The sequence below is a fragment of the Nesterenkonia ebinurensis genome (assembly GCF_008711175.1).
Taxonomy (GTDB): domain Bacteria; phylum Actinomycetota; class Actinomycetes; order Actinomycetales; family Micrococcaceae; genus Nesterenkonia; species Nesterenkonia ebinurensis.
This window is the reverse complement of record NZ_VWNF01000021.1, coordinates 287,792-345,462: the sequence shown is the minus strand read 5'-3', so window position 1 is coordinate 345,462 and position 57,671 is coordinate 287,792. Positions and strand designations below refer to the sequence as shown.

Annotated in this window: 50 protein-coding genes (1 of these 50 cut by a window edge); 37 read left to right on the top strand and 13 right to left on the bottom strand. The window is 62.6% G+C overall.

Features of this window, described 5'->3' with window-relative positions; genetic code table 11:
• Positions 1-102: 102 nt before the first annotated feature.
• From F0311_RS09145 to F0311_RS09125, 5 genes are all read left to right on the top strand, one after another.
• Positions 103-987 carry a LysR family transcriptional regulator gene (locus F0311_RS09145; RefSeq protein WP_150461613.1) on the top strand — a complete coding sequence of 295 codons (885 nt, stop codon included), beginning with the start codon at positions 103-105 and terminating at the stop codon, positions 985-987.
• 118 nt (positions 988-1,105) lie between these two features.
• Positions 1,106-2,032 (top strand): 5-dehydro-4-deoxyglucarate dehydratase, encoded by a 927-nt coding sequence (kdgD, locus tag F0311_RS09140; protein ID WP_150461612.1) that lies wholly within the window; start codon positions 1,106-1,108, stop codon positions 2,030-2,032.
• A gap of 35 nt (positions 2,033-2,067) precedes the next feature.
• A complete protein-coding gene (locus tag F0311_RS09135) occupies positions 2,068-3,681 on the top strand; it encodes an aldehyde dehydrogenase (NADP(+)) (protein WP_150461611.1) in 1,614 nt (537 codons plus the stop codon).
• Positions 3,681-5,009, top strand: coding sequence for an enolase C-terminal domain-like protein (locus F0311_RS09130; protein ID WP_150461610.1), 1,329 nt, complete (start codon positions 3,681-3,683; stop codon positions 5,007-5,009). Before F0311_RS09135 ends, F0311_RS09130 begins: the two co-directional genes overlap by 1 nt.
• A gap of 86 nt (positions 5,010-5,095) precedes the next feature.
• Positions 5,096-6,043 carry an AEC family transporter gene (locus F0311_RS09125; protein WP_150461609.1) on the top strand — a complete coding sequence of 316 codons (948 nt, stop codon included), beginning with the start codon at positions 5,096-5,098 and terminating at the stop codon, positions 6,041-6,043.
• 25 nt (positions 6,044-6,068) lie between these two features.
• On the opposite strand, the gene F0311_RS09120 is transcribed toward F0311_RS09125, so the two are convergent.
• A complete protein-coding gene (locus tag F0311_RS09120) occupies positions 6,069-7,025 on the bottom strand; it encodes a C-terminal binding protein (protein WP_150461608.1) in 957 nt (318 codons plus the stop codon).
• Between the two features lie 153 nt (positions 7,026-7,178).
• On the bottom strand, positions 7,179-8,246 hold the full coding sequence (locus F0311_RS09115) for a M24 family metallopeptidase (RefSeq protein ID WP_223881230.1): 1,068 nt from the start codon (positions 8,244-8,246) through the stop codon (positions 7,179-7,181).
• A 154-nt stretch (positions 8,247-8,400) separates the two neighbouring features.
• Between F0311_RS09115 and F0311_RS09110 the strand changes: the two genes are divergently transcribed.
• From F0311_RS09110 to F0311_RS09080, 7 genes are all read left to right on the top strand, one after another.
• Positions 8,401-9,330 (top strand): NAD-dependent epimerase/dehydratase family protein, encoded by a 930-nt coding sequence (locus tag F0311_RS09110; RefSeq protein WP_150461607.1) that lies wholly within the window; start codon positions 8,401-8,403, stop codon positions 9,328-9,330.
• Positions 9,327-10,250 (top strand): 5-dehydro-4-deoxyglucarate dehydratase, encoded by a 924-nt coding sequence (locus tag F0311_RS09105; protein WP_150461606.1) that lies wholly within the window; start codon positions 9,327-9,329, stop codon positions 10,248-10,250. The genes F0311_RS09110 and F0311_RS09105 overlap by 4 nt, the downstream gene beginning before the upstream one ends.
• Positions 10,247-11,329: a mandelate racemase/muconate lactonizing enzyme family protein gene (locus tag F0311_RS09100; protein ID WP_150461605.1), complete on the top strand. Its 1,083-nt coding sequence runs from the start codon at positions 10,247-10,249 to the stop codon at positions 11,327-11,329. Before F0311_RS09105 ends, F0311_RS09100 begins: the two co-directional genes overlap by 4 nt.
• 63 nt (positions 11,330-11,392) lie before the next feature.
• Positions 11,393-12,391, top strand: coding sequence for a LacI family DNA-binding transcriptional regulator (locus F0311_RS09095; protein ID WP_150461604.1), 999 nt, complete (start codon positions 11,393-11,395; stop codon positions 12,389-12,391).
• 175 nt (positions 12,392-12,566) lie between these two features.
• Positions 12,567-13,883: an ABC transporter substrate-binding protein gene (locus F0311_RS09090; protein WP_150461603.1), complete on the top strand. Its 1,317-nt coding sequence runs from the start codon at positions 12,567-12,569 to the stop codon at positions 13,881-13,883.
• Between the two features lie 60 nt (positions 13,884-13,943).
• Entirely contained in the window at positions 13,944-15,632 is a 1,689-nt protein-coding gene (locus F0311_RS09085) for an MGH1-like glycoside hydrolase domain-containing protein (protein WP_150461602.1), read from the top strand.
• A 15-nt stretch (positions 15,633-15,647) separates the two neighbouring features.
• Entirely contained in the window at positions 15,648-16,559 is a 912-nt protein-coding gene (locus F0311_RS09080) for a glycoside hydrolase family 43 protein (RefSeq protein WP_191089842.1), read from the top strand.
• On the opposite strand, the gene F0311_RS19040 is transcribed toward F0311_RS09080, so the two are convergent.
• Positions 16,532-17,599, bottom strand: coding sequence for an MFS transporter (locus F0311_RS19040; protein WP_191089841.1), 1,068 nt, complete (start codon positions 17,597-17,599; stop codon positions 16,532-16,534). The genes F0311_RS09080 and F0311_RS19040 overlap by 28 nt on opposite strands.
• Before the next feature lie 356 nt (positions 17,600-17,955).
• On the opposite strand from F0311_RS19040, the gene F0311_RS09065 reads away from it, so the two are divergent.
• The 5 genes from F0311_RS09065 to F0311_RS09045 all read left to right on the top strand — a co-directional run bounded on the left by F0311_RS09065 (position 17,956) and on the right by F0311_RS09045 (position 24,011).
• On the top strand, positions 17,956-18,906 hold the full coding sequence (locus F0311_RS09065; protein ID WP_150461600.1) for a carbohydrate ABC transporter permease: 951 nt from the start codon (positions 17,956-17,958) through the stop codon (positions 18,904-18,906).
• A complete protein-coding gene (locus F0311_RS09060) occupies positions 18,896-19,831 on the top strand; it encodes a carbohydrate ABC transporter permease (RefSeq protein WP_150461599.1) in 936 nt (311 codons plus the stop codon). Before F0311_RS09065 ends, F0311_RS09060 begins: the two co-directional genes overlap by 11 nt.
• A 55-nt stretch (positions 19,832-19,886) precedes the next feature.
• Complete coding sequence (locus F0311_RS09055; protein ID WP_150461598.1) at positions 19,887-21,251, top strand: Gfo/Idh/MocA family protein; 1,365 nt, start codon at positions 19,887-19,889, stop codon at positions 21,249-21,251.
• 24 nt (positions 21,252-21,275) lie between these two features.
• Complete coding sequence (locus tag F0311_RS09050; protein WP_150461597.1) at positions 21,276-22,568, top strand: endo-1,4-beta-xylanase; 1,293 nt, start codon at positions 21,276-21,278, stop codon at positions 22,566-22,568.
• Between the two features lie 129 nt (positions 22,569-22,697).
• Positions 22,698-24,011, top strand: coding sequence for an ABC transporter substrate-binding protein (locus tag F0311_RS09045; RefSeq protein WP_150461596.1), 1,314 nt, complete (start codon positions 22,698-22,700; stop codon positions 24,009-24,011).
• Between the two features lie 82 nt (positions 24,012-24,093).
• Here the strand turns inward: F0311_RS09045 and F0311_RS09040 are convergent, their stop codons facing one another.
• Positions 24,094-25,101 carry a LacI family DNA-binding transcriptional regulator gene (locus F0311_RS09040; protein ID WP_191089840.1) on the bottom strand — a complete coding sequence of 336 codons (1,008 nt, stop codon included), beginning with the start codon at positions 25,099-25,101 and terminating at the stop codon, positions 24,094-24,096.
• 162 nt (positions 25,102-25,263) lie between these two features.
• On the opposite strand from F0311_RS09040, the gene F0311_RS09035 reads away from it, so the two are divergent.
• The 7 genes from F0311_RS09035 (at position 25,264) to F0311_RS09005 (ending at position 32,717) form a co-directional block, all read left to right on the top strand.
• Positions 25,264-26,793 (top strand): sugar ABC transporter ATP-binding protein, encoded by a 1,530-nt coding sequence (locus tag F0311_RS09035; RefSeq protein ID WP_150461595.1) that lies wholly within the window; start codon positions 25,264-25,266, stop codon positions 26,791-26,793.
• 44 nt (positions 26,794-26,837) lie between these two features.
• Positions 26,838-27,839 (top strand): ABC transporter permease, encoded by a 1,002-nt coding sequence (locus tag F0311_RS09030; RefSeq protein WP_150461675.1) that lies wholly within the window; start codon positions 26,838-26,840, stop codon positions 27,837-27,839.
• Positions 27,836-28,915 (top strand): ABC transporter permease, encoded by a 1,080-nt coding sequence (locus F0311_RS09025; protein ID WP_150461594.1) that lies wholly within the window; start codon positions 27,836-27,838, stop codon positions 28,913-28,915. The genes F0311_RS09030 and F0311_RS09025 overlap by 4 nt, the downstream gene beginning before the upstream one ends.
• The gene (gene rhaS / locus F0311_RS09020; RefSeq protein ID WP_150461593.1) at positions 28,912-29,949 is read left to right on the top strand and encodes a rhamnose ABC transporter substrate-binding protein; all 1,038 of its coding nucleotides are present in this window, start codon (positions 28,912-28,914) and stop codon (positions 29,947-29,949) included. The genes F0311_RS09025 and rhaS overlap by 4 nt, the downstream gene beginning before the upstream one ends.
• Before the next feature lie 78 nt (positions 29,950-30,027).
• A complete protein-coding gene (locus F0311_RS09015) occupies positions 30,028-30,375 on the top strand; it encodes an L-rhamnose mutarotase (RefSeq protein WP_150461592.1) in 348 nt (115 codons plus the stop codon).
• Positions 30,376-30,384: 9 nt separating this feature from the next.
• The gene (gene rhaI / locus F0311_RS09010) at positions 30,385-31,545 is read left to right on the top strand and encodes an L-rhamnose isomerase (protein ID WP_150461591.1); all 1,161 of its coding nucleotides are present in this window, start codon (positions 30,385-30,387) and stop codon (positions 31,543-31,545) included.
• A 116-nt stretch (positions 31,546-31,661) separates the two neighbouring features.
• The gene (locus F0311_RS09005; protein ID WP_150461590.1) at positions 31,662-32,717 is read left to right on the top strand and encodes a LacI family DNA-binding transcriptional regulator; all 1,056 of its coding nucleotides are present in this window, start codon (positions 31,662-31,664) and stop codon (positions 32,715-32,717) included.
• A 71-nt stretch (positions 32,718-32,788) separates the two neighbouring features.
• On the opposite strand, the gene F0311_RS09000 is transcribed toward F0311_RS09005, so the two are convergent.
• Genes F0311_RS09000 through F0311_RS08975 form a run of 6 tightly spaced genes read right to left on the bottom strand, consistent with a single transcriptional unit; the run spans position 32,789 to position 39,602 of the window.
• A complete protein-coding gene (locus tag F0311_RS09000) occupies positions 32,789-33,760 on the bottom strand; it encodes a sugar ABC transporter substrate-binding protein (RefSeq protein WP_150461589.1) in 972 nt (323 codons plus the stop codon).
• A complete protein-coding gene (locus F0311_RS08995) occupies positions 33,757-34,803 on the bottom strand; it encodes an ABC transporter permease (protein ID WP_150461588.1) in 1,047 nt (348 codons plus the stop codon). The genes F0311_RS09000 and F0311_RS08995 overlap by 4 nt, the downstream gene beginning before the upstream one ends.
• Complete coding sequence (locus tag F0311_RS08990) at positions 34,800-35,786, bottom strand: ABC transporter permease (protein ID WP_150461587.1); 987 nt, start codon at positions 35,784-35,786, stop codon at positions 34,800-34,802. The genes F0311_RS08995 and F0311_RS08990 overlap by 4 nt, the downstream gene beginning before the upstream one ends.
• A complete protein-coding gene (locus F0311_RS08985; RefSeq protein WP_150461586.1) occupies positions 35,783-37,291 on the bottom strand; it encodes a sugar ABC transporter ATP-binding protein in 1,509 nt (502 codons plus the stop codon). The genes F0311_RS08990 and F0311_RS08985 overlap by 4 nt, the downstream gene beginning before the upstream one ends.
• Positions 37,288-38,334 carry an aldose 1-epimerase family protein gene (locus F0311_RS08980; protein WP_150461585.1) on the bottom strand — a complete coding sequence of 349 codons (1,047 nt, stop codon included), beginning with the start codon at positions 38,332-38,334 and terminating at the stop codon, positions 37,288-37,290. The genes F0311_RS08985 and F0311_RS08980 overlap by 4 nt, the downstream gene beginning before the upstream one ends.
• Entirely contained in the window at positions 38,331-39,602 is a 1,272-nt protein-coding gene (locus F0311_RS08975) for a cupin domain-containing protein (RefSeq protein WP_150461584.1), read from the bottom strand. The genes F0311_RS08980 and F0311_RS08975 overlap by 4 nt, the downstream gene beginning before the upstream one ends.
• A gap of 243 nt (positions 39,603-39,845) precedes the next feature.
• Between F0311_RS08975 and F0311_RS08970 the strand changes: the two genes are divergently transcribed.
• From F0311_RS08970 to F0311_RS08925, 10 genes are all read left to right on the top strand, one after another.
• Positions 39,846-40,607, top strand: coding sequence for a DeoR/GlpR family DNA-binding transcription regulator (locus F0311_RS08970; RefSeq protein WP_191089839.1), 762 nt, complete (start codon positions 39,846-39,848; stop codon positions 40,605-40,607).
• A gap of 128 nt (positions 40,608-40,735) precedes the next feature.
• A complete protein-coding gene (locus F0311_RS08965; protein ID WP_150461583.1) occupies positions 40,736-42,775 on the top strand; it encodes a bifunctional aldolase/short-chain dehydrogenase in 2,040 nt (679 codons plus the stop codon).
• Positions 42,775-44,214, top strand: coding sequence for a rhamnulokinase (locus tag F0311_RS08960; RefSeq protein WP_150461582.1), 1,440 nt, complete (start codon positions 42,775-42,777; stop codon positions 44,212-44,214). Before F0311_RS08965 ends, F0311_RS08960 begins: the two co-directional genes overlap by 1 nt.
• Positions 44,215-44,253: 39 nt before the next feature.
• A complete protein-coding gene (locus tag F0311_RS08955; protein ID WP_150461581.1) occupies positions 44,254-45,540 on the top strand; it encodes an alpha-hydroxy acid oxidase in 1,287 nt (428 codons plus the stop codon).
• Positions 45,541-46,425, top strand: coding sequence for an SMP-30/gluconolactonase/LRE family protein (locus F0311_RS08950; RefSeq protein WP_150461580.1), 885 nt, complete (start codon positions 45,541-45,543; stop codon positions 46,423-46,425).
• Positions 46,426-46,604: 179 nt separating this feature from the next.
• Positions 46,605-47,642: a zinc-dependent alcohol dehydrogenase gene (locus F0311_RS08945; RefSeq protein ID WP_150461579.1), complete on the top strand. Its 1,038-nt coding sequence runs from the start codon at positions 46,605-46,607 to the stop codon at positions 47,640-47,642.
• 15 nt (positions 47,643-47,657) lie between these two features.
• Complete coding sequence (rhmD, locus tag F0311_RS08940) at positions 47,658-48,830, top strand: L-rhamnonate dehydratase (protein ID WP_150461578.1); 1,173 nt, start codon at positions 47,658-47,660, stop codon at positions 48,828-48,830.
• A 42-nt stretch (positions 48,831-48,872) separates the two neighbouring features.
• Positions 48,873-49,748: a fumarylacetoacetate hydrolase family protein gene (locus F0311_RS08935; protein ID WP_150461577.1), complete on the top strand. Its 876-nt coding sequence runs from the start codon at positions 48,873-48,875 to the stop codon at positions 49,746-49,748.
• Complete coding sequence (locus F0311_RS08930; RefSeq protein WP_150461576.1) at positions 49,741-51,078, top strand: GntP family permease; 1,338 nt, start codon at positions 49,741-49,743, stop codon at positions 51,076-51,078. The genes F0311_RS08935 and F0311_RS08930 overlap by 8 nt, the downstream gene beginning before the upstream one ends.
• A 9-nt stretch (positions 51,079-51,087) precedes the next feature.
• Entirely contained in the window at positions 51,088-51,840 is a 753-nt protein-coding gene (locus tag F0311_RS08925) for an IclR family transcriptional regulator (protein ID WP_150461575.1), read from the top strand.
• Here the strand turns inward: F0311_RS08925 and F0311_RS08920 are convergent.
• The 3 genes from F0311_RS08920 to F0311_RS08910 form a co-directional block, all read right to left on the bottom strand.
• On the bottom strand, positions 51,837-52,481 hold the full coding sequence (locus F0311_RS08920) for a DUF4870 domain-containing protein (RefSeq protein ID WP_150461574.1): 645 nt from the start codon (positions 52,479-52,481) through the stop codon (positions 51,837-51,839). The genes F0311_RS08925 and F0311_RS08920 overlap by 4 nt on opposite strands.
• A gap of 63 nt (positions 52,482-52,544) precedes the next feature.
• Complete coding sequence (locus F0311_RS08915) at positions 52,545-53,516, bottom strand: electron transfer flavoprotein subunit alpha/FixB family protein (protein ID WP_150461573.1); 972 nt, start codon at positions 53,514-53,516, stop codon at positions 52,545-52,547.
• Positions 53,513-54,307 carry an electron transfer flavoprotein subunit beta/FixA family protein gene (locus F0311_RS08910; RefSeq protein WP_191089838.1) on the bottom strand — a complete coding sequence of 265 codons (795 nt, stop codon included), beginning with the start codon at positions 54,305-54,307 and terminating at the stop codon, positions 53,513-53,515. The genes F0311_RS08915 and F0311_RS08910 overlap by 4 nt, the downstream gene beginning before the upstream one ends.
• 73 nt (positions 54,308-54,380) lie before the next feature.
• On the opposite strand from F0311_RS08910, the gene F0311_RS08905 reads away from it, so the two are divergent.
• The 3 genes in view from F0311_RS08905 to F0311_RS08895 are tightly spaced (at most 37 nt apart) and all read left to right on the top strand, a layout consistent with a single transcriptional unit that may run on beyond the window.
• Entirely contained in the window at positions 54,381-55,517 is a 1,137-nt protein-coding gene (locus F0311_RS08905) for a glycerate kinase (RefSeq protein ID WP_150461572.1), read from the top strand.
• A 10-nt stretch (positions 55,518-55,527) separates the two neighbouring features.
• Complete coding sequence (locus F0311_RS08900; protein WP_150461571.1) at positions 55,528-56,529, top strand: NAD(P)-dependent alcohol dehydrogenase; 1,002 nt, start codon at positions 55,528-55,530, stop codon at positions 56,527-56,529.
• A 37-nt stretch (positions 56,530-56,566) separates the two neighbouring features.
• Positions 56,567-57,671: the 5' portion of a M20 family metallopeptidase gene (locus F0311_RS08895; protein ID WP_150461570.1), read on the top strand. Its footprint extends 50 nt past the window's final position; 1,105 of the gene's 1,155 nt are visible here — the first part of the coding sequence; it begins with the start codon at positions 56,567-56,569; its stop codon lies off the right edge, out of view.

The following is a 57,671-nucleotide window of genomic DNA, read 5'->3' as shown; positions in this document are numbered from 1 at the left end:
GCGTAAACAAAAGACTCGATACCTGTCCAAGCCATATGAAGCATGACCTGATACCCTCAATGCATCATTTTGAGAGACTTCCCTTGAATGGAGGCTGGGCTGATGTTCACCTTGACTCAGGCTCGTGCGTTCATAGCGGTAGCCGAGGAGTTGCATTTCGGGCACGCTGCTGATCGGCTCCACATGACACAGCCTCCGTTGAGCAGGCAGATCCAGAAGCTGGAGAAATCCTTGGGGCTCAAACTGTTGCTCCGTCATCCGCGTGGGGTAAGCCTGACTGCAGCCGGTGAGGCGTTTCTCCTGGAATGCCGACAGCTCGTTGCCCAGGCCGAGCAGGCTCCTCGTCGAGCTCGCCTGATCGCATCTGGACAGGTGGGCGTTGTGCGGTTGGGGTACACCGCAGCTTCGGCATACCGGGTCCTGGGCAGTCTGCTCACTCAGATCAAGGAGGCCTTTCCGGGAATCACTGTGGAGCTTCACGAAATGGTTTCTGCCCGGCAGCTCGAGTCTCTGCGCAGTGGGAGCATCGACATGGGGCTCACCCGGCCTCCGTTTCATCTCGAAGGTGTTGAATCGAACATGGTGCTCACGGAGTCGCTAATCGTGGCTGTGCCCAGCAAACATCCTTTGGCCGTGCGCGGCCAGCCTATTCCCCCCGAGGAGCTTCAGGGGGAGCAGATCCTCATGTACTCCCATGGGCAGGCTCGGTATTTCCATGACCTGGTGGTGGGGCTTATCGATGTGCGTCCTGAAAAGGTCTCACATACAGCAAGTCAGGTGCTTACTTTGGTGGCATTGTCAGCGGCGGGGCACGGCCTGTCGCTCGTTCCAGAGTCCGCTGGGCAACTGAGCATCCCGGGGGTGACCTTCCTTCCTCTGCGCAATGCGCCTAGCGACCTGGTTCAGCTGCACGCCACCTGGCTCTCGTCTTCCACCAACCCTGCCTTGCACAAGGTCGCAGGGTTACTACAGGAGATTTCTTTATGATGCACGCAAGGTATCAATCCATACAACTGTAGGCTTGGACAGGCATGACACCAGGAACGTAGCGTAAATCACAGTACTTCTCTGATCGCTACTAGTTCTCTTTCCGGAGGCCCTTTCCATGACGCAGTACACTCCTCAGGAGCTCGCCCAGATACTTCAGGAAGGACTGTTGTCCTTCCCCGTCACCCCTTTCACACAGGATCTGCAGATCGACGAGGCGAAGCTCATCAGCCACCTGGAGTGGCAGTCCAGCCATGATATTGCTGGGCTCTTCGCAGCCGGAGGCACTGGTGAGGGGTTTTCGCTCACGCTGGATGAGAGTCGCCTCGTGGTCTTCACGGCAGCAAAAACCGTCCGTGAGGGCGTCCCTATCCTGGGCTCCGCCATAGGCAATACGGCGCAGGCGGTGGAGTTCGCCCAGATGGCTGAGACTGCTGGGGCAGACGGTCTTCTTCTGCTGCCCCCGTATTTGACCGAAACCACCCAAGAAGGGTTGCGTGCACACGCGGCTGCGGTACTGGAGTCCACCAAACTCGGCGTGATCCTTTACAACCGCGCAAATGCGATCTACAACGCTGACACTGTGGTCTCATTGGCAGAGGCATATCCCCACCTGATCGGGTTTAAGGACGGGGTTGGCAACTTCGAGCAGCTGGCCCGGGTGACCACAGCTTGCGGCGACCGGCTCTTTTACTTGGGTGGGCTGCCCACAGCAGAGACCTACGCGCTCTCCCTGCTGAAGATGGGGATGAGCACCTACTCCTCGGCGATGTTCAACTTTATCCCCGAGTTCGCCCTGGAGTTCTACCGCGATGTCCGTAATGAGGACCAGGCTGCTGTGCAGAAGAAACTCAAAGACTTTGTACTGCCCTATTTGGACATCAGAGACCGGGGCAACGGATATGGCGTATCCATTATTAAGGCTGGTTTGCGGGCCGTGGGCCGCGATGCCGGTCCAGTCCGTCCGCCCCTGCGGGATCTCTCCGTGGAAGAGCAACAGATCCTCAACACACTAGTCGGGAGCCTAGCTCCGGCATCTGTCTAAACCGAAGAAACCGCCGAAAAACTCAGGGAGCCGAGATGAGCACATTGACCGAATCCGTCTACCACTCACTAGTCGCGGGAGTACCGACTGAGGGCACGGCGGGAACCACCCAAGCGACTGATCCGGCGAAAAACCAGCAGACCGGGCCAAAGTTTACTCTGCTGGGAAAAGGTCAGGCAGAGGTCGCCGCTCAATCGGCCGCCGAAGCTTTTCTTGAGTACCGGAAGCTTGATCCGCAGAAACGAGCTGCATTTCTGGCTGCCGCAGCAGATAAGATCCAGGCTGCTGGTGAGGAGATTATCGCCACCGCGATGACAGAAACTGGCTTGCCGCAGATGCGCCTGCAGGGCGAGTTGGCACGGACAGTGAATCAGCTCAGGCTCTTTGCCAAGGTAGTTCTCCAAGGAGACCACCACGGGGTGCGGATTGAACCGGCACTGTCGGATCGCAAGCCACTGCCGCGTCCTGACCTGCGTCAGCGCACGCTCCCGCTGGGCCCGGTAGTTGTCTTCGGAGCCTCGAACTTTCCACTGGCCTTCTCTGTCGCTGGAGGAGATACTGCTTCCGCGTTGGCGGCAGGGTGCCCAGTGGTGTTTAAGGCACATAACGCCCATCCCGGAACCAGCCAAATCGTAGGCCAAGCCATTACCGAGGCGGTGATTGAACTGGGCCTCCCCGGCGGTGTCTTCTCCTTAGTCTATGGACGCGGTACAGATGTGGGGCAGAAGCTGGTGGCTGACCCGCGGATCAAGGCAGTCGGCTTCACCGGATCCCGCGGTGGAGGATTGGCGCTGATGCAGACAGCAGCGACACGTCCCGAGCCGATTCCCGTTTACGCCGAGATGAGTTCAGTCAACCCGATCTTCCTACTTCCATCGGCAGTGGCCGGTGACAATCCTGTGCTTGCCGAAGGGTTCGTGACCTCCTTGACCGGCTCCGCTGGACAGCTCTGCACAGCCCCTGGTTTGCTGTTCGTCCCAGAGGGCACCAGCGGGGATTCTTTCGTCAACGCCGTCCGCACCCATCTCTCTGCAGCTGCGGGGGTCACTATGCTGACCCCGGGCATCTGCTCCTCCCGTGTAAAGGGGGAGCAGAAGCTCGCCGACATACCGGGAGTCACAGAGGTCGGCCGTGGCAGTGAGGGGAAGACCGAGCACGCTCCCGCCCCATCGGTCTACTCCACAGATGTGAAAGTCTTTGTCACCACCCCTGAACTCTCTGAGGAGATCTTCGGCTCGGTCTGCCTGGTGGTCCGCTATAGCTCTGTTGAGGAGCTGGAAGAGGTAGCCACTGCCATCGAGGGGCAGTTAACTGCGACTCTTCACCTGGATCCGCGAGACAGTAAGGACACCCAGACCGCGAGTACGCTGCTGGAACTGTTGGAGCTCAAGGCAGGCCGTCTGCTGATCAATGGCTGGCCCACCGGTGTTGACGTAGGAGACGCCGTGGTGCACGGGGGACCTTTCCCAGCTACATCTGACGGGCGCTCCACCTCGGTGGGAACACTTTCCATTGGCCGCTTCCTGCGCCCAGTGGTCTACCAGAACGCACCCGAGGCACTGCAGCCTGCAGCAGTCCAGGACGCCAATCCATGGAGCCTTACTCGACGCGTGGACGGCCAGTATGCCGTAGCGCAGAAGGGAGAGTAATGAGCGCAACCGGCCCCAAGGTTTCTGAGGTCGAAGTCGTACCTGTCGCAGGATATGACTCCATGCTTCTCAACCTGTCCGGAGCTCATGGCCCATACTTCACCCGCAATATCGTCATCGTGACTGATGATGATGGCCGTACCGGTCTGGGTGAGGTTCCGGGGGGAGAGAAGATCACCACAACAATCCAGGAGGCCGGACGCCGCATCACTGGGCGCCCTGTTGCTGAGTTCCGTTCCGCACTCCGGGAAATCTCGGATGCCTTCGCAGGACTTGATGCAGGAGGTCGTGGAAACCAGACTTTCGATCTGCGCACCACAGTTCATGCAGTGACAGCTATCGAATCCGCCATGCTGGATCTGCATGGCCAGTACCTTGGCGTACCGGTAGCAGAGCTCCTGGGCGAGGGCCAGCAACGCGACAGCGTCCCGATGTTAGGCTACCTGTTCTTCGTCGGCAATCCCGATGCTACCGATCTTCCTTACCTACGAGAGAAGGAGGGAAACATCTGGGAGCGTCGCCGCCGGGAGGAGGCAATGGACACCCAGGCTGTCATCGAGCTCGCTAAGGCGGCGCAGGAGCGCTATGGGTTCAAAGACTTTAAACTCAAAGGCGGAGTCCTCGACGGTGATACTGAAGCAGAGGTTGTCACTGCCCTGTATGAGGAGTTTCCGGATTCCCGTATCACCCTCGACCCGAATGGCGGGTGGCTGCTCGAGGACGCCATTCGTTTGGGCAGGAAGCTCCGTGGTGTGCTGGCCTACGCTGAAGATCCCTGCGGCGCGGAAGGACGTTTTTCTGCACGTGAGATGATGTCTGAGTTCAAACGAGCTACCGGTCTGCTCACCGCAACCAATATGTGTGCCACTGACTGGCGGGAGATGGCGGCTGCGATCAGAAGCAACGCTGTGGACATTCCACTGGCAGACCCGCATTTCTGGACCATGGGAGGATCTGTCCGAGTGGCGCAGCTCTGTCATGACTTCGGGGTGACCTGGGGTTCTCACTCGAACAACCACTTCGATATCTCTTTGGCGATGTTTACCCAAGTAGGAGCCGCTGCACCCGGCGAGATCACCGCGCTGGACACTCACTGGATCTGGCAGGACGGTCAGGGACTTACCGAAGTTCCCCTCCAGATCCGTGAGGGGGCAATTGAGGTTCCCAAGGCGCCAGGTTTGGGCGTTACGCTGAACAGAGACAGGCTGGAGGAGGCGCACGAACTCTATGTCCAGCATGGTCTGGGAGCACGCGACGACTCGAGAGCTATGCAGTATCTGATTCCGGGATGGGAGTTCGACCCTAAGCGTCCCTGCATGGTGCGATGAGCGTTTCTTGTCTCGGAGAATGGCGTTGTAAGTCCCTGCGGTAGATTCATAAAGGGGGATTGGGCGGCCGTGTGACAAGGAGCTGAGTGGACGGCGTACTTCTTGGATTCAGTGTGGTGGCTGTGCTGGTCGTCGTCGGCACAGTTACCTCCGCACTTTCGAAGGATGTCGCTACGCGTATCCAGCGGGGCGCCACACCTCTGGTCTACTACATCACCAATCCCTGTCTCATGGTGGTGCTGGTCTCACAGACCGATGTACGGTTGATCGCCGCTCTCTATGCTCCCTTGGCCTTGGGGACTGCGGTCATTACTGGACTGTGCTTTATCATCTTCGGTCTCCTTGCCCGTCGCTCGGTAGGGGATATCGCGGTTGGGGCAATGGCCTCTTCTTATGTGAATGCCGGAAATATCGGAGTCCCCATCGCCTTATATGTGGTGGGAAGTACGGCTCCTGTGGTCTCTGTGCTGCTGGGACAACTGCTGGTGCTGGCTCCGCTCTACCTGACGATCTTTGGGCTCATTGCACAGCGCGGCACCACAGAGAGCGCGGACCCACCGAAGTCTCGCTATGGCACCATTCTGCGGTCTATGTTCAATCCCGTGACTCTGGGAGTACTGGTGGGTGGTGCTCTCTCGCTGGCAGAATGGCAGCCGCATGAGGTCGTGTGGGAGCCGATCCGTATGGTGGGTGAAGCATCGATTCCGCTGATGCTGATCATCTACGGAATCGCACTGCAGCAGGAGCGGCCTTTCAAAGTCAGGGAGCGGATCCCGGACAGTGCGGTCAGCACTGTGTGCAAGACGCTGGTGATGCCACTGGTGGCCTGGGTGCTCGCTGGGCCTCTGGTGGGTCTCAGCGGGACTGATCTGCTGGGTGTAGTGGCGATGGCGGCTCTGCCGACCGCGCAGAATGTCTATCTATTCGGGCTGCACTATGGAATGACGACTACGGTGCCCAAGGATGTGACGTTCGCCAGTTCGTTCCTTGCTTTGCCGGTGACACTGTTAGCAGCCTGGCTTCTGACGTTGTGAGCTTCTTAGCGTGGAGTACGGATCATCAGGCTGTGAGTTCGCAGCGGAGAGGATCTCCACGGAGCGACCGCAGCATTTCTTCTGCGGCGAGCCGCTGGAGGTTTCTGACAGATCGCTCTGAGTAGAACGCCGCATGAGGAGTGAGGATGGTGCGTCGGGCTGTGCGCAGGGGGTGGTCCGGCTCCAGAGGCTCCTTTTCATAGACATCGAAGGCCAGTCCGCCCAGGTGCCCCGAGTCAGCCAGTTTTGCCGCGGCCCGGGTGTCCACCAGAGCACCACGAGCAGTATTAACCACGATAGTCCCCGGCTTGGTGGAGGAGAGCGCCGCATAGTCCAACAGATGGTGTGTAGACGGTGTGAGCGGGGCGTGTAGGGAAATCACATCTGCTGCGGAAAGCAGCTCAGGAAACTCCACGAGGTCAGTGCCGATTTCCGCGGCGGTTTTGGGATCCGCGAAAGGGTCATGAGCGAGGATTCTCGGTCCGAATGGTCTGATTCGTTCTGCCACCAGCTGCCCAATCTGGCCGATACCGATCAGACCGTACGTCATCTCAGCCAGAGAACGGATCGGGTCGGTCTGCCCGGGAAGGATCCACCCCTCAGAACGTATGAGGTTGTCAAACTCAGAAACGCGGCGCAGGCTGGACAGCACCAGGGTGACTGTATGGTCTGCGACAGTTTCGGCACCGTAGTCAGGAATATTGCAGACCCGCACGCCTAGGTTTCGCGCTGCGTCTAGGTCTACGGTCTCCACGCCGATCCCATAACGAATCACTGTAGCTCCACCATTGAGTCCCTCAAGCACAGTCGATGTGATGGGGGCTTGGCTGACTAGAATTACATCTGCGCCGCGTGTGACCTCAATAGCTTCACTCTCCGCAGTGACCTGATGAGCGGAGAAATCAGCTTTCACAGAGGCAGCGGCGGTCCGCTCCGGGTGAAGGGAAGAGAACTTGTAATCGGTAACCACGACTCTCGGCATGCTGTCCTTTCTGTCCCTTCCAATCCTTGTAGGCGGTGAGTCCTGAATCAACATGTTCTCCATGCATATGCGGGGCTTGCCCGATACCTTTCAAGACGTTGGGGACGGATCGACGGTGAGTATCAACTCAGCTGAGGGTTCAGGGAATCTTCCTCACAGTTGCAGTGTCGCAGGTCGCTCCAGACCGTTGACGCGGATAGTGGGCCATTCGGGATCCACGGTGAGCGGTCGGATCCTGTGGTGTTCCAGGATCACTGTGTCTTCGACCTTGACCCCTGGGGCAGAGGGGTTCCACGCGAATGCCTGTTGGTCCTTTACAAGATCAGTGGTGCCAGGCTGGGCGCGGGGGTCACGTCCCGCATAGCCGGCTGCACCGCCCTGATGATGGTTCTGCCATTCCTGCTCCGCGAAGCCGTGGGCAGCGTATGCCCGACTGCCGTCCTCCAGCACCTGGCCGAGGCTGTGCCCTTTCCTGGTGGAGCTGAGGAAGACGGACTCCACCTCGTAGAGTCGCCGTTCGGCGTCCAGGATCTCTGCTGATGGTTTCTGGGTCTGCACCCAGCGAGTCAGATTGGCGATAAGGCCGTGTCGGCGGGCGCAGACCACCACCATGGCCCGGCTCCCCACAGGGGAATTGGTGCTCAAGGGGTGACGGTGCGCCAGTCGCGACTGGCCTGCCACCATCACCACTACAGGGTCGCCGCCGAGCTCGACAATGCCTCGGGAGATCTCGGCGGTGAGCTGCCGCTCAGCGGTCTCCGGCTGCAGGATCGAGAGCTGCTGGGTGAGCAGCTGAGCGACTTCGGAGCACAGCCTCTCGAAGCGCGTCTTCTCCACGGGGAGCAGGGCGGCGCGGGCGGCACGAAGCTGGTCAGTGAGCTCCTGCTCATATCTCACACCCTCGCTGCGGACACCGATGTCCAGAGGTGCGTGCCAGTTCACCGCCTGCACCTCGATGTCCGAGGGGAGCTCCTCGGCGATCAGGCGGTCAGCCTCATTGCGGAAAGTTACCACCTGCTCCACCTCTGGTCCTACCAGGACTCCGGCAATAGGCGGGCCGATCAATGAAGTGTGGATTCGGGCTCCGCCCAGGTACCACGAAACGGCGGTGGGACTCGTCAGCCAGACCGCAGTTTCCTCAGGTTCCAGCAGCGAGCAGATGCGCTGACGTTTCTGTGAGCGTTCCTGGGTAGCAGCAGGGGAGGCGGGAGCTATGGTCACTGTCACAGGGTATTCTAGAAAGCGTTTTCTCGCATCACTGTGATGGGACCCGATCTTCCTCAGTTGAATGAGTCGCGCATCACAGGCTAGAGTGAGAAAGCGCTTTCTGAGAACAGGGTCAGCGCATCACCGCTCATTCGACGGAAAGGCGAGCATGCACATCGCAGTCACCGGAGGATCGGGACGCCTGGGCCGCAGCGTTGTGGCTGGGCTCCGCGAGGCTGGGCACCATGTGACCTCGATCGACCGCACCGAGTCCCAGCGACCCGGTGACATCACCGCTGACCTCACCGACCCGTCGCGGACAGCCGAGATATTCGAGGAGCTGCAGCCGGAGGCCGTCATCCATCTGGCTGCTATCGCGGTTCCTTTCACCGCGCCGGAGCGTACTATCTTCGACGTCAACACCGGCATGGGATTCAGCGTGCTGGAGGCGGCAGTCTCCGCCGGCACCCCACGCATACTGGTGGCCTCCAGCCCCACAGTCCTCGGCTATGGCCGGCCCGGATGGCACCCTGGCAGACTTCCACTGGATGAGCGCATCGAGCCGCAGCCCTTCCACGCCTACGCCCTGTCCAAAGTCACCCTGGAGAAGATGGTCTCCACCTTCGCCCTGGCCCATCCCCAGGTCCGGCTGGCCGCCTTCCGTCCCTGTTACGTGATCGCCCCCGAGGAGTGGCGCGGCGCACCCACCCAGCAGGGGCACACTGTCGAGGAGCGCCTGGTCAAGCCTGAGCTGGCCGCCGTCTCCCTGTTCAACTACCTGGACGCCCGCGACGCCGCAGACTTCGTGCTTGCCTGGCTCGAGGCAGAGGCCGCGCCGTCCGGAGCGTGCTATTTCGCCGCAGCCGTCGATGCCCTCTCCATCACCCCGCCAGCCCAGCTGCTCCCGAAGTACCTGCCTGAGATCGCCGACCTGAGTGACCAGCTCAGCGCAGACAGCTCTCTCTTCAGCATCGAGGCCGCCCGTCGCGACCTCGGATGGGCCCCCACTCGCAGCTGGCGCAACCAACTTCCCGCAGAGACCTTAGAACGACTGGGCGCCGCAGCGCCTGTGGCCGCCGCGGACAGGAGCACCCCATGACGACCCTCAATTTTGCTGACGCCCCCCTCTTCTTCCCGATCACCCCGTTCGGGCAGGACGGTACGGTCGACCGTGAAGCGCTGACTGAGCACATCAGCCGGCGGCTCGAGGCAGGTCCCGGGGGGATCTTCCCCGCCTGCGGCACAGGAGAGTTTCACGCGCTCTCCCCAGCCGAGTCCCGTGAGGTCGTCACCGTGGCCGCCGAAGTCACCTCCGGGGCTGTGCCAGTGGTGGCCGGGGTGGGCGGCTCCCTCGGCCAGGTGCTCGAATCGGTCCGTGATCTGACTGCCACCGGTGCAGATGGCTTCCTGCTGCTGCCCCCTTACTTGGTTGGGGGGACCCAGGAAGGTCTCTTCCAGTACGTCAAGACGGTTGTCAGCGCCACTGAGCTGCCGGTGATCGTCTATCACCGAGCAAATGCCCGGTTCACCGCGGAGACAGTGGTCCGGTTGATGACCGAGCTGCCCAACGTGGTGGGGCTCAAAGACGGGGTGGGCGACGTCGCCCTGGCCCAGGAGATCGTGCTCAGGGCGCTGTCTGTTCGCGCCGACGCCCTGTTCTTCAACGGGCTGCTCACCGCGGAGGCCTCACAGGCCGCCTATGCAGCGATCGGAGTGCCGCTGTACTCCTCAGCCGTATTCGCCGCCCAGCCGGAGATCGCCCTGGCGTTTTACCGCGCCTACCAGGACGGCCGCCCTGAGGTAATTAACCGCCTGCTGGAGGAGTTCTATCTCCCGCTGGTGCGGCTGCGTGACACCACACCCGGCTATGCCGTCAGCCTTATCAAAGCTGCCAACCGGCTGCGCGGCCAGACTGTCGGCAGCGTCCGACCCCCGCTGGTGGACCCGAGCCCTGAGCACCTCCAGCGGCTCGAGCAGCTGCTGGACCATGGTCTGGCTGTCGCCGCGGAACTGGCATGACCAACACCATCGCGGAAGTCCGCACCCGGCTGCTGACCCGGCCGATGGCCCGGCCCTGGGTGCCCGATGCGCCTCAGATGCATGTGGTGGTTGTGGAGATCACCGACGATGACGATCATGCCGGAACCGGTTTCTCCTGGACGCCCACCATCGGGCCGCAGGCTGTGCAGGCTCTGCTGGACCATGACATCAGAGGCTTCCTTATCGGCCGGCCGGCCGAGCCCGGTGAGATCTGGGACCCGCTCTGGAAGCACCTGCACGAGGCAGGCGGCGGCGGCATCACCACCATCGCGATTGCAGGGGCTGATCTTGCTCTCTGGGACCTCGCCGCACGTCGATCTGGGAAAGCGGTTTCCGAGCTGCTAGGGCGCCGACACAGCACGCTCCAGACCTACGGGTCCGGGGTCAACCTGCACTACAGCGAACAGCAGCTCGCCGAGCAGGTCCGTCGCTGGGTCGAGGGCGGGCACACTGCAGTGAAGATCAAAGTCGGGTCTTCGGAGCTGAGCCGTGACGTTGAGCGTGTCCGGCTCACCAGGGAGATACTTGGGGCAGGGCGCAGGCTGATGGTTGATGCCAACCAGCGTTGGGACCTGCAGACCGCGGAGCGGGCGGTCCACACGCTGGCAGAGTTCGGACTGGACTGGGTGGAGGAGCCGCTGCGGGCCGAGGACACCGCTGGATACGCAGAGCTGTCCCGCCGGGTTGCGCACGCCGGCCCCAAAGTGCCCATCGCCGCAGGGGAGAACCTCCACACCCTGTACCGTTTCCGGGATATCATCTCTGCCGGCGCAGCCCAGGTGCTCCAGCCCAATCTCGTGCGAGTCGGCGGCATCACCCCGTTTCTGCGTATCGCAGAGGCTGTGACGCACGCGGACCTGCAGCTGGCCCCACATCTGCTGCCTGATCTCACCGGGCAGATAGCGGTGACCCTGGAGGATCAGGTGTGGGTCGAGGATGTCGAGGACGCCGGGCTGTACCCTCTCGGATTCCTTTCCTCCCCTTCACCCGTGCGCATCGGATGCGGAAGGCTCAGCGTGGAGGAAGCTCCAGGCCTTGGCCTAGAGTTTGCCCTGTAGTCTGTTGCTATATACGAGGTGAAGGATGTAAACACGGTGCCGCGAAAGAGGAACGGCCGCTCCATGAGGGCCGCCACCATCGCTCAGGTCGCAGCCGAGGCTGGCGTCTCCCCGGCAACCGTTTCCCGGGTGATGAACAACAGGTTCGTCGGAGCTGAAGAGGTCGCCGAGAAAGTCCGGCAGGCAGCCTCCAAGCTCAACTACGCCCCTAGCTTCACCGCCCGCAGCCTAGCCCTGGGCCAGACTCAGGCAGTGGCGTTCGTAGCCCCCGACCTGCGCAACCCAGCGTTCCAGGCGATCCTCTCCGGGCTCAGTGCCACCGCCAACGAGGACGGCTACCGGGTGCTGATCGGCGACTCCGGAGAATCGGTGGCTGAGGAGCCCCTGCTCACTCGGGAGATCCGGCGCCGGTGCGATGCGTTGGTGCTCTGCGCCCCTCGCATGGCCCAGGAGGACCTGACCGGTCTGGCCGGCTCGCTGCAGCCGATGGTGCTCATCAACCGCACCGCAGAGGGCGTAGCCCCGACCCTGACCGTGGACTACCGCAGCGGCATCGAATCGCTGCTGAAGCACCTCTACCAGCTCGGGCACCGCCGGATCGCCTATGTGAACGGCCCGCTCCAGAGCGTCTCCAATGAGTACCGCCGCTCCGGCATCAGCAGCTTCACCGCAGATTACCCCGACATGGAAGTCCTTCAGGTGGACGGAGGCGTGGCCAGCCAGGACGGGTTTGAGGCTGTGGAGGCCGTGTTCGAGACCCAGGCAAGTGCCGTACTGGCGTTCAACGACCTTGTTGCCATTGGCCTGATCGGCGGTTTGCAGGACAAGGGGCTCAGCGTTCCCGGTGACATCTCAGTGGCCGGCTTCGACGATATTCCTTTCGCCCGCTACATTGCTCCGCCACTGACCACGGCTTCCGTCCCTCACGAGGAGCTCGGGGTGCAGGCCTGGTACCGGCTGCGCTCTCTGATCAGGGGGGAAGACCCCGGCTACGACGTCGTCTTCCAGCCTCGGCTCGAAGTCCGCGCTTCCACTACAGGTCACAGTAGGGTTACAGAGTGACCCGGAGCACTACCGCAGATTGACATCCCTGTGATGTGAGTCATAGTATCGGTGACATATCGAGAAAGCGGTTTCTCAGCTGTCTTTCTCGCACCGCGGCTCCAGCACGGGGCAGCGCACCATTGAAGAGGCAGTCGGTTCCCACGGCTGCCGTGAGACTGAAAGAGGCAGATCGATGAAGCGCACTTCGGCATGTGTGAAGCGCCGCGCCGCACTCAGCGGCATCCTTGTCAGCGCGCTGGCCCTCACCGCTTGTGGGGACAACGGGGGAGGCTCCGCTGACGGCTTCGACGAGGACCAGGAAATCACCCTTGAGGTTGCCTGGTGGGGCAACGATGAGCGCGTGAGGTTGACACAGGAGGTTTTTGATGTATTCGAAGAGCGACACGAGAACATCACTGTGCGTGTAACACCGACGGGGGAGCCAGATGCCCTCTTTGATCGACTCTCTACCGATTTCGCTGCAGGGGGCGGCCCAGACCTCTTCACCCTCGGTGGTGCTATGCCCCAAGAGTATGGTCAGGCTGGAGCCTTGCTAGATCTTGAAGAGGTCTCGGATTATTTGGATCTGGAACCGTATGATGACTTCACAGTGCAAAATGCTACTATTGGGGACACTATCCATGGACTCCCGACAGGAGGTAACGCAATTGGCGCCCTACTCAACGCTACATTGTTTGAAGAAGCAAGGGTAGATATTCCTGATGAAGATTGGGATTGGCCAGAATTAGTAGAGATTACTGTTGAAATTTCGGAAAACACCGATGATGGTGTATACGGACTGGACCTGAGGGTTCAAGATGTTCTTGGAATGTACGCTGGGCAACTCACCGAACCGGGACTTGGAATCTATGATTGGGATGGCGGGCTGGCGATAGATGAAGAAGTACTGACGACTTGGTACGAAATGGAAGTCGAACTGGTCGAAAGAGGCGGTCTTCCCGATCCCTCCATTATTGTTGAGCATCACAACGTGACGCCAGATCAGACTCTTTTTGCTGTACGAGATGCTGCTATCACGTTTGGGTACACCAACCAGCTGACACCCTACACAGCTGCACTCGGTGATGATGAAGTGCTTATGATGATGCCTCCAACTGATACAGATCTCCCTGGTGTTTCTTGGCAGCCTTCACAGTTTTGGGCTATTAATTCCAATACAGACCATCCAGAAGCGACAGCTATGCTAATGGACTTTATTCTGAACGATCCTGAAGCTGCTGACATACTGCAGGATGATCGTGGGCTGCCAGCTAATCCTGAGATGCTGGAAGTGGTTGAGCCGCTACTGGATCCTGTAAATGCTGAGGCAGCTACTTATCTCCTTGACGTCCTTGAAGTCAGCGTAATCGGACCACCCCAGCCAGCTGGGGGTGCAGAGATGAATGATCTCACTCAAAGGATGGAAACCGACATACTGTTCGGGGAGCGAAGTGTTGATGAAGCAGCAGAGTACTGGATTGAGTACATGGAGAATGCCTTAGGACAGTAGTTCTTGCAGTTTAGTAGTGAGTGGACAGAACCACACCAGCAACACAGCGAAAAGGCCGATGTGGCAGCCATTGACGAAGCACTGAGCACACTGCGCCGGGTCGAGCCGACCGGTCAACGGGCTAATGTCTCACAGGAGTTCGCCGCGCAGCTCACGGATTTGGGCATCGGCTTCGCCGCCGTCGGCGGTGCCATCGAGGACCGATGGCACCAGGCGCTGACCGAACTGCAGCAGTGCATCCGTCCGCTGGCTGGCTCCCCTCCGGTGCTCAATGAGGGTGGCGTCTATGCGGGCACCTGGATCGAGTCGACCGGAACGATCAACACCGAGGTGCTCTCCCGCTTCGCCCCACGCACCGCCACCGAGACCTTCCGCATCTACGCCGTCCACCAGCGCAAAGACGGCCTAATCCCGTACAAGGTCACCGCCGAGGGCCCGGCCTTCAGCCAGATCCAGATCGTCACCCCGCTGGCCCGGTCGGTCTGGAACCACTATCAGCTGCACAGGGACACCGCCGGATCAGGGGCGGACCGCCACTGGTTGCAGCAGATGTATGACGCCATGTCCCGCTACGACACCTGGCTGGCCACCTACCGCAACACCCGAGAAACCGGTTGCGTTGAAGCCTTTTGCACCTTCGACACCGGCCATGACCTTTCGCCCCGGTTCTGGTTCGTCCCCGACCGGTGCTACCAGAGCGAGGCCTCGCTCTGCAATCCGGAGGCGGCCACTGTCCCCTTCCTGGCTCCGGACCTCACTGCCAACGTCGCCTGCCAACGCCAGTACCTAGCCAGAATCGCAGAAGAGCTGGGCGAGGACCCCGCCCCCTGGGAGGAGAAAGCAAAAGCCTCGGTGGAGGCGCTGTTCACGCACTGCTACGACGAGTCTGACGGCACGTTCTACGACCTGGACGCCCACGGGCAGCCGGTGAAGGTCGTCTCCGATGTGCTGCTGCGGGTGCTGGCCTGCGAGATCGGCGACGCCGAATTCTTCACCCGGGTCCTGGAACGCTACGTGATGAACTCCGCACACTTCCTCTCACACTACGGATTCACCACTGTCTCGCTCTCCGATCCGCGATACGACGGCGACCACACCCGCAACTCCTGGGCCGGTCCCGTACACTTCCTCACCCAGCTGCGGGCTCCGCACGCATTCGAGCACCACGGACACCTTGCCGAACTGATGCTGGCGAACAAGGAGCTGCTCTCCGCACTCACCGCTGCTGACCGCTTCCCACAGGGCATCGACCCCTGGAGCGGCGATGCCGGATTCACCAGCAGCTACTCACCCTCCATCCTCTGGATGCTCGACACAGTGGAGCGTACCTTTGGCATCATGCCGATGTCCACAGGCGCTGTTGCCCTGGGTGGACTGGCGCCGACCCGGCTTGACCCCTCGCATGGAGGCTCCGGAAAGTCCGGGGTGCACACCGCTGCTGAGGCCGTCGCCTACTCGCGCACTGTCTCAGGAGTCCGCTATGAGCTGGCCGCCGACAACGAGCAGGTGCTGGTCTACCGAGATAACGTTGAGCTCATGAGCTTCCCTCGGGGTTGGCGCGTCATGGTCGACGCCGCGGGGGATCCCACAGAGATCGCCTGTCTCACCCCGCGGCCCGTCTCAGGAACCCTGAGCAACGGAGACAGGCTCCTAGACCTGGCACTGTCCGCCAACGAGCGCGTGTGGCTGAACGGAATACAGGTGACAGACCGATCCAGTCCTGGCTTCGTCCCACCACGTGCTTCCTGATATCCGGAGGAGATCATGACGCTGAAAACCGACCAGATCCAGCTGCGAGACCCTTTCGTCCTGGTGCAGAGGGATAAGCAGCAGTATTACCTCTTCGGCTCGACCGACAAGGACATATGGAATGGGCTGGCCACCGGCTTTGACTGCTACCGCAGCACAGACCTAGAGCACTGGGAGGGACCGATCGAGGCATTCCGCCCCCCGGAAAACTTCTGGTCCCCCACCAACTATTGGGCACCCGAGGCTCATGAGTATCTGGGCCGCTACTACATGTTCGCAACGTTCGGACACGAGGATCCCCAGGTGCGCCGGGGCACCGCTGTACTGGTCTCTGACGCCCCGGAGGGGCCCTATGTGCCGCACAGTGATGGCCCGGTCACCCCCAGGGAATGGGAATGCCTGGACGGCACTTTGTATGTGGATGCAGGGGGGGTTCCGTGGATGGTGTTCTGCCATGAATGGGTCCAGACCTCCGACGGCACCGTCTGCGCTGTTCAGCTGTCGAAGGACCTGACCGAGAGCGAAGGGGAGCCGGTGGAACTGTTCGCAGCCTCGGAAGCCCCCTGGGTCGGCCCGGTCCACTCCGCCAAGCACGGAACCGGGTACGTCACCGACGGCCCCTTTGTGCACCGCACGCAGGCCGGAGACCTGCTGATGCTCTGGGCTAGCTTCCGCAACGGCCGCTACGCCCAAGGCGTGGCACGGTCGCTGACTGGGGAGATCAGCGGCCCCTGGGAGCAGCACGAGCCGCTTTTCGAGGCCGATGGCGGTCACGGGATGATCTTCCGCGCCCTCGACGGTCAGCTCTACCTCACCCTGCACACGCCGAACAAGACCCCGGACGAGCGGGCCGTGTTTATTCCACTGGATGAGTCCGTCGGCACTCTGCGGGTCAAGGCCTATGGCACCGGATTGGCACCGTCGTAGTGCCGGAACCCTGGCCGCAGCCGCAGATATAGGCCGGCGAGGACCAGGATCAGTAGGGCCCCCAGCAGCTGCGGGAACCAGAGGGTCGTAAGTGCTGCGAGGAAGCCGGCGTAAGTGTCACCTAGGCGAGGGCCAGCACTCAGAACCAGGGTATAGATCCCCTGTAGTTGTCCACGATAGTGATCTGGGGTAGCAGACTGCATAATAGTCGTACGGAAAATTTTCGAAATATTATCAGAAGAACCAACTAAAGAGTTGATAAAACACAGCAATATTAGAGTTGGAATGTTAGCAGTATATCGATCATATTCAGGGATTTTCGAATCAAGAAACCATATGTATATTCCTAAAGCCGCAATGAATGATGTCATAGTAACAGATGCCCATACTATTGCTAACACATGTCTACGTGTCGCACCGAAGCTTCCTGAGAGGATGCTGGAAACTACGACCCCGACCGCTCCAGATGCAGTCAATACCCCAACTGTCCAGGCTCCTCCTCCAATAACGAGCGCAACCACAGCGGGAAATATTGCGTAGGAGCGGCCGAAGGTAAAGGTAGCAACATGGAGAGTAATTACTGTCCGAAGATTTTTGGATCGACGCAGAAAAGATAGATCTTCGATGAGCGAATGGATTCCTATCGGCGAGCTCTTCGTGGGCGGTATAGATGGGAGGGAAATTATGCCCCAGAATCCCACCAGGAACAGCGCAACATCGAGTGTATACGTCCACGCAAATCCGATGGTTGACACGAGAATTCCTGCTAGAGCAGGGCCTCCGGTCCCTCGTAGTCCGGCAGAAATTGCAGAGAGTGTAGCAACGGAGGGGAGCAGTTTCCTCCTGACGAGGCGAGGGTGTATGGCGAATCGGGCTGTGCGAACTAACGCTCCCGACGCGGAAGAGAGAGTTGTGAAGGTGAAGTACGCCCAGAGGGTCGCGCTACCGGACCACGCGAGGGCGGCAATGCCGATGGGTGAGGCGAGGGCGACGTAAGACGCCCAGATTAGGACACGCCGACGGTCAAAGGCGTCGACCAAAGCGCCCCGAGGATTCCGACAAGGATCATTGGGCCCAGTGCTAGTGCTCCGATAGTTGCCACGGCGGCTGTAGATCCGCTGATCTCATAGACGTGTATCCCTACAGCAACAGCTGTTAGCTGAACACCCAGACCACCTGCAATGCCACTGATCCAGAATCGACGATAGGCCGGGGACTCCCGAAGCGGAGTCAGATCCATCAACTGCTTACGATGAGGCACGTGGCACAGATTACACTAAGAAATCGCTTTCATATTGACAGCCTGTGACTCAGCTCATAGTATCGGCTCAAAGTGAGAAACCGCTTTCTCCAGTTCGTTGGGGAACGGCACGCACGAGCAGCTGGAGGAGGTTGTGTGAGTAGTCTCGGTGAACTTCGTACTATTGCGAAGCAGACCAAGGCGCAGAAGAGCGAGAAGAGAGCCAAGCGGACGTACCGCGATAATAAGGCCGGATTCGTCTTTATGCTCCCGTGGATCACTGGTTTCTTTGTTTTTACTGTGGGCCCAATGCTTGTGTCGCTGTACCTTGCATTTACGGACTACAGCTTGCTTCAGCCTCCTCAATGGACTGGGCTCGACAATTTCACACGTATGTGGGGCGATGAGCGGCTGTGGAAGTCGCTTGAAGTTACCTTCATCTATGTCTTCGTCAGTGTTCCCTTTGTCCTAGCGTTAGCGTTGGCAGTAGCAGTACTCCTAGACCGGGGAATGCGTGGTTTGAGCTTTTACCGCTCAGTCTTCTACCTGCCCTCTCTTATGGGAGGTTCTGTGGCCGTGGCCATCTTGTGGCGCCAAGTCTTCGGCTACGATGGCATCGTCAACGGGTTCCTGGGCCTGTTCGGAATACAGGGACCTGGATGGGTCGCTCACCCGGACTACGCCCTGGGCACATTGATCGTCTTAAACATCTGGACATTCGGCTCCCCAATGATCATCTTCTTGGCAGGCCTGCGTCAGATTCCTGACATGTACTACGAGGCTGCCAACGTCGACGGTGCCGGCAAGGTCCGGCAGTTCTTCACCATTACCCTGCCACTGCTGACCCCGATCATCTTCTTCAACCTGGTACTGCAGACCATCTTCGCCTTCCAGAACTTCACACAGGCATACGTGGTGTCAGGTGGCACTGGAGGTCCATCAGACTCGACCCTCTTCTACACGCTCTATCTGTATCAGCAAGCCTTCAATTCTCCGATGCAGATGGGATACGCGTCCGCTATGGCCTGGCTGCTAGTGCTTTTCATCGGTGGCTTGACCGCTGTCAATTTCTGGCTCTCAAAGTATTGGGTGTTTTATGACGACTGATCTCCAATCCACACAGCCAAAGACGGTTGACCCATATGGGAAGGCAACGCCCGACCTCAGCACTCCGCGCTCACGTTCCATAGCAGGGAATTTGGTCAGGCAACGAATTCGATCAGTGGTGAAGCATCTGGCGCTGATCGGGCTGTCACTAATCATGATTTATCCACTCATTTGGCTACTCATCTCGTCTATGAAGCCTAATGAACAGATCTTCACGGACCTGAGCATTTTTACCACTGACCTCAGCCTGGAGAACTACGCACATGGTTGGAATGCACAGCTGTTTCCCTTCCACGTGTACCTGATCAACTCTTCTATCCTCGTGCTCGGAGCGATCATCGGCAACCTGATCTCGTGCTCCATGGCTGCCTACGCCTTTGCGCGGTTGGATTTTCGGTTCCGAACTCTCACCTTCGCATTGATGCTGGGTACCATCTTGCTGCCCTTTCACGTGGTACTGGTGCCCCAGTTCATCCTCTTCCGCGAGCTCGGTTGGCTGGACACCTTCCTGCCGCTGGTGGTGCCGAAGTTCCTGGCCACCGAAGCGTTCTTCATATTCCTGATGGTCCAGTTCATCCGCTCACTGCCCAACGAGCTCTACGAGGCAGCCCGTATCGACGGCGCAGGCCATTTCCGTCAGTTTGTGCAGATTACCTTGCCACTGATGATCCCGGCACTGGCCACCACCACGATCTTCACGTTCATCTGGACCTGGGCAGATTTCTTCGGGCCACTGCTCTATCTCAGAAGTCCCGAGAACTACACCGTTTCGCAAGCACTAACAGGCTTCATCGACGCTCAGTCAACTTCTAACTACGGCGCGATGTTCGCCATGAGTGTGGTCTCGCTGATCCCACTGTTCATCGCCTTCCTTATCGGCCAGAAGTTCCTAGTCAAGGGCTTCGCCAAATCAGGGATCAAATAGAGCACGCCGACGCACCTCACCTGCCCATTCTTTTGGAAAGGACAAGACGCTCACCATGGCTGATACCGACCGGCTGCGCTACGGACTCATCGGCGCAGGCTCCCGGGCCCAGATGTACCTGGATGCCATCGCTGGGCCGTACCGCGAGGCCGCCGCGCTGGTGGCCTGGGCGGATACCAACCCGGGGCGGCTCGACTTCTCCCAGGCATGGGGCCAGCGGGATCTCGGCGAGCCGGTCCGGTTCGACTCGGCTGAGCTGGCTGAGGCAGTCCAGCAGCACCGCCTGGACCGGGTGATCCTCACCACCCCTGATGTCACCCATGCCGACTACATCGTCACCGCCCTGGAAGCTGGCGCTGACGTCGTAGTAGAGAAGCCGCTAACTACAAGCGAGGAGGGTGTCGCCCGCATCACGAAGGCGGTCGAGCGCACCGGCGGAGACGTGGTGGTGACCTTCAACTACCGGTACTCCCCGCGCAACTGGGCGCTGAAGAAGCTCATCACCGAAGGTGAGATCGGCCAGGTGACCAGCGTGCACTTCGAGTGGCTGCTGGACACCGCCCATGGCGCCGACTACTTCCGCCGCTGGCACCGTCAGAAGGAGAACTCCGGCGGTCTGCTGATCCACAAGGCCAGCCACCACTTCGACCTTGTGAACTGGTGGCTCGATGACGTGCCCACTAAGGTCTACGCCTCCGGGGGGCTGCGCTTCTACGGAGCCGAGAATGCCCGAGACCGCGGGATGGGAGCGCGGCCGGAGCGCGGCACCACTGACCGTCCGGCCCGGGATGCGTTCAGCCTGGACCTGCGCACTGACCCGGTGTTTAAGGGGCTCTACTACGACCAGGAGCACCACGACGGCTACCTGCGCGACCGCGACGTCTTCGACGAGGGAATCACAATCGAGGACAACATGTCGCTGGTGGTGGACTACCGGCGCGGCTCTTCGATGGCCTACACGCTCTCCGCCCACGGCCCCTGGGAGGGCTACACCGTCTACGTCAACGGCACGCAGGGGCGTGCCGAGCTGACAGTAGTCGAACGCGGCGCTGTAACCCTGGACCAGGACGGTTATGTGGTGGTCGACCCCTCCTCCCGTCCTGATGTCGTGGTCGACGACGGCGCCCGCCCCGTCTCCGAACGGCTGCTACTGCAGAAGCAGTTCGGCTCAGCAGTGGAGATCCCGATCCCCGAAGGGGAGGGCGCCCACGGCGGCGCCGACGCGGACCTGCTGCGTGAGGTCTTCTGCGGGCCGCAAGACGACCGGCTGGGCCGGGCCTCCGGCTGGCCCGAGGGAGTCCACGCTGTGGCTGTGGGCCTGGCCGGAAACCGGTCTCTGGAGTCGGGCAACGCTGTCCCCATTGGAGCCTTGAATCTCGGAAAAGCAGTCACAGCGTCAGACCTACATGCTCAAGAATAGTGAAACTTTGAAAGAGGCCAGAAGATGACGTCATTATTCACTCCCCCTGAGAAAGTCCATGCCTTTGACCCCGAGTTGCACCACCGCCGAGCCACAGCGCAGCTGACTCTGACCAACCAGCACGGTGAGCCCCTGACGGACCGTGAGGTCACGATTGCGCAGACTCGCCATCAGTTCCAGTTCGGATGCATCGGGTTTCAACTTATCGATTGGGCTAATGGCGCTTCGCAGGATCCGGAGTACGACGCCGCCCTGGCTGAGCATTGGCTGGGGCTGTTCGACACGGCGACGTTGCCTTTCTACTGGGGGAGGTTTGAGCCTCAGGAAGGTGAGCCCAGGACTGATGAGTTGCGGAACACTGCTCGGTGGTTCGCCGAGCAGGGGGTCCGGATCAAGGGGCACCCGCTGGTCTGGCACACCGTCTGTGCTCCGTGGCTGCTGGGCAAGCCGCTGGATGAGGTGGAGCGGCTGTTGCGCGCCCGTATCCGTCGGGAAGTCAGCGACTTCGCCGGGCTGATCGACACCTGGGATGCGATCAACGAGGTGGTGATTATGCCGGTCTTCACCGCCGAGGACAATGCGGTGACCTGCCTGGCCCGCATCAAGGGCCGGGTGGAGATGATGCGCATTGCCTTCGAAGAAGCCCGGGCCGCCAACCCGAACGCCACCCTGCTGCTGAACGATTTCAACATGTCTACTGCCTATGAGTGTCTGATTGAGGCTACTTTGGAGGCTGGAATTCGTATTGACCGGCTGGGTCTGCAGTCGCATATGCACCAGGGGCCCTGGGGCCAGGAGAAGACCGAACGGGTGCTGGAGCGGTTCTCCCGGTACAACATCCCGATCCACTTCACCGAGACTACTATTCTCTCGGGGGAGCCTGCTCCTAGGGATATTGGAGACATCAATGAACTCCATGCGGAGCCGGGGGAGTGGCCTTCTACGGACGAGGGAGAGCAGTTCCAAGCCGACGCTCTTGAAGACCATTATCGCCGACTCTTTGAGCACTCAGCGGTGGAAGCATTGACCTATTGGGGATTTCCCGATCGTGACGTCTGGCTCAATGCTCCCGCAGGGCTGATCCGCCGCGACGGTACCCCCAAGCCCGCCTACCACCGGCTGCGCAAGCTCTTCCGTAGCGAGTGGTGGACCTCGGAGGCCACCTTGCGCACCGACGAGCAGGGCCGGGCCAGCTTCACCGGATTCCTGGGCAAGTACCGAGTCACGGTGCAAGGCAGAAACGCCGAAGTAAGTCTCGATAGGGCTGAGAGCGGCGATCAGCTTCAGAGATTAACAGTGCAGATGAGTAATCAATAACCGTAATTCTTTTGAGATGTTTTGCACAAAAATTAGACAAGTGCCATCTCGGGCTGAATGCAGCGACTCTGGCCGAATGGCTAAGTAAGAACGTCCGTGGATCACATCGACACCGATAGGAGAAGTACCATGGAGAGAACACAACGTAGGAGAACCCACCAAAAGATCCTACTCCCATTGGCTCTAGCCGGGCTGACAATTAGTGCCTGTGGAGGTGGAAGCGGCACTGAAGCAACAGGGGAGTACGATCCTGATGCTGAAATCACCTTGACTATTGCTTGGTGGGGCAACGACGAACGCGTCCAGATGATGATGGAGGTGTTCGACCTCTTTGAGGACGAACACCCGAACATCGCGATCCAAGCAGAGCCCACGGGCAACCCGGAAGATCTATTCAATCGTTTGTCGACTGACTTCGCAGCAGGCGGTGGCCCTGACATCTTTGCTTTAGGGGGGTCCATGCCCTTGGAATACGGGGCCGCGGGGCAGCTCTTAGATCTGTACACCGTCGAGGACTACGTCGATATTGAGTCATATGGTGAGTTTTCGAGAGTGGATGCCACAATTGCTGATGAGTTGTATGGACTTCCGACAGGGGGAAACTCAATTGGACTATTACTGAACGAGAGGCTCTTTGATGAGGTTGGAGTTCCACTGCCCGAGGAGGATTGGGGCTGGGATGATTTTGTGGAGATCGCCGGTGAAATATCCGCGGGAACACCCGATGACGTGTATGGCCTCGACCTGAGGATCCAGGATGCTTTGGGCGTATATGTCTCTCAGTCGACAGAGTACGGACTGTACGATTGGGATGGCGGACTGCTCGCGTCTGAAGACGAGCTGGAACCCTGGTTCAATCAGACAGTTGAAATGGTCGAGAATGGGGGGCTCCCGGACCCCTCGATCATCGTTGAGCACCACAATGTGACACCTGATCAAAGCTTGTTTGGTACAGGCCATGCAGCCATGAGTTTCGCCTTTACGAATCAGATGCCGTCTTACACTGCCGCGCTGGGTGACGACCCGATCCATGTCGTAGCACCGCCTACGGATACAGGACTAGTTGGAGCCGACGTTAGCCCATCCCAATTCTGGTCCATCAACGCCGGAACGGAGCATCCGCAAGCAGCAGCGATGCTCATGGATTTCATGTTGAATAACCACGAGGTAGCAGAGATCATCAAGGATGACCGAGGTCTTCCGTTTAACCCAGAAATTCTCGAGACCGTCCAGCCGCTGTTGGATCCAGCGAGCGCTGATGCCGCCGAGTACCTTCTCCAGATCATGGAAGACCCCATCGGCAAGCCACCTGCCCCGCCGGGAGCCTCTGTGCAGAGGGAGCTATCGCAGAGGATGGAGTCAGACATCCTCTTCGGCGAACGCACTGTCGAAGAAGCGGTTCAGTATTGGATTAACCACATGGAGGAGCAACTGGAGCAGTAGGTTCCCTCTTCTGGCTCGGATATAAGGAACTGCGCAGAGTGTCTAGGAAGGACAAGACGCTCTGTGCAGTTCTCAACATCTCTCAGCAGGCCTGAGTCGACTCCCGGATGATGAGCTCAGGCTGGAAGACTGTGTGCTGGACCGGGGAGGCAGGATCCTCGATGGCGCGTTGCAGCAGCTGTGCGGCATGCTGGCCCATCTCCGCTGAGGGCTGACGGATCGAGGTGATCGGGATGATGGCGTTGGCGGCGAACTCAATATCGTCGTAGCCGGCCAGCAGCACCTGATCAGGGACCGAGACCCCGGAGCGGGCCAGCACCTGCAGTACACCGAGGGCCACCAAGTCATTGGTTGCGAAGACAGCATCAGGCTGCTCTTTGACGCTGCGGCCAAGCAACTCCTCAGCGGCCGCACGTCCGGCCGCGGCGTCCATCGCTCCGGTGGCGATGTACTCCACTGCCACCCCGGGGCTCTGCCGAGCACGCTGCTGGGCGCCGCGCAAACGGTTTCTCACCTGTCGCAATCCCTCCGGGCCGCCGATTACCGCCATCCGTGAAGCACCCTGGGATATCAGGTGATCAGCCACCAGCCAGCCGCCGCGCTCATCGTCCACAGAGACTGAGGAGAGTTCATCGGCCCCGGCTTTGCGGTCAATGATGACCACCGGTATGCCGTTGCTCTTCAGCTTTCGCAGTCGAGGCAGTACGTTGCCCACTGGCGCGATGAGAATGCCGGCTACCCTCTGTTGCTCAAACAAGTTCAGATAGGTGATCTCTCGGTCACTGACTTGGGATGAGTTTCCCAGCAGCAGGGGCCGTCCCAGCTCCATCAGGTGCTGCTCAGCACCGCCGGCAAGATCGGTGAAGTACGGGTTAGCGGCGTCCAGAACGATCAGCCCCACAGCCGGATTAAAGCCTGCTCTCAGCTGACGGGCGGCGTCGTTGCGGACATAACCAAGCTCCTCGATAGCCGCATGCACCCTGGCCAGAGTGCGCTCCGAAACCCGCTGGGGATGGTTGAGCGCGTTGGAGACTGTCGCAGGGGAGACACCCGCCCTCTCCGCCACATCCCGCACCTGAGGCATTGCCATAGGTGATAACAATACCGTTGCTTTTCTCGTGTCCAGCTTTGTCGCATTGACATGGCTGTGAGGCGCCTCCTATGATCGGTGTCACAAATTGAATCGATTTACATCGGTCTCTACAGACTGATCGGATCGATACCCCCGACACCATTCGCATCTGGAGGGTCCATGGTCGCTGATCAGACCGCGCCCGTCCTCGAACTCGAGGGCGTGCGCAAAGCTTTCGGTAGCGTCGTTGCGCTCGCCGACGGCACACTCACCGTGTACCCCGGCTCCGTGCACGCACTCGTGGGGGAGAACGGCGCAGGCAAGTCCACCCTGATCAAGATCGTGGCCGGACTGCATAAGCGCGACGCCGGAACATTCCGGTTCCGGAGCAAAGACGCCCAGTTCTCCTCCACCGCAGACGCCAAGGATGCCGGAATCGCGGTCATCTACCAGGAGCCCACCCTGTTCCCGGACCTCTCGGTTACCGAGAACATCTTCATGGGCCGGCAGCCGGTCACCCGCGGTCGGCGCATCGACAAGCAGGCTATGGTCGAGGAGGCCCAGCGCATCTTCGACCGACTCGGCGTGAACCTGGATCCCCGTCGGCCGGCCCAGGGACTGTCCATTGCCGACCAGCAGATCATCGAGATCGCCAAAGCCATCTCACTCGACGCCCACCTGCTGATCATGGACGAGCCCACCGCGGCACTCTCCGGCATGGAGGTGGAGCGGCTCTTCGCCGTCACCCGCAGCCTGCGCGACGAGGGTCGCGGCATTGTATTCATCTCTCATCGGTTCGACGAGGTCTTCGACCTTTCCGACACCATCACCGTGATGCGAGACGGCAGCTACATCGGCACCGTGAAGACCCAGGAGACCAGCAATGACGAGCTGGTCACCATGATGGTCGGCCGCGAGGTCACCGAACTGTTTCCCAAGACACCGGCCGAGATCGGCGATGTGGTGCTGGATGTCGAGGACCTCAACCAAGCCGGCACTTTCCATGAAGTAAGCTTCACCGTCCGGGCCGGAGAGATCGTAGGCCTGGCCGGCCTGGTCGGCGCCGGACGCAGCGAGATCGCCCGAGCTGTGTTCGGCGTGGACCCCTACGACTCCGGCACGGTGCGGCTCAATGGCCGAACCATCCCCAAGAACAAGCCCACCGCAGCGATCGAGGCAGGCATGGCGCTGATTCCTGAGGACCGCCGCCAGCAGGGCCTCATCCTGGAGTCCTCCGTGGCGCACAACATCGGGGCCGCCATCCGCAGCCGCCTGCAGAAGCTGGGCCTGATCACCCGGTCATCGGAGAACCACGCCGCCGAGCCCTGGGCCGGCCGCCTGCAGGTCAAGACCGCGGCGATGTCCATGAACGCCGGCACCATGAGTGGCGGCAACCAGCAGAAGGTCGCCATCGCCAAATGGCTGGCCACCGACCCCAAGCTGCTGATCATCGACGAGCCCACCCGCGGCATCGATGTCGGCACCAAGTCCGAGGTCCACCGTCTGCTCTCCCAGCTGGCCGGAGAGGGCCTGGCCATCCTGATGATCTCCTCCGAGCTGCCCGAGGTGCTGGGCATGGCTGACCGCGTGTTGGTGGTCAGCGAGGGCCGGATCACCGCCGAGCTGGACCGCAGTGAGGCCACCCCGGAGAAAGTCATGCACGCCGCCACCGCCCGGCACGAACAGATCCGAGAGGGGGCCGCCGCATGAGCGCCCCAGTCACAAGCACCGAAGCCCTGGCCAAGCCGAGCCAGATGAGCACCGCCCAGCGATTCGTCAAGGAAATCCTGGCCTCCCGCGAGATGGCCATCGTCCTGGTCATCCTGGCCGTCATCGCCGCAGCCACCAGCTTGAACCAGAACTTCCTGCTCAGCTCACAGGGCTGGCGAGACCTGCTGCTGACACCCTCGATCCTGATGGTGCTGGCCATCGGCTCAGCAATCGTCATCGTCACCCGCAACGTGGACCTCTCCGTGGGCTCTACCCTGGCCATCACCGCCTATATGACCGGCCGGCTGTTCATCGACTTCCCCGGCATCCCGATCCCGGTAGTCATCCTCATCGGCATCGCCGTCGGCGCTGGACTCGGCCTGGTCAACGGCGTCCTGGTCGCTTTCGGCAAGGTGCCGGCACTGGTGGTGACCCTGGGCACCATGTACATCTACCGCGGCGTCGTGCTCACCTGGGCCGGCAGTGACCGGATCAACGCCTCGGACATGCCCCGGGAGTTCCTGCGCTTGGGCACTATGCAGATCGGCACCATCCCACTGCTGACCATCACCGCAGTGCTGGTGCTGCTGGGTGCGGCCTACTGGCTGAACTCCACCCGCAGCGGCCGAGAGATGTACGCCATCGGCTCCAACCCCGAGGCCGCCACACTCTACGGCCTGCCCACCACCAAGCGGATTATCGTGGCCTTTGTGATTGGCGGCGCGCTGGCCGGGCTGGCCGGCGTCATGTACGCCGCACGCTACGGCACTGTCAGCGCCGGAGCCGGAATGACCTGGGAGCTCAACGCCATCGGCGCCGCGGTGATCGGCGGGGTGGCCATTTTCGGCGGATCCGGCACCGTCTGGGGCGCAGCCCTGGGCGCGGTCCTGCTGATGACCATCAACCGCACCCTGCCGATCATGGGAGTGCCCGACTTCTGGCAGCGGGCTGTGGTCGGCGCGCTGATCATCGGGGCCATCGTGCTGGACCGCTACCTGGCCGCACGGCAGACCCGCAAGCTTCAAGAAGCAAGGGATGAGACATGAGCAGCACTGTGACCCGCTCTGAGACAGAGGCGCCCGCAGTACAGAACGTGACACTGGGCGACGACGCCCCCCGCACCTACCGGCACTACCACCGGCCCTGGTGGTTCCGGGCGTTCATGACTACCGAGTTCCTGATCATCGCGCTGCTGGCGCTGGTCTGGATCTGGGCCAATATCTCCGTAGACAACTTCTCCGGACCGCTGACCGTCCGGTACCTGCTGCTGGACATCGCCCCGCTGATGATGATCGCCCTGCCGATGACCCTGATCATCATCACCGGGCAGATCGACCTCTCGGTGGCCAGCATCATGGGACTGTCCTCCGTAGTGGTCGGCATCGCCCACGTGGAGTGGGGGCTCTCGCTGCCCGCCGCCGGAGCACTTGCGATCCTGGTCGGCATAGCCTGCGGCGCATTCAACGGGTTCTTCGTCGCCTATGTGAAACTGCCTTCGCTGGCGGTGACCATCGGCACCCTGGCGCTGTTCCGTGGACTGGCCGTGGGCCTGCTGGGCACCACCGCGCTGACCGACTTCGACCCCGACTGGACCTCCCTGGCCACAGCCTCCATCGGTGAGTCCCGGGTGCCCCTCGTCGTCGTGCCGGTGGTGGTGCTGATTCTGATCTTCGTCATCCTGCTGCACTTCACCCCCTTCGGCCGCGGACTCTACGACATCGGCCACAACGACCTCACCGCACGCTTCAGCGGGGTCAACGTGGCCCGGTCCCAGATGATCACCTTCATCCTCTCCGGGGCGGTCTCGGCCTTCGCCGGGATCTACTACACGCTGCGCTTCGGCAACTCCCGCGGCGACAACGCGATGGGCCTGGAGCTGGAAGTCATCGCTGCAGTGCTGCTCGGCGGCGTGCTGATCTTCGGCGGCCGAGGTGCCCTGCACGGGGTGATCGCCGGTGTCTTGCTGATCGGTGTGATCTCCTCCGCGCTGCGCCTGGAAGGGGTGACCGTCAATGTCATCAACATCATCATCGGTGTGCTGCTGATCGCCTCGGTGATGACCCCACAGATTGTCGCGGGTCTCCAACGGTGGAGGCCCAAGAAAGGAAAGGTAACACCATGAAGAGGAACACCTTCAGCGCCCGGGCGGCCCTGACCGCCGCCGGGATGTCTGCTGCCCTGGCCCTGGCCTCCTGTGGCGGGGGCGACAACGGCAACGGCAACGGGGGTGATGCCGACGGCAGCGATCTGAGCATCACCTTCATCCCCAAGAACCTCGGCAACCCCTACTTCGACACCTCCAACTCCGGGGGCGAGGACGCAGTCAACGAGTTCGACGCCAGCTTCTCCGAAGTCGGCCCTCAGGAGGACACCCCTGACGGCCAGGTGCAGTACATCAACACCGCCGCCCAGCAGGGTGAGGACGCCATCGTGATTTCCGGCTCCGACCCTTCCGCCCCCTGCGATGCGCTCAACGAGGCCCGCGAGGTCGGTGTCGCTGTAGTCACCTTCGACTCCGACACCAACTCTGACTGCCGCGACGTGTTCGTCAACCAGGCTGACGCCCAGGGCATCGCCCAGACGCAGGTGGACTTGGTGGCCGAGCAGATCGGCGGCGAGGGGCAGATCGCCATCCTCTCAGCCTCGGCAAACGCCACCAATCAGAACCACTGGATCGAGCTGATGGAGGAGGAGCTTGAGGCCAACCACCCGGACATCGAACTGGTGGAGATCGCCTACGGTGACGACGACGACCAACGCTCCTTCGACCAGACCGCAGCTCTGCTGCAGACCCACTCTGACCTTGACGCCATCGTCTCCCCGACCACTGTGGGCATCGCCGCCGCTGCCCGGTACATCTCCGACTCCGCCTACGCCGGCGAGGTCTTGGTGACCGGTCTGGGTACCCCGAACCAGATGCGCGAGTACGTCGAGGACGGCACCGTCGAGGCGTTCGCCCTGTGGAACCCGGAGGACCTGGGGTATCTGGCAGCGTGGGCCGCGCACGCCCTGGCCACCGGTGAGATTGACGGCGAGGAGGGCGACACCTTCGAGGCTGGCCGGCTCGGCGAGTACACCGTGGGTGCTGACGGAGAGATCCTGCTGGGGGATCCCTTCGTTTTCGACGCCGAGAACATCGACGAGTTCGACTTCTGATCCATCCACTGTGCCTGGTGCCCGGTCGCGGCCTCTGCGGCCGGGCACCCAGCACGGACACCACAGGAAGGGGAAAGTATGCGACGAGTGTGCTTCCAGCTGCAGGTCAAGCCAGACCGGCTGGACGAGTACAAGGAGCGCCACCGCAGCGTGTGGCCGGACATGCTCAGGGCGCTGAAGCGCTCCGGCTGGCACAACTACTCCCTGTTCCTGCGACACGACGGGCTGCTCATCGGCTACCTGGAGACCCAGTCCCTGGAGGCCGCGCAGGCGGCTATGGAGCGCGCGGAGGTTAACGCCCGCTGGCAGGCGGAGATGGCTGAGTATTTCGTGGAGCTCAAGGGCACTCGACCGGACACTGGCTTCGTGGAGCTGGAGGAAGTCTTCCACCTAGAGGATCAACTGGCAGCCCTGGAAGGGAACTGAAAAGAGATTATGACAACGTTCGCAGAGATCGCTCCTGAACTGGAGCACCAGGCCATTGAGGTTCCCTCCTGGGCCTATGGGAACTCGGGCACCCGGTTCAAGGTCTTCGGCTCACCCGGCACCCCGCGCACGGTGGAGGAGAAGATTGCCGATGCCGCCACGGTCCATAAGTTCACCGGCCTGGCACCTAAAGTCGCCCTGCACATCCCCTGGGATATGGTCGAGGACTTCGGCGCGCTGACCCGCTACGCCGAGGACGCTGGCATCGAGATCGGCACCATCAACTCCAACACCTTCCAGGACGACGACTACAAGCTCGGCGGGCTGACCCATCACGACCCCGCCGTCCGGCAGAAGGCGGTGGACCATCACCTGGAATGCATCGAGATCATGGGTGCTACCGGCTCCCGCGACCTGAAGATCTGGCTGGCCGACGGCTCCAACTACCCCGGCCAGGCCGATATCCGGGCCCGGCAGGACTGGCTGGCCGAGTCGTTGAGCACCATCCATGCTCAGCTCAGCGCCGAGCAGCGCCTGGTGCTGGAATACAAGATCTTTGAGCCCGCGTTCTACCACACCGACGTGCCGGACTGGGGCACCGCCCTGGTGCACGTCCAGGCCCTGGGCGAGAACGCCGTGGTCTGCCTGGACACCGGCCACCACGCTCCATCCACCAATGTGGAGTTCATCGTGGCCCAGCTGCTGCGGGTCGGCAAGCTCGGCTCCTTCGACTTCAACTCCCGCAACTACGCCGACGATGACCTGATCGTCGGCTCGGCCGACCCCTTCCAGCTGTTCCGCATCCTCTTCGAGGTCATCCGCGGCGGCGGCTACGGGCCGGACTCTGAAGTGGCCTTCATGCTGGACCAGTGCCACAACATCGAGAAGAAGATCCCCGGCCAGATCCGCAGCGTGCTCAACGTCCAGGAGATGACCGCCCGCGCCCTGTTAGTGGACCGTGAAGCACTGGCCGCGGCCCAGCAGGCCGGCGATGTGCTCGGCGCCCACCAGGTGTTCATGGACGCCTTCTACACCGATGTTCGCGCCGATCTGGCCGCCTGGCGCGAGTCCCGCGGCCTGCCCGGCGACCCGATGGTCGCCTATGCCGCCTCTGGATACCAAGAAAAGATCGAGGCCGCCCGCGTCGGCGGAACCCAGATGAGCTGGTGATGAAGTTCCCGCACCCCGGATTGGGTTTCTGCTGAAGTGTCCGAACTAAGAAAGCCGGGGTTCGGCAAGATGATTGCTGAACATGGTTTTCAGATGCTCATCGTAGGATGAGGTCAATGAATCCGGATGGGACGAGTAGCGGGGCAGCGGGACAGGGCGGTGGGCGTGGCTCAGTCACTATTCGTGAGGTTGCTGCGCTCGCCGGAGTTTCAGCCGGGACGGTCAGCAATGTGCTCAATCGTCCGTATTACGTCAAGGAAGCTACCCGCGAGCGGGTCCTGCAGACCATTGAAGAACTCGATTTCCAGCCCACTCAGAAAGCCCGTCAATTCCGCCCTGGACGGGAGCGCACACTGGGCATTGCCGTGGCCAATCTGGATAACCCCTTTTTCGTGGACGTAGCGCTCGGTGCTGAAGAGGTGGCTCGCCAACATGATATCGGTGTGGTCATCACTAACAGTGGATATGACGCCGAGGTGGAAAACCAGAATCTCGATTTATTGGTCCAGCATCGCGTCCAGGGTCTGATCATTTCCCCGGTAGACGAATCCTCCTCCCGGTTGCAGATGCTTCAGGACCGGGGAGTGCCCATGGTTTTCGTGGACAGGGTGGGCCAGAATGCCACCCACGGCTGGAGCGTAGTGGTGGATGACGAACGCGGCGGTGCGATAGCAGCCAAGCATCTGGTTGACACCGGACACCGGCGCATCACGCTGGTAGGCCATCCGCACACCTCGCCCAAAGTCCGGGCTCGCCTGGAAGGGGTGCGCAGCGTGGTGAAGAAAAGCCCGGGGGTGCAACTGGAAGTTCTGGAGACTGACTCATGGACAGTGGACACCGGCCGAGAGGCTGGCTGGCAGATTACAAAGACGCTGCCCGGGCAGCGCCCGACGGGCATCATCTGCGCCAATGACCTGCTGGCGCTGGGAGCATTGCAGTCTTTCAGCAGCGCTGGGTTGCGTGTGCCCAAGGATCTGGCGGTGATCGGATACGACGATCTTGAATGGTCAGCTGTTTCCACTCCAGCGTTGACCACCGTGCGTCAGCCTCGCAGGCTGCTGGGTGCTACCGCGGTACGCATGCTCCTTGAACTCTCCCGCGATGTGAATGCAAAGCCGCGACACAACCATGTGGTTCTCCAGCCCGAGTTGGTCGTCCGGGACTCTGCCTGATGAATGCAGTGGGGCGCACCTGGAAGTAGGTGCGCCCCTTACGGAGACATGGTCTTCAGCAGCTCAGTGTGTCAGAAGGCAGGCTCCTCATCAGCCACATTCTCCTGGGTAACAACAGTCAACGGAATCGGAATCCGGGTGTCCACCTCTTCGCCGGTAGCAGCGGAGACGATGGTTTCCAGGGCGAGACGGCCGTCCTCCTCCGGGGACTGCACGATGGTGGCGGTGTAGTAACCCTCCTCGATACCGGCGAAGGCATCCTGCTGGCCGTTGATGCCCACAATGGCAGGCATGTCATCAAGCTCACGGCCGGACTCGGTCCAGGCGTCCACGAATCCGCGGGCCATCGTGTCGTCATTGGCATAGACGCCGTCGAGTGCATCCCCATGTCGGGAAATCAGATCGCGGCTGAGCTCCAGGGCGCGTTGCTGATCGAAGTCCGCGTTGACGGTCTGCAGCACCTCAATCTCGGAGCCGAGCTCCTCCAGCATGTTGTTGAAGCCATCGGTCCGGCCGATAGTGGTTCCGTTGCCTGCCTGGCCGGCGATGATAACGATTTGCCCTTCACCGCCGAGTTCCTCATGCATCACTTCAGCGGCCATCACCCCTTGTTCATAAGTGTCAGGACCGGTGAAAGAGGTGTACAGCCCCTCGGCGTCTTCGTCCATGGGGCTGTTGATCAGGACCACTGGGATGTCAGCGTCCTGGGCTTCCACGAGTCCGGGGATATAAGCCTGTGGATCCAACGGCCACAGCACAATCCCATCTGGGTTGCGGCCGATGCATGTTCGCAACTGGTCGGTTCCGGTCTGGGCGTCGAACTCCTGGCTGAGCAGGGTGACGTGCACACCGTGCTCCTCTGCGGCCTCCTGGAAGGCTGCGTTGGCAGGAGAGGCGTAGGCGTGGGACTCAGCCGCTGCCACGTAGCAGATCTCCAGACCCTCGGCGGACTCGGCGCCGTTACCGTTTCCGTCGTTGCCGCAGCCGGTCAGAGCGAGTGCGCCAACAGCAGTGAGTGTTCCAAGGCGTAGTACATGTTTCATGGGACTTTCCCTTCTTGTTTTTTCTCGGTTGGGGTTTCGTCGCGCTTTCCGAAGGAGAGCAGGGAGTTCAGGGACAAGGCTGATCGCGGACTGTTTGAGGCGATGCGATCCAGCAGGATGAGGAGCAGCAAAATGCTGCCGGTCACGATGTTCTGGTAATACGTCGGCACCGATTCGTACTCCAATGTGGTGGTGATGGCGGCTAGGACCAGCACGCCGCCCAAGGTACCCAGGGCTGAGCCGCGACCGCCCTCCAATCGGGTTCCGCCGATCACCACTGCGGCGATGGCGGTCAGCGCGGTGGCCTCCCCGAAGGCTGGCGAGCCAGTGTTGGTGGCAAGCGACTGCATTACTCCGGCAGCCCCCGCGGTGAAGCCGCTGAAGACAAAAGCTCCGAACAGGTAACGGTTGGAGCGGATGCCGGAGGCGGTGGCCGCATGCTCATTGCTGCCTACTGCGTAGAGACGGCGCCCCGCCACTGTGTAGGTGAGCCAGATGAACAGCAGCAGAATCGCGATAAGGAACACGTAGGTACGCAGTGAGAAAGTGCCGCCCAGTGCCCGGGAGACGGTCAGCCCGAAGAGGGGATCGTCTCCGCTGATGGGATTTGAATCTGTCAAGAAGTGGCACAGCGCCCGTAAGAAGATCATGGAGGCGAGGGTGGCCACAAGGGAGTTTATCTGCAGTGTGACTACCAGGAAACCGTTCAACACTCCGGCAAGCACCCCGACGACGATGCCTGCCACGGCAGCTCCGAAAGGACCGAGCTGATCCTGGAGCCCGATGGTGGCAATGCCAGAAAGTGCCAGTGTGGAGCCCACGGAGAGATCCAGTTTCCCCATGAGCAGTACCACGGTCAGTCCTACAGCCACCACACCGAGTGTGGCGGTCCTGTCCAGACTGAGACTGAGGGTGCGGAACTCGGTCAATCCCGGCACTAAGGATACTGAGAGGAAGAGGGTGGCTATAAGAATGACCACCACACGGTAGTGAATGAGGGTGAGAACCGCAGGACTCTCGAAGACTCTCTTCAGAGTGTTCATGCTGCACCTCCGCGTCGCCGCAGGTACACGTCGAGGGCTACTGCTCCGGCGATGAGAGCGCCCATCACCAACCCTTGGGATGCGGTGGGGATACCGTTGAGTACCATGATGTTGCTCAGCAGAGTCACCAGCAGCAAGCCTCCTATGGCTCGTGGAACGTTGCCGAACCCACCCAGCAGACTGACGCCGCCCACGACGACGGCGGTAATGGCGTCGAACTCGTATCCTGTGCCGATACCTGGCCGGGCCGTCTGGAGAGTCAAGGCCAGCAACACTCCGCTGAATCCGGACAGGGTTGCGGTCATCCAGAAGGCTGCGGCCTTGGTGAAGTTCAATGGCACCGCACTGGCCTTGGTAGCGTCCGGGTTGGATCCGGCGGCGTAGACCCAGCGTCCGAATATGGTCTGCGAGAGAAGGAGATGCCCTCCTACTGCCACCGCCAGGAAAATCAGAACGATGGTGGGGATCCCAAGGATGATCCGGCCGGTAAGGAAGGACTGGAGAGCCGGGTCATCGCCGTAGACAATGACGCCGCCTACTGCCGCCTGGGCGATGCCCAGCACGATAGTTCCTGTGGCCAGGGTGGTGATCACTGGGTTGAGCCTGAAGTATCCAATGAAGAGACCGTTTATCAGCCCCGCTGCCGAGGCAGCCAGGATGCCCACTAGGGCACCTACTAGGCTTCCCAGGGACGGTTGCAGGCTGAGAGTCAGGAGTGCCCCGATGGCTACCATCGCCGGAACAGAGAGATCGGCTAGGCCGCGCACGATGAACACGAAGGTCATCCCGACCACGATGATGCCGACGATCGACATGTTGATCAGCACATTGGTCAGGTTCCGGGTAGTGAAGAACTGCTCGCTGAGCAGGCTGCCGATGACCAGCAGGGCGAGGATCCCCACTGGCAGTGCGATCCAGCCCAGGATCTTGTTCGCCGTCTTCTCCTCGGTCACCCGCGGAGGGAGAGTGGCTGCCGAGGTCATGCCGCCACCGCCTCTCCGGTTGCTGCGCTCATCACGGACTCCTCGTCTGCGGCGCTGCGGTCCAGCTCAGCGGTGAGCCGTCCCTCGTGCAGGACATAGACGCGGTCGCTGACAGCGAGGATCTCCGGAAGCTCAGAGGAGATCATGATGATGGCCACCCCGGAGGCAGCCAGCTCCCCGATGATGGTGTGAATATCGGCTTTGGCGCCGACGTCCACCCCGCGGGTGGGCTCATCGAGGATCAGCACTGTAGGTTCGCTGGCGAGCCATTTGGCCAGGACCACCTTTTGCTGGTTTCCGCCGCTGAAAGTGGCTACTTTCCGGTCGATCGCAGGGGGAGAAACGTAGAGTTCCTCCGCTTTCTGCTGAGTCATGCGCCGTTCTGCCCCACGCTGGAGCCAGCCCAGACGGGCGACCTGTCTGAGTACGGGAAGTGAGATGTTCTCCTTCACGGAGAGAGACAGTGCGACGCCGTCGCGCTTGCGGTCTTCGGGAATATAGGCGATACCTGCTCGCACCGCGGTCTTGGGGCTGCGGATTCTCACTTCACTGTCGTGAAGACGGATAGTGCCGGCGTCGTATCGGTCGAGACCGAAGAGGGCACGAGCGACCTCAGTACGTCCAGCGCCCACCAGCCCAGCCAGTCCGACGATCTCGCCAGCACGAACGGTGAGTGAAATATCCTCGAACACACCGAGCCGGGTAAGCCCGGCAACTTCGAGAACCGGGTTCCCGATGGCAACGTGACGTTTGGGAAAGACATCATCAAGATCGCGGCCCACCATAAGGCGGATCATTTCCGGCGGAGTGAGGCCCTCGGTGCTCCGGCAGTCGATTATGCGACCGTCGCGCAGCACGGTCACCCGGTCGGAAATGTCAAGCACCTCGCGCAGCCGGTGGCTGATGTAGATGATCGCGATGCCGTTGCTGCGCATCCGTTCGATCACCCGGAACAGAGCCTTCGCCTCGTGCTCGCTCAGCGATGAGGTCGGCTCGTCGAAGACTACGATCCGGGGCTGGCTGGCGTAGACCTTAGCGATCTCCACCAGCTGCTGCTGGCTCACCGAGAGGCGACCCACCATCTCCTGAGGATCGAGCCGCGTGCCCAGCTCCTTCAGGACCCGGGCTGCAGTACGGTGCAGCTCCAGGCGATTGACGAAGCCGGCCGAGCTGGGCAGCTGTCCGAGGCTGATGTTCTCAGCCACCGTGAGGTCCGGGACCAGGTTGATTTCCTGGTAGACCATGCCCACTCCCTGCCGGCGTGCTTCCAGCGGAGAGTTGAACCACATTTGTTCACCCTCAATAGTCACGCTTCCCTCGTCGGGCGGATGCACTCCGGCCAGGATCTTCATAAGGGTGGACTTTCCTGCGCCGTTCTCCCCGACGATGGCGTGCACTTCCCCGGTACGGACCTCCAGATCCACATCAGCGAGCGCTTTTACCCCGGGGAATGTTTTGGTGATGCCCTTCATCGCCAGAACTGTGGCATCGGCATTCTGCGTCATGGTTTTTGTTCCTTCGCTGAAGGGCCGAATGTGAAGTTCAGCTGGTAGGAGACGCTCTCCCCGACCTGGAGCTGAGGCAGGACGGCTGCTTCCTCTGCGCTGCGACGGCCCTGGATATGGTTGGTGTTGGCCGGCTCAAGGCCCATGACATAGTGACCGGTGCCGGACATCTTCCACTGGTGCAGGCTCGGCAGTGTCCTGGCTCCGAAACTCAGGGTGAAGCGCAGGTCCAGCGCGGGGTTGTCGATGATCGCACGTCCTGTGGGAGTATGCCGGAAATCATGCAGGAAGACCTGCTCGCGGTAACCCTCCTGCGGCGGCTCAATCGATCGCCAGCGTGCAACGCCTGCTGCAGCATCATCGTCCCGCGGGGTGACCTTGACGGATTCGATGTCCAGGGCTGCTCGCTCATCCAGCAGTGGCCACCCCAGGTTTACGTGATAGAGGATCATGTGTCCGGAAGTTTCCAGGCCCTCATTGGTGACAGTGTCTTCGAGGGAAAACATCGTGCTTCCGATCTGTGCGCGCAGGGTCCGACGCAGCAGGAGGTTCTCGCCGAAGACTGTGCTCTGCCGCACCTCCCCGCGGATTACCAGTTCCCCGCCACTGACGTCAGCCTCCAGCAGGGTCGCGGGTGTGATCCCTACACGCCCGTGCATCGGATACTCAGTGCCTCCTGAGCACGACGGCGGACCGAAGGTGTCCAGTCCGCAGGTGGCCAGCAAGCCTCCGCCGAAGCTGCGCAGCCACTGCGTGCCCCGGGCCTCTCCGAGGGCGGGGGAGGAGATGCCGGGCGGTGCCATCCAGGAGACCGGGACTCCGCGGTAGGTGACGTGTCCTAAGTCCAGGGCACGGTCAGGATGGACCTCCACCTCCAGTCCTCCCCCGGTGATCATGCGCAGCCGGCGCGCTCCCCGGGCCGCTCCTTCTTCCTCGGTGAACCGATCGATCCGCGCTACCTGGGTCAGCGTGCCGATCCTGCGGGGGAGTTCTGTGCCGTCGGCTCCGTGGATCAGTGTCGGAAGAGACCATCCCGGGCTCATGCTGGCTCCTGGGCAGTATCCAGCGGGAGCACCTGACGGTCGTTATGCAACTCCTGATTGCTGGGGCCGAAGTGTTTGAGGATGACGAGGTCCTCGGTGGGGTGGGTGTTGCGGATGATGACTCCCGCGGCTGCCGCTGGGGCGGTCACGAAATATTCGTCACACGTAAGCTGGCCGTAGCGGACAGCGGTGGCGGCGATAAGTGGCTGATCGCCGATCTGTCCAGCCCCGCCCACGCAGATCAGGCCGTAGGCGTCAGTCTCTTCGATCACTGCGGTACTGCTCGGGGGCACCGTCAGCTCTTTGGCGCTGAAGCTCTCCGAGCGGTACGTGATCCATTTCTCCGTCCAACCAGTGGATGCAGAAGACGCGGTGGTCTCCACCGGCGGAGTGAATCGGGCGCTGTAGAAGCGACTGTCCACGTTCCGTTCCCAGTCCACGAGGTCCACAATGAAGTCCAGGTCGCCATGCCGGTCCTCGGGAACGTCTTTCCACAGAAGCTCGTTGGGAACTTCCCGATTATTGGACCAGGACTCAGTCATGGCGAATACATCGCAGGCTGCCTGAGGTTCGTAGGTGCATATGCTGGCCGGGGCATGCAGGATCCCGGCCGGAACGTCCCACCCTGTGCCCACGGTGATCCGGTAGGCCCTGGAGAGGGCGGTGATGTTGTTGTCGCCGCCGGTGAGGAACTGCTCCAGTTTGTCTAGCAGATCCTGCCGTGTGGTCTCAGTGTGCAGTCCGAAGAAGGTGTAGCCGAAGTCCCCCATGTGGTTGTTCATCTGTGGCGGGAAATAGTAGGCCTCGGGCTTACCGGGCTTGCCCACCAGGGCAGCGTGTTCGTCCCGGTGGTGAATGTGGAAGGGTAAGGGGGCCTGGTTGTCGAAGAACTTGGAGTACATGGGCCACCCCTGGTGTGACTCCCAGAGCTGGCCGATTGCCTCGCCCTGGAAGTGAGCGATGAACTCATCGAAGGGGATGACTCCGGTCTCGGGGTCCACCACCAGGCTGAGCCCCTCGAATGGGCCGGTGAGCGGACCGTTCTCGGCCCGGGTGGCCGAGGCCAGCCAGCGTTCGTCAATGCCGCCGCGGTCTTTGCCGAGAGGGAAGTAGTCGTCAGGGTGTAGGCGGATGCGTCTTCCAGGCGTGCAGAATGCCCGCGGCACCCAGGCCGGGGCGAGTCGGAGTACTCCGTTTCCTGCTGCCATCGCCCGCTCCATGGCTGGCTGTGCGGAGGTGATGCCTTCGTAGGGAATGGCTTTGGTCATAAGGCACTTCCTTATGCGTTCGGGGAGCGGATGGCTCCGTGCTAGAGACCGAGGTGCCGTGGCACCGTCCGGTAATCGGTTCATTGAACCTTTGCATGATGTGACGCTAGTCATATGACGGAGCAATGTCAAGCGCAGGAAAGTTGGGGAATCGGTGAGTCGCGTGCCGCGCTGTTCCCAATGACTGTTTCAGTGAATCGCGCTAGCCGGCCTCAGCTGGGCTCTCCGGTAGCATTCAGCGGTATGGCCATTTCCTCCTCCCTTGATGCTGAGTCGCGCCGTGTCCGGCTGATGGAGATCCTCGGCACGGAGGGGCGGATCACCATTAGTGCTGTGGCCGACTCCCTCGGGGTTTCCGAGATGACGTTGCGCCGAGATCTCGCCGAGCTGGAAAGCCTCGGTCAGGTTCGCCGGGTCCGCGGTGGTGCGGTGGCGCCCTTGCAGCCGCAGTCCTTCGCCGAACGAAGCAGCCGCCAGGCAGCTGCCAAGCGCGTTATAGCCGCCAAGGCCGAGCCGTTGATCCCGGCCGAAGGGGTCTGCGCCTTCGACGCTTCCTCTACCGTCGGCGTGCTGCTGTCCAGCCTCGATCACGCCGCCGACCTCACCGTGGTCACCAACTCTGTGGAGAACTTCAGGGCTGCCGCCGAGCGGCCTGGCACCACCCCGGTGCTCGTGGGTGGGCATCGTGAGCAGCGCACCGACAGCTTCGTGGGGCCGCTGGCCTCGCTGATGGCCGCTTCCCTGCACTATTCGGCCTTCATTACCTCCGCTGCCGCGGTGGATGCAGCCTGGGGCAGCTCGGAAGCCACGGCCGAGGAGGCCGCTATCAAGCGGGTGTTCCGAGAGTATGCTCAAACTACCATCCTGCTGGCTGACTCATCCAAGCTCGATTCCCGGGCCACCGCCCGCGCCCTTGAGCCCGGCCGCCTCGACCTCATGGTCACCGAACTTGATCCCTCCGACCCCCGGTTGGACCCCTACCGCGACGTCGTCGACCTGCGCTGACCCTTTCCTGCTGCCTGGGCGGAACACTAAGCTGTGATGCGACACACAGAAAAGTTGTCCCGCACAGGCAGCTGTGATATTTTATGTTCGATTAATCACTATCGAACATCCATCGTCCAGGGAGCCCCATGGCCACCAACCCGGCAGTCGCAGAACTCATTACCCGGTCCAACCGGCTCGGTGCTGACCCAAAGAACACCAACTACGCCGGTGGCAACACCTCCGCCAAGGGCACTGACCGCGACCCAGTCACCGGGCAGGACGTCGAGCTGCTCTGGGTCAAAGGCTCCGGCGGCGATCTCGGTACCCTGAAACCCGAGGGACTGGCCGTGCTGCGTCTGGACCGGATGCGCGCCATGGTCAACACCTACCCTGGGGTTGACCGCGAGGACGAGATGGTCGCCGCCTTCGACTACTGCGCCCACGGTAAAAGTGGTGCCGCACCGTCGATCGACACCGCTATGCACGGCCTGGTCGACGCTGCCCATGTGGACCACCTGCACCCAGACTCCGGCATCGCCATCGCCTGCGCGGCCGACGGCCCGGAACTGACCCAGAAGATCTTCGGCGACAAGGTGGTCTGGGTGCCCTGGCGGCGTCCTGGGTTCCAGCTCGGCCTGGACATCGCCGAGATCAAGGAGAAGAACCCGCAGGCAGTCGGCTGCATCCTCGGCGGCCACGGCATCACCGCCTGGGGGGACACCTCAGAAGAGTCCGAGCAGAACTCGCTGTGGATCATCCGCACCGCCGAGGCTCACATCGTTGAGCACTCCAAGCCCGAGCCCTTCGGTCGCGCACTCGAGGGCTACGGCCCCCTACCCGAGGCGGAACGCCGGGCCAAGGCGGCTGCCCTGATCCCCACCATCCGCGCCATTGCCAGTGCGGACAATCCCCAGGTGGGCCACTACAACGACGACGCCGCCGTCCTGGACTTCCTCGCCCATGCCGAACACCCCCGGCTGGCCGAACTGGGCACTTCCTGCCCCGACCACTTCCTACGCACCAAGGTCAAGCCCCTGGTGCTCGACCTGCCCGCCAAGGCATCCGTGGAGGACTCCATCAGCAGGCTCAAAGAGCTGCACGAGACCTACCGGAAGGACTACCAGGCCTACTACGACCGGCATGCTGAGACCGACTCCCCCGCCATCCGCGGCGCAGATCCGGCCATCGTGCTGGTGCCCGGGGTCGGCATGTTCAGCTTCGGCAAGGACAAGCAGACCGCCCGGGTGGCCGGAGAGTTCTACCTCAACGCCATCAACGTGATGCGCGGCGCCGAAGGCCTGTCCAGCTACACGCCCATCGATGAGCGGGAGAAGTTCCGCATCGAGTACTGGGCCCTGGAGGAGGCTAAGCTGGCCCGGATGCCCAAGCCCAAAGAGCTGGCTACCCGCATCGCCCTGGTGACTGGGGCGGCGTCGGGCATTGGTAAGGCGATCGCCAAACGGCTGGCCGCCGAGGGTGCAGTGGTCGCCATCGCCGACCTCAACCTTGAGAAGGCCCAGGAGACCGCCGCGGAGATCGGAGGACCGGACAAGGCCATTGGCGTGGCCGTAGACGTCTCCGCCGAGGCAGCCGTCCAGCAAGCCATCGATGAGACCCTGCTGGCCTTCGGCGGACTTGACATCGTGATCAACAACGCCGGCTTGTCTCTGTCCAAATCCCTGCTGGAGACCACCGAGGCCGATTGGGACCTGCAGCACAACGTCATGGCCAAAGGCTCCTTCCTGGTTTCCAAGGCCGCCGCCAAGGTGCTCATCGCCCAAGAGCTCGGCGGAGACATCATCTACATCTCCTCCAAGAACAGCGTCTTCGCCGGACCCAACAACATCGCCTACTCGGCCACCAAAGCCGATCAGGCTCACCAGGTGCGACTGCTTGCCGCCGAACTCGGCGAACACCAGATTCGCGTCAACGGCATCAATCCCGACGGCGTGGTGGCAGGTTCCGGCATCTTCGCCTCCGGCTGGGGTGCCAACCGCGCCAAGACTTACGGGATCGAGGAGAAGGACCTAGGCAAGTTCTACGCCCAGCGCACCATCCTCAAGCGCGAGGTGCTCCCCGAGAACGTGGCCAACGCCGCCTTCGCCCTGCTCAGCTCAGACCTCTCCCACACCACTGGCCTGCACGTACCTGTCGACGCCGGTGTGGCCGCCGCCTTCCTCCGCTGATGCCCGTCACCACCCACGCTGCCGTGGATCTCGGGGCCTCCTCCGGACGGGTGATGCTCGGCCGGATCGGCCCCGAGACTCTGGACCTGAAAGAGGCCGCCAGGTTCCCCAACGCCGCAGTACCCCTAGCTGACGGACTGCACTGGGACGTTGTCGGCCTCTACCAGCACGCCCTGAACGGGCTGGCCGAGGCCGTCCGGCAGACCCGTGACATCGGCGGGCTGGTCTCAGTGGGCATCGACTCATGGGCAGTGGACTACGGCCTGCTCACCGGCACTGATGCTCAGCGGATGTCCTTGCTGGGTGTCCCCTTCCACTACCGGGATGTGCGCACTTCCGGCGGGGTGGAGCGCACTCACCGGCACGTGCCTTTCGCTGAGCTCTACCGGCGTAACGGCCTGCAGTTCCTGCCCTTCAACACCCTGTACCAGCTCGCGGCTGATGACCTGCTGCCGATGGCTGAGAAGCTGTTGCTGATCCCCGACCTGTTGGGCTACTGGCTCACCGGGGAGCAGTTGACCGAACAGACCAACGCCTCGACCACCGGGCTGTTGGAGGTGCACACCAAAAGCTGGGACACCGAGCTGATGCGCACCCTCGGAATGCCCCCAGGCCTTTTCGCTCCAGTGGCGGCCCCCGGCACCGCCCTGGGCACCACGAGGGGTGAGCTTACCGATGTTCTGGGTGCCGAAGCACTGCCGGTCACCCTGGTCGGTTCCCACGACACCGCCTCTGCGGTGGTCGGCACCCCACTGTCCACCTCCAACGCGGCCTATATCTCTTGCGGCACCTGGGGGCTGGTCGGCCTGGAGCTCAAAGCCCCCGTGGTGACTGACGCTTCCAGGGAAGCAAACTTCACCAATGAGGGAGGAGTGGACGGGCGCACCCGGTTCCTCACCAATGTGATGGGCACCTGGTTGCTCTCCGAGACCTTGGCGAGCTGGCGGCGTCGCACCGGAAAAGAGCAGCATCTTGCCGAACTTCTGACTGCCGCAGCAGAGGTCCCCGCCGAGCGCGTGGTGGTCTTCGACGTCCAAGACCCCCGGTTTGTGCCGCCCGGCGATATGGCACAGCGCATTGCTGACCTGTGTCGAGAGCAGCAGAAACCGGTTCCCCAGTCGTGCGCAGAGATCGTGCGCAGCATTGTGGAATCCCTTGCGGCAGGCTTCGCCAAAGCGCTCGCCGAAGCCGTCCGGCTCGCTGGACGGAGCGTGGACACAGTGCATATGGTCGGTGGTGGGAGCCTCAACGCACTGCTCTGCCAAGCCACCGCCGACCGCTCGGGGTACCCTGTGATCGCAGGCCCGGTGGAGGCCACCGCCATCGGCAACCTCCTGATCCAGGCCCGCACCGCCGGTACCATCACCGGCACACTGGAGGAGATCCGCGGGCTGATCGCCCGCACCCACCACCTGACCACTTACCAGCCCCGCGGCTGAGAGCTGACGACGAAGGCGTTGTCGTCATTGAGGAGAAGCATGTTTAACCGCCCTGGTACCGACAGTACTGAGAACCAGGCACGACGGCGTGTACAGCGCCGGGTGCCTAAGCCTGCCGATCTGGCACCGCTGATGCAGTTCAAGAAGTTCGACTTCAACGCCTCGCGCCGGCGGCTGGCTGCAGCCCTGACCATTGAGGATCTGCGCACCATCGCCAAGCGGCGCACCCCTAAGGCCGCCTTCGACTACACCGAAGGCGCCGCCGAAGGCGAGTTCTCCCTAGCCCGGGCCCGGCAGGCCTTCCAGGACGTAGAGTTCCACCCCGCCATCTTGCGCGATGTCTCCGAGGTGGACACCAGCTGTGAGGTCTTCGGCGGGCCCTCCGCCCTGCCCTTCGGCATCGCCCCCACCGGGTTCACCCGGCTGATGCAGACGGAGGGTGAGGTGGCCGGAGCAGGTGCGGCTGGGGCGGCAGGCATCCCGTTCAGCCTCTCCACCCTGGGTACCACCTCTGTGGAGGACGTCCAGGCGGCCAACCCCCACGGCCGGAACTTCTTCCAGCTCTATGTGATGAAAGACCGGCAGATCTCCTACGACCTGACCGAGCGCGCAGCAGCAGCCGGGTTCGACACCCTGCTGTTCACCGTGGATACCCCGGTGGCCGGAGCCCGGCTGCGGGATAAGCGCAACGGGTTCTCCATCCCGCCGGCGCTGACCATCAAGACCATCGCCAATGCGGTGCCCCGGCCCTGGTGGTGGTACGACTTCCTCACTACACCGCCGCTGGAGTTCGCCTCCCTGACCTCCACCGGGGGTGCTGTGGGCGAGCTGCTGGATAAAGCGATGGACCCTTCCATCAATTTCGAGGACCTGGAGACCATCCGGGAGCTGTTCCCCGGCAAACTGGTGGTCAAGGGGGTGCAGACCGTCGAGGACGCCAAGAAGCTGGCCGGGCTCGGCGTGGACGGGATCGTGCTCTCCAACCACGGAGGTCGCCAGCTGGACCGCGCACCAGTGCCCTTCTACCTGCTGCCCGAGGTGGTCCGTGAGGTCGGGGACGATCTCGAAGTCACCCTGGACACCGGCATTATGAACGGGGCAGACATCGTGTCCTCCATCGCCCTGGGTGCCAAGTTCACCTTTGTCGGCAGGGCCTACCTCTACGGGCTGATGGCCGGCGGCCGCCCCGGTGTGGACCGCGCCATCCAGATCCTCACTGATCAGATAGTGCGCACCATGAAACTGCTGGAAGTCGCCAGCCTGGACGAGCTTCAGCCCAAGCACGTCACCCAGCTGCAGCGGTTGGTGCCGCGCACCACGGGCTAGATGAGCCAGATCAGCATTGAGCGGGCAGGGGCAGCCGGTGACCCCGCCCAGCTCGGCGAGGGACCCGTCTGGGACTCTGCTGCCCAGGTGCTGTGGTGGGTGGACATCTACGCCGGAGCCATTCACCGCCACGACCCCGCCGGGGAGGACGGCAGCTGGATGATCGGTGAGCATATCGGCTGCCTGGCACCGCGTCAGCAGGGCGGACTGGTGCTCGCCACCCGCAGCGGATTCCACCGCTTCGACCCGGCCACCGGAAAGAAGACCCCGATCGCCGACCCGGAGGTGGACCAGCCGCAGAACCGGTTCAACGACGGCGCCGTCGACCCCCGCGGGAGGTTCTGGGCTGGCACCATGAAGGACCGCGGGGAGGTAGGACCCGCAGGTAGCTTCTGGCGGCTGGACCCCGATCACAGCAGCCACCGGGGGCAGAGCGGAGTCTCCATCACCAACGGCCTGGCCTTCTCTCCGCAGGGGGAGCGGATCTACTTCTCGGACACCGCCCGGCAGCAGATCTGGCAGGCCGACTATGACCAGGACACCGGCGAGCACGGTGAGCTGGAGCCGTTCTTCAGCACCCGGGATCGAGCAGGGGCTCCTGATGGTGCCGCGGTAGATGCAGACGGCTGCTACTGGGGGGCATCCCTGGGCGGCTGGAGCCTGCTGCGCATCACCCCGGACGGGCGGTTGGACCGCGCCGTCGAGCTGCCCGTGGAGAAGCCCACCAAACCCATGTTCGGCGGGGCAGACCTGAAGACGCTCTACGTCACATCCATGGGCGAAGGAATGGTCAGCAGCCTTTCCGACCAGCCACTAGCAGGCGCTCTGCTCGCCGTACACGGCCACGGCACCCAGGGCCTCCCGCAGCCACACTTCGCCGGCTGAGTCCGCTGCTGCTCGTCATAATTGGGCACGAGCTTGTGTGACCCATAACACTCGCATACACTCCTCGCGATTCAACACTCTGACCACTGGTTCATATATGGGAACTTCCAGTGGAGAGGAGTGCAGCAGACTGTGGCGCCCGTGGGGTGCCACCCGATCGCTTCTGAGGAGCTGACTGAATGAAGGCACTACAGCTGCAGGACTACGGCCGGTTGGAAATCGTCGATGTCACCGACCCCCAACCGCAGCCAGGGGAGGTGCTCATTGAAATAGTGGCCACCGGCATCTGCGGCTCAGACTTTCACGGGTTCACCGGTGAGAACGGCCGCCGGATCCCAGGACAGATCATGGGGCACGAGTCGGTTGGCCGGGTGGCGGGGCTCGGTGAGGGGGTCAGCGGTCTCAGTCTGGGCCAGCCAGTGACCTTCAATCCCGTCGTCGTCCCCGAGGCTGACCTGGAGACCTACCGCGGCCGCGAGCAGATGAGCCCCGGCAGGAAAGTCATCGGAGTCGCCCCGGAGATCACCGCCGCCTTCGCCCAGCGAATCACAGTGCCTTTCCGCAATGTGGTGCCGCTGCCGGAGACGATGCCGATTGAGCTGGGCGCTCTGATCGAGCCGCTGGCGGTAGCCGTGCACGCCGTCCGACGCGCCCAGGCCGCTCCGGGGATGAACGTCCTGGTCCTCGGCGGCGGCCCGATCGGCCAGTCCGTGGTCCTGGCTCTGCAGATGGCCGGGGTGACCAATATCGTGGTCACCGAAATGATGGAGTCTCGCAAGCAGCTGATCAGCCAGCTGGGCGCCCACGTCGTGGATGCGGCAGCCGAGGATGCAGCCGAGCAGATCCTCGAGCTCTTCTCCGGGCCGGCCGACCTGGCCATCGACGCAGTCGGCATTGACTCGACCCTGAGTCTGGCGCTGCGTGCCACGCGGCTGGGCGCCAACATCTGCCTGGTCGGCATGGGTGCCCCCCGCCTCAGCCTGGAAGCGTTCAAGATCAGCACCGAGGAGCGCAGTCTCATAGGCTCTTTCACCTACTCGGCCAAGGACTTCGCCGACGCCGCCGACTGGATGGGCTCCGCCCCGCCGCAAGCCGCGCAGCTGATCTCCCGGCAGGTGCCGATGGCCGCCGCCCAGGAGGAGTTCACCCACCTCGCCGAGGGGGGAGACACCCCCGGCAAGGTTCTGGTCATGCTCACCGAAGAACAGCAGAACTGAAAAGGACCACTCGCTGTGAAACAGAAGATCGCACACGTACGCGCCTACACCACCCGCGGCAAGGGAGCCGACTACCACGACCAGTCCGGCTACCACTGGATCGACGACCATATCGCCACCCCGATGTCGGTCTACCCCGAGTACCGCCAGTCCCGGCAGAGCTTCGGGATCAACGTCCTGGGCACCCTGGTGGTGGAAATCGAGGCCGAGGACGGCACAGTAGGCTTCTCCGTCACCACAGCCGGTGACATCGGGGCCTGGATCGTGGAGAAGCACCTGGCCCGCTTCCTCGAGGGAGCCTACGTCACCGATATCGAACGCATCTGGGACCAGATGTACCGCTCGACCCTCTACTACGGCCGCCGCGGCGTAGTGCTCAACACCATCAGTGGCGTGGACCTGGCTCTCTACGATCTGCTGGGCAAGCTCCGTCAGGAGCCCGTCTATGCCCTGCTGGGCGGCCCGGTCCGTGACGAACTGACCTTCTACGCCACCGGGGCCCGGCCCGATGTGGCCAAGGAACTGGGGTTCATCGGCGGGAAGATGCCGTTGCAGCACGGGCCTGTCGAAGGCGAGGAGGGGATGCGGAAGAATCTCGAGAAGCTCGCAGATATGCGCGGCCGGGTTGGTGACGACTTCTGGCTGATGTTCGACTGCTGGATGTCCCTGGACCTGGACTACGCGGTCCGACTGGCCCACCGCGCCGCCGAGCACAACCTCCGCTGGATGGAGGAAGCACTGATCCCCGACGACTACTGGGGCTACGCTGAGCTCAAGGCCCGCGCCCCGGAGGGCATGCTCATCACCACCGGCGAGCACGAGGCCACCCGCTGGGGCTTTCGGCAGCTGCTGGAGACCGGGGTGGACATCATCCAGCCCGACGTCGGCTGGTGCGGAGGCATCACCGAGTTGATCAAGATCTCGGCCATGGCAGACGCCCAAGGCACCATGGTGGTCCCGCACGGCTCCTCGGTGTACTCCTACCACTTCGTGGTCACCCGCACCAACAGCCCCTTCTCCGAGTTCCTCATGATGCATGAGACCGCCGAGGAGATCGTGCCGATGTTTTCCCCGCTGCTGCTGAACGAGCCGGTGCCCATCAACGGGAAGCTGGCCGTCCCGGACACCCCTGGCTTCGGCGTGGAACTCAACCCCGAGGTGGAGCGCACCCGGCCCTACACCCACTGATCCCCATCTGAACCACTTCGCACAGAGGAAAGGACCACGCTTATGCGTTTCTCACGACTGGGCCCTCCAGGCCAGGAGATCCCCACCGTCAGCATCGACGGCATCCACTACGACCTGCGCCCGATCACCGTTGACATCGACGCCGAGTTCCTCGGTCAGGGCGCCGCAGAAGCCGTCAGCCGTGTCCAGACGGCATTCGAGGCCGGCAAGCTGCCGGAGCTGACGGAGGCCGCCAGCCTGCGCACCGGCGCTCCGATCACACGCCCCACCGCGGTGGTGTGCATCGGTCAGAACTACGCCGCCCACGCCGCCGAGTCCGGCGCACCGGCCCCCGAGGTTCCGATCATCTTCTTCAAGCACCCCAACACTGTGGTGGGCCCCTACGACGCCGTCAGCATCCCCCCGGGGGCTGAAACCGTGGATTGGGAGGTGGAGCTGGGTATCGTGATCGGCAAGCGAGCCCGGTACCTGCCCTCACCCGAGGTGGCCTTCGACCACATCGCCGGATATGTGATCAGCAATGACGTCTCCGAGCGGGACTACCAGCTCAAGCAGTCCGGTGGCCAGTGGTCCAAGGGCAAGTGCGCCGAGACCTTCAACCCTGCAGGGCCGGAGCTAGTCACTGCAGACGAGGTCGACCCCGGGAACCTTCGGCTCTTCTCCCGGATCAACGGGGAGCTTCGCCAGGACTCCACTACTGCTGACATGATCTTCTCCGTGCCGCAGATCGTCCACCACCTCTCGCAGTACATGGTGCTCGAGCCCGGAGACCTCATTAACACCGGCACTCCGCAGGGCGTGGCCGTTTCGGGAAAGTACGATTACCTCAAGCCTGGGGACGTCATGGAGATCGGTATCGATGGCCTGGGTCAGCCCCAGCGCCAGGAGCTGGGTCAGGCAGTGATCAGCAATGATTGATCTGCTCTGGCTCGCGCTGAGCATCGCGATCATCATTCTGCTCATCGTTCAGGTCAAACTGCACCCGGCGATGTCACTGATCATCGGCACCGTCTTCCTGGGACTGACCTTGCAGATCCCGCTTCCGGAACTTGCCGACGCCACCGCCGGAGGCTTCGGAAACCTGATGGCCGGCATCGGCCTCTCCGTAGGCTTCGGCATCATCCTGGGGCAGCTGCTCTCCGACTCCGGAGGGGCCAAGGTCATCGCCCGCACCGTGGTGGGGCTCACCTCAGAGCGGTTCTCCATGTACGGGTTGGCCGCAGCAGCGTTCCTGCTGTCCATCCCTGTCTTCTACGACGTCACCTTCGTGATCCTGGTACCCCTGGCCATCCCCATCGCCCGGGAGGCCAATAAGCCGCTCCCGCTGGCCATCGGCTCCGTGGCCCTGGGTGCCGGAGTGGCGCACACCCTGGTGCCGCCGACGCCGAACCCGCTGGCCGCAGGCTCTATCATGGGATTCGAGACTGGCACCATGATGATCGCCGGCAGCATTGTGGGCTTCATCGCCCTGATCGCCGCCGTCTACGTCTACTCCTGGATCCTTCCCAAGATCTGGAAGCCCGCAGCAGACATCGACAAGGAGGTGGCATTCGAGTCAGAGGACGCTGAGGAGAAGAATGCCCCTGGGTTCTTCCTCTCCATCCTGCCCCTGCTGGTGCCGGTCATCCTGATCCTCAGCGGCACTGTGTGGCTGATGTTTGAGGATGAGCAGCCCGCTTGGCTGCAGTTCATCGGCAACCAGCACATCGCGCTGCTGCTGGGCGCCCTGATCGCGTATGCCGTGGCCGCAAAGGCCCTCAACCGGGAGGAGCGGGACGAATCGGCCAACACCGCTGTTCGGCACGCTGGTGTAGTGCTGCTGATCACCGGTGCCGGTGGCGCCCTGGGCGGTGTCATCAGGGCAGGCGGCTTGGAGGAGACTATCGCCTCCTCGGTGGACGCGATGGGCGGAAACTACCTGCTTGCCCTACTGGTTTGCTACTGCGTGGGTGCTGCCTTCCGCGTGGCAGTCGGCTCCGGCACCGTGGCCTCCATCACCACGCTGACCATTATGGCCTCGGTGGCGCCTGCAGTAGGCATCCACCCGGTCTGGGTCACCATGGCCTGCCTGGGCGGGGCGCTGACCCTGGGCCACATCAATGACAGCGGATTCTGGGTCACCGCTAAGCTGCCCGGCTTCACCCTGACAGGTGGTCTGAAGACCTATACTCTGGCCCAGTCGATCACCGGCTTCTTCGTGCTCATTCTGGCGCTGGTCGGTGCCACGATCATCCCGATGGGCACATAACCTTAGAGGATGGTGAAATCAGCCGAACGCGCCTTGGCCCTGCTCGACTTCATCGCCGAGCAGGGCCAAGTCCGTTTCCAGGAGGTAGTGGATTTCGGAATCCCGAAGTCCAGCGCCCACGGGCTGCTGCACACCATGGTGGAGTCCGGATGGCTGGACTACTCGGAGCAGACGCGCTATTACAAGCTCGGCCTGCACGCTTGGCAGATTGGGCACTCTTATGACGGTCACCGCGGCCTGGTGGACGCAGCCTCTGAAGCGATGGACATACTGGTCTCCCGGCTTGGAGAGACCGTCCAGCTGGCCAGGCTGGAGGGCATCGAGAACGTCTACATCGCTATCCGGGAGTCTCCGCACCCGATGCGGATGGCCTCCTCAGTTGGAATGCGGCTGCATGCGCATGCCACCGGAATCGGCAAAGCCTTGCTGAGCACCCTCTCCGACTCCGAAGTGGACACCCGGCTGAGCGCTGTGGCGCTTCCGCGGCTGACTGAGAACACCGTGACAGAGGTTGACGAAATTCTACGCATCGTGGACCGGGTTCGGCACCTCGGCTTCGCGGTGGACGATGAGGAGTTCATCGCAGGGTGCCGCTGCGTGGCAGTGCCGCTGGTCAGCGAGGATGAGACTGGAGTCGCTGCGGCGCTGAGCGTCACCATGCCGTTCCAGCGCACCGATGCATCTTGGCCCCATGCCTTCTACCCGCCGCTGCAGGAAGCGCGTTCGATGATTCGCAAGGCAATGGGTCTGGCCCCGACCTAACCGCCTCCGGCGGCGGCGACGATGCCGACTAGGAACATCATCACGAACCCGAAAAACCAACCGGTGAAGGCCCAGACCACCACGATCCAGCCCAGCACCATACCGGCCACTCCAGGGTGTCCGAGATTCCGTGCCTTGGAGGCCTGCCAGATAGCCAGCGGGCCTAGCAGGATCGGCAGGGTGAAGAACCCGATGATGGCCAGCACTATGGCAGCGGTGTGATGCCCACGGGCCTTCTCCTCCCGCTGGAACTGCATTTCCTGCAGGGCATCAGTCCCAGGGGTCGGTGAATAATACCTGTATCCGGCAGGGGCGTACCCGGTGGGCGGATAGCCGCCATGGAAGTATCCGCCCCCGGCATGGCTGTGGTGCGGGGTGTAGCCGGGGCCCACCCCGTAGCCGCCCACCTGTGAGGCCGGTCGGCTGTGCTCCATCCCCGGAGCTGAATGGTAGCGATCCCCTGACGGGTTGCCGTGCCCAGGCGGGGAGGCGGCGTCGCTTCGCTCACGCCACTCAATCGCCTCGGGAGACCCAGCCTCTGAGCGGGGCTCCGCTCGGCTCAATCGGTTGCCGTGATCTACGGTGTTTCCCCCGCTGTACCAACTGGGGCGACGCCGGTGCCCGCTGTTCCCGTCCGTCATGGTCCTATTGTGGCGAACAACGCTGGGAATGTCATGGGCGTTCCGGCGGACACTGGTCAGTGGTTACGCCTTGCAGGCGCGGATCTCACGGATGGATTCCATCAGCTGCGGTAGCACCTCGTTGAGATCGCCCACCACGCCGAAGTCCGCGATCTCGAACACTGGCGCGTCCTCATCCTTATTGATCGCCACAATGATCCCGGAGGTCTGCATCCCGGCCTTCTGCTGCACCGCCCCGGATATCCCCACCGAGATATAGAGCTGTGGAGAGACGGTCACCCCGGTCTGGCCCACCTGTGCGGAATGGTCGATCCACCCGGCATCGGTGGCCACCCGGGAGGCGCCCAGGGCCGCACCCAGCTCATCGGCCAGCTGCTCCACCAGGGCCAGATCGCCCTCCACCCCGCGGCCGAAAGCCACCACAGTGGAGGCCTCAGTCAGCGCCGGGCGCCCGGACTTGGGCAGCGGCTGCTGCTTCAGCACCTGAACAGCTGACGACGCCGCCACCGGCAGCTCCACCACCTCGGGCTCCTTGGCAGCGGGCTCCGGCTGGGAGGCGGTGTTCGGGCGCAGCGTGGCCACCAGCGGACCCGCATTGCCCCCGGAAATCTGTGCGGTGGTGTGCCAGGTCCCGGCCAGCACCGTCTTGGTGGCCGCACCCGAGGCGGTCACCCCGGTAGCACCAGTGATCAGCCCGGCCTCGAGTTTGACCGCGGTAGCCGCCAGGGCATCCACCGAATCCGGGGTGTCAGTGCCCAGTATCAGCTCGGGATCCAGCTCCTTGGCGGCAGCTGTGATCAGCTCAGCAAGCGCCGGATCCGGCGGCAGGATCGGTGAGCCCACCGGATCACTTCCGGTCAGCACCCCGGTCACCCCCTTCACGGCCAGCGGGGCAGCACTGGACTGACCTTCACCGGGCAGCGAGCCGGTGACCACTACCACCTCACCCAGGGCGTCGGCATGGGTGAGCAGCTCAGCCTGAGCCGGGGTCAGGTGGGCTTCAACCCGGTCAAAGTACACCAGAACCTGAGTCACAGCAGTCCCTCCTCGGCGAGGAAATCAGCGATCTGTCTGCCCGCGGTGCCGTCATCGTGGATCAGCCGCCCGGCAGTGCGCTCGGCCCTAGGCTCGGCGGCCACCACGGAGACCTTGGACTCCACCCCGTGCCCGGTCAGTCCCAGCTCAGCCAGGCCGAGTACTGCGACCGGCTTCTTCTTCGCCTTCATCATCGCCCGGAAATTCGGGTAGCGCGGCTCATTGGCCTGATCAGTCACCGAGACCACCACAGGCAGCGGTGCAGCCACCGTCTGGAGAGTTTCCCCGGAGAGCCGCTCCACCTGGAGCTGGTCGTCCTGGAGCACGACGCCTCGGGCCTGGGTCAGCACCGGAACACCCAGCCGGGCAGCCAATTGGGCCGGGACTGCTCCCGACTCCCCGTCCTCGGAGGCCATTCCGGTAAGCACCAGGTAGTGCTCGCTGCCGCCGGAGGTGCGTACCTGGTTCACCGCGGCGGCCAGGGCAGCGGAGGTGGCGTAGACATCGGCTCCGGCTAGGGCTTCATCATGTAAGTGCACACCGTCATCAGCGCCGATCTGCAGGGCCTTCTTCACCGCGGTGGAAGCCCCGGCGGGTCCCATGGTCAGGGCAGTGACCCTTGTGTTCTCGTAGTTCTCTGCGATCTGCAGGGCTGCCTCCAAGGGGTACTCATCCAGCTCACCGAGGATGCCCTCACTACGGTCCAGACGGCGGTCGGCGCCGATGCTGCGCTCCAGCTGAGAGTCAGGCACCCATTTGACCAGGGTGATGATATGCAGTGAACCCGGCATGATCCCTTCCATTGGCGGTGTGCGCATCCAGACAAATTCAGACCGCCCTCTATGGTCGCATAGTCTGCACAGTATGAAGATCGTCTGTGCACCGGATTCATTCAAAGGCTCGGCCAGTGCCGCCGAGGCTGCAGCCGCCCTGGCCGCCGGCGCCCGGCAGGTGTGCCCCGAGGCAGAAATTGTCCAACTGCCCTTCGCCGACGGGGGAGAAGGCACTCTGGACGCTCTGCTGGCAGTCTGGGGTACCCAGCCGCGGACCATAGAGACGGTGGATGCACTGGGCCGGGCGACTATCGCCCGCTATGGGCTCTCCCCGGAGGGGGGCACCGCAATCATCGAGGCCGCTGAGGCCAATGGGCTGCCCCAGGTCTCTGACGTGCCGCTGGAACCGCTGCGTGCTGACACCTACGGGGTGGGGCTGATCGCCCGTGAGGTTCTGGAGGCCGAGGTGGAGGAGATTCTGCTGTGCATCGGCGGTTCGGCCACCACTGACGGCGGTACCGGTATCCTGCGGGCCCTGGGTGCTGAGTTCCTAGATGACCACGACGCCCCGAGCGCCTCGGGCGGCCAAGGCCTGGGTGATATCGCCAGGGTGGAGCTCTCCGGGCTCCACCGGCGGGCAACAGAAGTCCGCTGGCGGATCGCAGTGGATGTGGACAACCCGCTGACTGGCCCGCGCGGTGCCGCTGCGGTCTTCGGGCCGCAGAAAGGGGCCGGAGAGCAGCAGATCGAACAGTTAGATGCCGGATTGGAGAACCTGGCACAGGCGCTGGCTGCCATCACCGGGGTTGAGCTTCCGGAATACACCGCCGCTTCCGGGTTCGGGGCCGCTGGCGGTATCCCGTTGACCCTGGTCAGCCTGCTGGGCGCTGAGGTGGTGCCCGGTTCCACCATGGTGGCTGAGGCCGTCGGGTTGGAGGCCGCACTGGCCGATGCTGATCTGGTGCTCACCGGGGAGGGCCGGCTGGACTCCCAGTCTCTGAGCGGGAAGGTAGTGGATGCGGTGGCCTCCCGCACTCCGGTGTCGGCGGGCGTCGTCGTCATTGCCGGTGCCGTGCAGCTGAGTCCTGCGCAGACCAGAGAGGCTGGAATCACCGCTGCCTTCTCGATCGCCCCGGGGGCGGCCAGCCTGCCGGAGCTGCAGACCGATGCCGCCCGGCTCATTGAGCACACTGCCGCCCAGGTGTGCGCCGTTTTTGTCCGGCGGTAGGATTATTTCCATGACTGCTAACCGTGCTGCCGTGCTGCAGGCCCCAGGAGAAGTGATCATCGAGCCCCGGGAGACACCACAGCCCGGTCCCGGTCAGGTGCAGGTAGCCATCGGCGCGGTGGGAATCTGCGGCTCCGATGTCCACTACTACCAGCACGGCCGGATCGGGGACTTTGTGCTTCAGGCACCCATGGTGATCGGCCACGAGTCTGCCGGCACCATCACCGCGGTTGGCGAGGGTGTGGATCCGGGCCGAGTCGGCCAGCTGGTGGCCCTAGAGCCCGGTGTGCCCTGCAAAACCTGCACCCAGTGCCTGGCCGGGCGGTACAACCTATGCCCTCAGATGCAGTTCTTCGCCACTCCGCCGGTGGACGGCTCCATCGCCACATATGTGGCCCTCGATGCCGCCTTCGCCCATATCGCCAATGGACTCACCGCCGAGCAGGCCGCCATGGCCGAACCGGTCTCCGTAGGGGTGTGGGCCGCCCGGAAGGCCGGGATCACCGTGGGTGACCGGGTGCTGGTGACCGGGGCTGGACCCGTGGGACTCTTCGCCGCCCAGGTGGCTCGCGCCTACGGGGCCTCCTCCGTGACGCTGACCGACCTTTCCGAGTTCCGGCTCGGGGTGGCACAGGGACTGGGCTTCCACACCCAGCGGGCCGATGCGCCGCTGCACGAGGGCAGCTATGACGTGCTGCTGGAATGCTCCGGAGCCGCCCCTGCTTTCAAAGCCGGGATGCGCGCCCTGGACCGGGCCGGCCGGGCCGTGGTGATCGGCATGGGCTCAGACGAACTCCCCCTGGAGGTCTTCGCCCTGCAAGGCAAGGAGCTCACCGTCCAAGGTGTCTTCCGCTACCGCAACTGCTACCCGGCAGCCCTGGAGCTGATCGGCAAGGGTGCGGTGGAGGTGGCCCCCGTACTCACTCACCGGTTCACCCTGGAGGAGACCGAGGCTGCTCTGACCCTGGTCCGTCGTGAGCCAGACTCCCTGAAGCCGGTCGTCCTCCCCTAACCGTCTCACTGCGGTAGTGCCGGGTAGGCTGAGACCCATGCCTGCAATCTCACCTGACCTGCTGAAGTCCGCCGAGGCTCGGCTGGACGACATCATCGCCGATATCAAGACCCTGGTGGAGGTCGAGTCCCCCTCCGAGGACAAGGACGCCGTGGCAGAAGGCGCAGCCGTAGTAGCTGACCTCATGTACGAGCGGCTCGACATGGAGCCCGAGCCGGTGGTAGTCAACGATGTGACCCACCTGCGGCTGCGGGTGGGTGAACTCAAGCCCAAAGTCGTGCTGATCACCCACCAGGACACTGTCTGGCCCGTCGGCACGGTGGCCCGCAAACCCTTCAGCAATGACGGCCATGCCCTGCGCGGACCCGGTACTTTCGACATGCTCACCGGACTGGCCATGTCCATCCACGCAGCCAAGATCCTCAAGGACCAGGGTCATACTCTTTATGGGCTGTCCATCCTGGTCACCGGGGATGAGGAGCTGGGTTCGACCACCTCCAAGGAGCTGTTGCTTCAGGAGGCCGCCGAGGCCCGTGCCGTCTTCGTGATGGAGGGCGCTTTGGACACCTCGCTGAAGGTGGCCCGCAAAGGCACCTCCAACTACACCGTGGCCGTGCACGGGGTGGCCTCCCATGCCGGACTGGACCCGGAGAAAGGCATCAACGCCGGGATCGCACTGGGTCTGCTGATGCCCGAGATCGCCGCCCTGGGTGAACCCTCCCTAGGTACCACCGTCACCCCTACCGTGCTGAAGGGGGGCACGACGACGAACACCGTGCCTGACTACGCCGAAGTGGTAGTCGATGCCCGCGCCACCACCATCGCAGAGCAGGAGCGCGTGGATGAGCAGATCCGGGCACTCACCTCCCCGATGACTGGGGCCCGGATAGAGGTCACTGGCGGGGTCAACCGCCCGCCCATGGAACGCTCCGCCGCCCAGACCCTGTTCGAGCGCGCCGAGAAGGTGGCCGCCGCCATCGGTATCGATGAGCTCACGGCCGCTGAAGTGGGCGGGGCCTCCGACGGGAACTTCACCGCCGCAGCCGGAATCCCCACCCTGGACGGAATGGGCGCCTGCGGGGCCGGAGCCCACGCGGAGCATGAGCACGCCCTGGTGGACTACATTGCCCCGCGCACCGCCC

Coding starts and splice junctions, on each gene's coding strand:
- F0311_RS09000 (WP_150461589.1), bottom strand. CDS start 33,760: ATGAAACATGTACTACGCCTTGGAACACTCACTGCTGTTGGCGCACTC.
- F0311_RS09030 (WP_150461675.1), top strand. CDS start 26,838: ATGAGCACCGCCCAGCGATTCGTCAAGGAAATCCTGGCCTCCCGCGAG.
- F0311_RS08965 (WP_150461583.1), top strand. CDS start 40,736: ATGGCCACCAACCCGGCAGTCGCAGAACTCATTACCCGGTCCAACCGG.
- F0311_RS09055 (WP_150461598.1), top strand. CDS start 19,887: ATGGCTGATACCGACCGGCTGCGCTACGGACTCATCGGCGCAGGCTCC.
- F0311_RS08935 (WP_150461577.1), top strand. CDS start 48,873: ATGCGTTTCTCACGACTGGGCCCTCCAGGCCAGGAGATCCCCACCGTC.
- F0311_RS09060 (WP_150461599.1), top strand. CDS start 18,896: ATGACGACTGATCTCCAATCCACACAGCCAAAGACGGTTGACCCATAT.
- F0311_RS09145 (WP_150461613.1), top strand. CDS start 103: ATGTTCACCTTGACTCAGGCTCGTGCGTTCATAGCGGTAGCCGAGGAG.
- F0311_RS08995 (WP_150461588.1), bottom strand. CDS start 34,803: ATGAACACTCTGAAGAGAGTCTTCGAGAGTCCTGCGGTTCTCACCCTC.
- F0311_RS09120 (WP_150461608.1), bottom strand. CDS start 7,025: ATGCCGAGAGTCGTGGTTACCGATTACAAGTTCTCTTCCCTTCACCCG.
- F0311_RS09035 (WP_150461595.1), top strand. CDS start 25,264: ATGGTCGCTGATCAGACCGCGCCCGTCCTCGAACTCGAGGGCGTGCGC.
- F0311_RS08900 (WP_150461571.1), top strand. CDS start 55,528: ATGACTGCTAACCGTGCTGCCGTGCTGCAGGCCCCAGGAGAAGTGATC.
- F0311_RS09090 (WP_150461603.1), top strand. CDS start 12,567: ATGAAGCGCACTTCGGCATGTGTGAAGCGCCGCGCCGCACTCAGCGGC.
- F0311_RS09130 (WP_150461610.1), top strand. CDS start 3,681: ATGAGCGCAACCGGCCCCAAGGTTTCTGAGGTCGAAGTCGTACCTGTC.
- F0311_RS08975 (WP_150461584.1), bottom strand. CDS start 39,602: ATGACCAAAGCCATTCCCTACGAAGGCATCACCTCCGCACAGCCAGCC.
- F0311_RS08985 (WP_150461586.1), bottom strand. CDS start 37,291: ATGACGCAGAATGCCGATGCCACAGTTCTGGCGATGAAGGGCATCACC.
- F0311_RS08990 (WP_150461587.1), bottom strand. CDS start 35,786: ATGACCTCGGCAGCCACTCTCCCTCCGCGGGTGACCGAGGAGAAGACG.
- F0311_RS08980 (WP_150461585.1), bottom strand. CDS start 38,334: ATGAGCCCGGGATGGTCTCTTCCGACACTGATCCACGGAGCCGACGGC.
- F0311_RS09080 (WP_191089842.1), top strand. CDS start 15,648: ATGACGCTGAAAACCGACCAGATCCAGCTGCGAGACCCTTTCGTCCTG.
- F0311_RS08970 (WP_191089839.1), top strand. CDS start 39,846: ATGGCCATTTCCTCCTCCCTTGATGCTGAGTCGCGCCGTGTCCGGCTG.
- F0311_RS09095 (WP_150461604.1), top strand. CDS start 11,393: ATGAGGGCCGCCACCATCGCTCAGGTCGCAGCCGAGGCTGGCGTCTCC.
- F0311_RS08905 (WP_150461572.1), top strand. CDS start 54,381: ATGAAGATCGTCTGTGCACCGGATTCATTCAAAGGCTCGGCCAGTGCC.
- F0311_RS09040 (WP_191089840.1), bottom strand. CDS start 25,101: ATGGCAATGCCTCAGGTGCGGGATGTGGCGGAGAGGGCGGGTGTCTCC.
- F0311_RS09050 (WP_150461597.1), top strand. CDS start 21,276: ATGACGTCATTATTCACTCCCCCTGAGAAAGTCCATGCCTTTGACCCC.
- F0311_RS09135 (WP_150461611.1), top strand. CDS start 2,068: ATGAGCACATTGACCGAATCCGTCTACCACTCACTAGTCGCGGGAGTA.
- F0311_RS08955 (WP_150461581.1), top strand. CDS start 44,254: ATGTTTAACCGCCCTGGTACCGACAGTACTGAGAACCAGGCACGACGG.
- F0311_RS08960 (WP_150461582.1), top strand. CDS start 42,775: ATGCCCGTCACCACCCACGCTGCCGTGGATCTCGGGGCCTCCTCCGGA.
- F0311_RS09100 (WP_150461605.1), top strand. CDS start 10,247: ATGACCAACACCATCGCGGAAGTCCGCACCCGGCTGCTGACCCGGCCG.
- F0311_RS09025 (WP_150461594.1), top strand. CDS start 27,836: ATGAGCAGCACTGTGACCCGCTCTGAGACAGAGGCGCCCGCAGTACAG.
- rhaI (WP_150461591.1), top strand. CDS start 30,385: ATGACAACGTTCGCAGAGATCGCTCCTGAACTGGAGCACCAGGCCATT.
- F0311_RS09105 (WP_150461606.1), top strand. CDS start 9,327: ATGACGACCCTCAATTTTGCTGACGCCCCCCTCTTCTTCCCGATCACC.
- F0311_RS09005 (WP_150461590.1), top strand. CDS start 31,662: ATGAATCCGGATGGGACGAGTAGCGGGGCAGCGGGACAGGGCGGTGGG.
- F0311_RS09110 (WP_150461607.1), top strand. CDS start 8,401: ATGCACATCGCAGTCACCGGAGGATCGGGACGCCTGGGCCGCAGCGTT.
- kdgD (WP_150461612.1), top strand. CDS start 1,106: ATGACGCAGTACACTCCTCAGGAGCTCGCCCAGATACTTCAGGAAGGA.
- F0311_RS09045 (WP_150461596.1), top strand. CDS start 22,698: ATGGAGAGAACACAACGTAGGAGAACCCACCAAAAGATCCTACTCCCA.
- rhaS (WP_150461593.1), top strand. CDS start 28,912: ATGAAGAGGAACACCTTCAGCGCCCGGGCGGCCCTGACCGCCGCCGGG.
- F0311_RS08945 (WP_150461579.1), top strand. CDS start 46,605: ATGAAGGCACTACAGCTGCAGGACTACGGCCGGTTGGAAATCGTCGAT.
- F0311_RS08920 (WP_150461574.1), bottom strand. CDS start 52,481: ATGACGGACGGGAACAGCGGGCACCGGCGTCGCCCCAGTTGGTACAGC.
- F0311_RS09015 (WP_150461592.1), top strand. CDS start 30,028: ATGCGACGAGTGTGCTTCCAGCTGCAGGTCAAGCCAGACCGGCTGGAC.
- F0311_RS08910 (WP_191089838.1), bottom strand. CDS start 54,307: ATGCCGGGTTCACTGCATATCATCACCCTGGTCAAATGGGTGCCTGAC.
- F0311_RS08950 (WP_150461580.1), top strand. CDS start 45,541: ATGAGCCAGATCAGCATTGAGCGGGCAGGGGCAGCCGGTGACCCCGCC.
- F0311_RS08930 (WP_150461576.1), top strand. CDS start 49,741: ATGATTGATCTGCTCTGGCTCGCGCTGAGCATCGCGATCATCATTCTG.
- F0311_RS08925 (WP_150461575.1), top strand. CDS start 51,088: ATGGTGAAATCAGCCGAACGCGCCTTGGCCCTGCTCGACTTCATCGCC.